Origin of the sequence: Pseudomonas sp. 18058, from assembly GCF_902706155.1 — a bacterium.
Taxonomy (GTDB): Bacteria; Pseudomonadota; Gammaproteobacteria; order Pseudomonadales; family Pseudomonadaceae; genus Aquipseudomonas; species Aquipseudomonas rustica.
In genome coordinates, this window is record NZ_CACSJY010000053.1 from 1 (window position 1) to 40854 (window position 40854).

Here is a 40854-nt window from a genome sequence, read left to right on the forward strand (position 1 = left end):
GTGCCAGCCAACATCCACGCAACAGACACACCGCCTTCGCGAGCAAGCCCGCTCCCACAGGTTTTCCGCGTAGAGGCGGATTGCGAAACATTTGCTTTCATATCGCCTTTCGGGATTTGCGTCGCTCATTCGTCTTATAGAGATGCAGGCCGTTCGCGTAGGCAAAAGCCACGACCGGTCGTTCGGGGACTGCTGTGCTGCGAAGCCCGTGGTGCCGCGCCCTTCCATCGAAATCAAGACGCGCAATCATGTCGAAGAAATCCCGCTCCAAACTGTGGTTCCTCGTTCATAGCTGGCTGGCGTTACCGATCTGGTTCTTTGTGCTGATCGTCTGTGTCACCGGCACGCTGGCGGTGGTCAGCCAGGAAATCGTCTGGCTGGCCAACCCGCAAATGCGCGCCAGCCAACCGACCGACGACTCACCGCTGCTCAGCTACGACCAGGTACTCGCGGCGATCAAAAAAGCCGAACCACGCACCGTGGTCGAGAGCATCAGCCGCCCGGATGAGTCGCATTTTGCCCTGGACGTGCAGGTCAGCTACCCGGACGGCCGCGAGCAGACCGTTTACGTCAACCCGTATACCGGGGTGATTCAGGGAGTCGCGCCCGACTTCAACTTCCAGGCCTTTACCCGCGCCCTGCATGGCTGGTGGCTGGTGCCGTTCACCAACGGTTTCAGTTGGGGCTGGTACCTGGTGTCGTTCCTCGGTCTGCCGTTGCTGGCCTCGCTGGTCACCGGGCTGGTGGTTTATAAACGCTTCTGGAAAGGATTCTTTAGTCCGACCCTGCGCTTTCGCCACGGCGCGCGAATTTTCTGGGGCGATTTCCACCGCCTCAGCGGCATCTGGTCGATCTGGTTTATCGCCGTGATCTCGATCACCGGCACCTGGTTTCTGATTCAGGCGCTGCTGTTCGACAACCACATTTCCATCTCCAGCGAACCGATCATTCCGGCGATGTCCCGTGAAGCGGTGCCGATCTCGGCCGACGGCAGCCCGCCGCCGCGCATCAGTCTGGATCGCGCCATTGAAATCGCCCAAGAGAAAATCCCCGGCCTCGAAGTCAGCTTTGTCAGCCTGCCGGCCAACGCCTATACCCACCTCAACGTCGGCGGTCGCGGCTGGTATCCGTTGATGTTCCAGACCGCGACGCTCGATCCTTACAGCGGTGAGTTGGCCACTTCACGTTTGTTGAGCGACCGCACTTCGCTGGAATTCGTCACCGAATCCATGCGCCCGCTGCACACCGGCGACTTTGGCGGGTTGTGGATCAAGTTGATCTGGTTCTTCTTCGGCCTGCTGCTGAGCATGATGGTGCTCAGCGGTTTGTTGATCTGGACCAAACGCACCGCGCTGGCCACGGCCAATGCACTCAAGCGTGAATCGAAGAAAAACCGCGTGCAGGCGCAACCGGCGATGCGCCGGGAAACGTCGGAGGTCAACCCATGAGCAAGTCCGCAGCTTTGCCGCAACCGTCGCGCTTGAGCGTGTTCTGGCACAAATGGCGTTTCCACATCAACGTGCTGTTGCTGCTGATCCCGCTGGGTTTCATGCCGAAATACTTCGCCGATGTCGCGCTGTTTCGCGGCGATGCCGGCCTCGGTGAACGCGAAGTCGGCGAAATCGCAGTCGGCCCGTGGAGCCTGCGCCTCGCCGAATTGCGCAACGAGGCGCCACGTCTGGAAGGCCCGGCCGGCTACATGAAAGGCTTCAACGCCGCGCTTTGTGATGCCTGCATCGACAAGGTCAAAGCCACTTATCTGCGCATCGGCAAACCGCGCAGCCTGCGCGCCGCCGGGGTGATTTTCTTCGGCGCGCCGTATCGCATGGGCGCGCAGTTGCCGGTGCCGGAGAAAACCAAAGCCGACGCTGAACTGTGGATCACCATGGAAGGCTGGGACGGCAGCATGCATCAGGCCTCGATTCCCCTGAGCCAGGCCTCCCCCGCCACCATCGCCTGGCTGACTCAACAAGGAGCCAAACCATGACCCGCTCGCAACGCCCTTCCCGCCTGCGGCTGAGCGCCGCGTTGCTGGTGCTCTGCGCCGGTTTCACTGGCAGCGCTCTGGCGCATAACCCGATGTGCGAATGCAAAGCCATCGACGCCGACCAGATCAAATGCACCGGCGGTTTTTCCGACGGCAGCGGCGCCCCCGGCGTGACCCTCGACGTGATCGGTTACGACGAAACCATTCTGGTACCGGGCAAGCTTGGCAGCGATTCGACGCTGACCTTCAAAAAACCCGGCGCCGAATTCTACGTGCTGTTCGACGCGGGCCCCGGCCACGTCGTCGAAATCGACCAAGCGGATATTGAGGCCCCATGAGTACGCCCACCACGCAAGTCGTCCGCCCGGCCGGTGCCGGCCATGAAACCCTCAATGTGTTGCTGTTGTGTCTACTGATTCTGGCGGTTGCCGGTTCGGTGGTGGCGTGGCGCGGGGTGTCGCATGAGCCGGAGCCGGTCGCCAGCCATCAGTTCGATGCGCGCCGCGATCTCAGTGCTTCCGAGCAGGGCATCTATGCCGATCTGCGAGTGACCCTCGACGAAATCCGTCTGCTGCGCGAAGAACAGCAAACCTTGCCGACCCCGCAAAATCTGGCTGACGAAGGTTTTGCGCCGTTTGCTCAGGATGCGAGTTCGGTCAGTCGCGGCGGTCATGCCTGGCAACTGCTGGCCGACACTGCCTATTTCGGCCACAGCCAGGCACCCGCCGTCGCCGGTTCGTTCGTGATGCTGTTGAGCGCCGATCACAGCGCTGCACCGGACATCTGGCTCAACCGCGATGCCGATCTCAAAGTGCCGACCGAACTGACCGACGCCGCCCTGTCCACGTCAGGCTGGAAACAGATCGTCGCGCAATACGATGCCGGGGTTACCCGCGAACATCGCCATTGATTCCTCGCCCTCACCCGAGAGAAGACCGTTTGCCCATGTCTATTTCATCGTCCCGCCGTCCGTTGTTGCGTCTGTTTTTAGCCGGTCTCTGTGCCTGCCTGCTGAGCCCGTTGGCCAGCGCCGATCCCGCCAAACGCCTGCGCATCGGCATCACCCTGCACCCGTATTACAGCTATGTGGCGAACATCGTCGGCGACAAGGCCGAAGTGGTGCCGCTGATTCCGGCCGGTTTCAACCCGCACGCCTATGAGCCGCGCGCCGAAGACATCAAGCGCATCAGCGGGCTGGACGTGATCGTGCTCAACGGTGTCGGCCATGATGATTTTGCCGACCGCATGATCGCCGCCAGCGAAACGCCGAACGTCAAAACCATCGAAGCCAACGAAAACGTGCCGCTCTTGGCCGCCACCGGGGTCGCCGCGCGCGGGGCCGGCAAAGTGGTCAACCCGCACACGTTTTTGTCGATCAGCGCCTCGATCGCCCAGGTCAACAACATTGCCCGCGAGCTGGGCAAGCTCGACCCGGACAACGCCAAAACCTACACGCAGAACGCCCGCGCCTACGGCAAACGCCTGCGGCAGATGCGCGCCGATGCGTTGGCCAAGCTGACCGAGGCGCCGAACGCCGAGTTGCGCGTGGCCACTGTGCACGCGGCTTACGACTACCTGCTGCGTGAATTCGGTCTGGAAGTGACGGCAGTGGTTGAGCCGGCGCACGGCATCGAGCCGAGCCCGAGCCAGTTGAAGAAGACCATCGATCAACTGCGCGAACTGGACGTGAAAGTGATCTTCTCGGAGATGGATTTCCCGTCGAGTTACGTCGATACCATTCAGCGTGAATCCGGGGTGAAGCTGTACCCGCTGTCGCACATCTCCTACGGCGAATACACCGCCGACAAGTACGAAAAGGAAATGACCGGCAACCTCAACACCGTGGTGCGGGCGATTCAGGAGTCGGGGGCATGACTTCAAAAGAAACCCTCCTGAACAAACCCGGTCCCCCTGTGGGAGCGGGCTTGCTCGCGAATGCGTCCGTTCAGTCAATATCTTCATCGGATGACACACCGCTTTCGCGAGCAAGCTCGCTCCCACAGGTCTGCGGGCCGACTCTGGATTTTGCAGGGATCTGTCTGACGCTGGGGCGGACGACGATTCTCGACAAGGTCAGTTTTCAGGTATTGCCCGGCAACGTACACGCATTGGTCGGACCCAACGGTGGCGGCAAGAGTTCGTTGATCAAAACCCTGCTCGGGCAGATGCCGCATCAAGGCCAGCTCAGCCTGCAATGGCCCGGCGAGCCCGGCACCATCGGTTATGTGCCGCAAGCGCTGGAATTCGATCGCGGTTTGCCGATGACCGTCGACGATTTCATGGCCGCGATGTGCCAGCGTCGCCCGGCGTTTCTCGGTTTGAGCAAACACTACGCCGGCGCCATCGGCGATGCGCTGGAACGCGTCGGCATGCAGGACAAACGCAAGCGGCGCATGGGCGCGCTGTCCGGCGGTGAGCGGCAGCGGGTTTTGCTCGCACAGGGTTTGATTCCGGCGCCGCAATTGCTGGTGCTCGATGAGCCGATGTCGGCTCTCGACGAAGCCGGGATTCAGGTGTTCGAACGCCTGCTCGGCGATTGGCGCGCGGCCGGCATCACGGTGTTGTGGATCGAGCATGATCTGGAAGCCGTCGGCCGTCTGGCCGATCGCGTCACCGGCCTCAATCGTCGCGTGCTGTTCGACGCCACACCTCGCGAGGCGTTGACCCCGGAGCGTCTGCTGACACTGTTTTCGACCCATCCACGGAGCGCGAGCTGATGAGTTACGAAGCCTTTCGTTTGATGGTTCAAGGCTGGGCCTCGTCCGGTTATCTGCCGGAAGCGCTGGCCTACGGTTTTGTCGTCAATGCGCTGCTCGCCGGCCTGTTGATCGGCCCGGTACTCGGTGGCCTCGGCACGCTGGTGGTGGTCAAGCGCTTCGCGTTTTTCTCCGAAGCAGTCGGTCACGCCGCGCTGACCGGCGTGGCCATTGGCATTCTGCTTGGCGAACCCTACACCGGGCCGTACGGCAGTCTGTTCGGCTACTGCCTGTTGTTCGGCATCCTGCTCAATTACCTGCGCAACCGCACCGGTCTGGCGCCGGATACCTTGATCGGCGTGTTCCTCTCGGTGTCGCTGGCCTTGGGTGCGAGCCTGCTGCTGATTCTCGCCGGCAAGATCAACGTGCACATTCTGGAGAACGTGCTGTTCGGTTCGGTGTTGACCGTCAACGGCAATGACCTGGCGGTGCTGGCCATCGTCGGCTCGCTGGTCATGGCGCTGGCGCTCCCGTTGTACAACCGCATCATGCTCGCCAGTTTCAACCCGCAACTGGCGGCGGTGCGCGGCGTCGCGGTGAAGACCCTGGATTATCTGTTCGTGATTCTGGTGACCTTGATCACTGTAGCGGCGGTAAAAGTCATCGGTGCGATTCTGGTCGGTGCGCTGTTGGTGATTCCGGCCGCTGCGGCACGCTTGCTCAGCCAGTCGCTCAAGGGCTTTTTCTGGTGTTCAGTGTCGATCGCTACTGTGAGCACCTTGTGCGGGATTCTCGCGCCAATCGTTTTCGATCTGCCGATTCCGTCCGGCGCCGCGATCATTCTGGTTGCCGGCATCGCCTTCGCCCTCGCCGCCATCGCGCGCGGCGTCGTCCCGAGTCTGAAAGGGAATCTTGGATAAATGACTTTTTCAATGCGCAAACTGACCTTGGCCATGGCCCTGTGTGGCGCGGTCAGCACTCCGTTGTTCGCCGCCGAAAGCACCAAGCCGCTGCACGTGCTGGCCTCGTTGCCGATCACTTACGGCTTGGGCGAAGTGTTGCTCAAAGGCACTGATGTCAAGCTCGAACGCGCGGCGCCGGCGAATCTGCCGGGCAGTCGCCAGACCGCTTATTTCACCGGACGCGGCGCGCCGGCGCTGAGCAAACAGGCGACCGACGCCGACGCGGTGATCGGCGTGCGCTCGCTGTGGGCCGATGATCCGCTGTACCCGATTTCTCGGCGCAGCAATATCCGTATCATTGAAGTCGACGCCGCGCGCCCGGTGGACGGCGCCCTGCCCGGCATCGCTGTGCAGCCGGATCTGAAGGTGGACGGTTTGAACAGTCAGCCGTGGCTGGCGAGCAATAACATGGGGCGCATGGCCGACGTGATGGCGGCGGATCTGGTGCGTTTGGCACCGAGCGCAAAGCCTGCAATCGAGGCGAATCTGGCGGCGTTGAAACAGCGTTTGCTCAAACTCAGTGCCGACAGCGAGGCGAAGTTGGCCAGCGCGGATAACCTGAGTGTGATGAGTTTGAGTGATCACTTTGGCTATTTGATTGGCAGCCTCAATCTGGAGTTGGTCGGCCAGGATCCACGGCCGGATGCGGAATGGACGGCTGAGGATCTGCAGAAACTGACGGCGACACTCAAGGACAATGACGTCGCGGTGGTGCTGCATCATCGCCAGCCTTCGGAGGCGGTGAAAGCGGCGGTGGCGGCCTCGGGGAGTCGGTTGGTGGTGTTGAGTACCGATGCGGCGGATCCGGTGGCGGAGCTGGAGGGGAATGTGGATTTGGTGCTTAAAGGGTTGAGTGAGATGTAACTCAGTAAATTCGAGTCATCGTTCATCGCGAGCAGGCTCACTCCTACATTTGGAATGCGTTCCCCCTGTAGGAGTGAGCCTGCTCGCGATGAGGCCCTGCCAGACAACACAAATTCAAGACATGAAAAAACCCGCTAACCGTCACCGGTTAGCGGGTTTGTTTTTGCCGGGCGCTTACTGCGCCGCGACCTGCGCTTCCATCTTCTGACGCAAGCTCAGCGGACGCATGTCGGTCCAGACTTCTTCGATGTAGGCCAGGCATTCCTTTTTCAGGCCGCTCTTGCCCACGGTGCGCCAGCCTTCCGGCACGGCCTTGTAGTCCGGCCAGATCGAGTACTGCTCTTCGTGGTTGACCACGACCTGAAAGAGGATGTCCTCGCGGTCGAATACTGACGTCATGCTGGTTCTCCATCGTTGTAAGGGTGGGCTGCACATCGAATGCAGCCGGGTATAAAGAAAGAACGTTCGGCGCGGCGAAAAATTTACACAGCGGCGGTGGCAGCGGCCAACGCGCGGCCGAAGATCTCGGCGACACGGTCGATCTCCGCCGCAGTAATCACCAGCGGCGGCAGGAAACGCACCACCGCGCCATGCCGACCGCCCAGTTCCAGAATCAAACCGCGCTTGAGGCATTCACGCTGCACCAGCGGTGCCAATCGCGCGAAGGCCGGCGGATGACCGAGCGCATCCGCCGCACCGTTCGGGTCGACCAGTTCAACCCCGAGCATCAGACCGCGACCGCGAATATCGCCGAGTTGCGGGAAGTCGCGCTGCAGAATGCGCAGATGCTCGCTCAAGCGTTCGCCCATGGCGGCGGCATGTTCGCAAACCTTGTGTTCGACCAGATAACGCATCACCGCCGACCCGGCAGCCATCGCCATCTGGTTGCCACGGAAGGTGCCGGCGTGCGCGCCCGGCTGCCAGGTGTCGAGCCAGTCGCGATAGACCACCACCGCCAGCGGCAGGCTGCCGCCGATGGCTTTGGACAGCACCACCACGTCTGGCACGATGCCCGCGTGTTCGAAGGCAAACATCTTGCCGGTGCGGGCGAATCCGCTTTGAATCTCGTCGACGATCAATGCGACGCCGGCCTTCTCGGTGATTCGGCGTAAACCGCGCAACCACTCGATGTCGGCCGGAATCACCCCGCCCTCGCCCTGCACTGCTTCGACGATCACCGCTGCGGGCAGTTGCACGCCGCCTTCGGGGTCGTTGAGCAGGTTGTCCAGATAGCTCAGATTGGCTTTTACACCGGCGACGCCACCGAGGCCGAACGGGCAACGGTAGTCGTACGGAAACGGCATGAACTGCACGCCGTTGCTGAGTAACGCGCCCAACGGTTTCTTTGGCCCCAGACTGCCCATCAGGCTCAACGCGCCTTGGCTCATGCCGTGATAACCGCCGGAAAACGACAGCACGGTGCTGCGTCCGGTGGCCGTGCGCACCAGTTTCAATGCCGCTTCCACGGCATCAGTACCGGTGGGACCGCAGAACTGGATTTTCGCTTCTGCTGCCAAAGCCGCTGGCAGCAAAGCAAACAGATCCTGAACAAATTGATCCTTGACCGGCGTGGTCAGGTCCAGCGTGTGCAGCGGTAGCTCATCAGCCAGCACTTGCTGGATCGCTTCGATCACCACCGGGTGGTTATGCCCCAACGCCAGCGTGCCGGCACCGGCCAGGCAATCGATGAACGTGCGCCCTTCAACGTCTTCGACGTACAGACCTTTGGCGCGCTTGAGCGCCAGCGGAATGCGCCGCGGATAGCTGCGGGCATTCGACTCCTGTTGTGCCTGACGCGCGAGCAGCGGTGATTCGTTGAACTGGTACAGCGTTTCCGTCGGCACCGAGGTGACCCGGGCCGACGACTCTTCAATAAGGCTGGTGGCGACTGACATCTCTCGACCCTCAATACGCTATGGATAGTGACCAAAACAGCACACCGGGCAGGTGCGCGTTCCGGTCGCGGGGCGCACTTGCAGGTTTTCCTGTTCTGGAAACGCTTCAGCGTGTCGAGGATTTAGACCCTTGATCGAGTTGTCAGCTGGAGTCTGCCAACGGCTTGCTCATGGGCTGTGTCTGCAGGCCTTTGTCGTTAAGGGCTGGCGCCGATTCGCGGTAGCCCAGATGGTGATAAAACGGCTCACCGGTGCGGGTGCTGTTGAGTTGAATGTGGATCGCGCCGCGAATGCGTAGCCAGCCTTCGAGATCGGTCATCAGCGCCCTGCCTGCACCGCGTCGAAAGCACTCCGGTTGCACGTAACAGAAGGTGACATCGCCGTTCGCTGTGGCCATGCCGACGCCGATCGGTTTGTCGTCGAGCAGGGCGATGTTGAGGTAGAGCTGCGGGTTGGCGAGCCAGGCGCTGATGTCTTCGGCTGACTGCCGGGAAATCCATTCGCTGACCCGTCGGGGATCGTTGCGATGATCAAGGGCACAGCCGATGCGGATAGAACGTTCGATGATGCGGCTGATGATGCCGGCGTCAGCCAGAGTGGCGGGACGAATACAGATGGATGCTTCCATGGCGCAGTTTCCTCAATCCATTGAGATAAAGCTGGGGCTGACCTTAACCCTCACACCAACGGATAGCGACCGCCAAGAAGTTACATTTAATGAGTAACCCCTGTAGGAGCTGCCGAAGGCTGCGATCTGTTGATCTTGAAGAGCAAAATCAACAGATCGCAGCCTTCGGCAGCTCCTACAGGAGGGAGTGGTATCAGAGAGGTTGCAGCGGCATGCTCAGTTCGACGCGCAACCCATCCGCGCGGCTGTCGAAATGCAGGGCGCAATCACAACGCTGGACGATCGCTTGAACAATAGCCAGACCGAGGCCGCAACCGGTGCTCTGACCATTGCGCCAGAAGCGTTGAGTCAGATGCTGCAAATCGTCCGGCGCAATACCCGGCCCATGGTCGCGTACGACAAAATTCACGCGATTGCCGGTGGTCTCCATGCTCACCTCCACCGCGCAATCTTCCGGCGTATGCCGCAGCGCGTTGTCGAGCAAATTGCGCAACGCGGCAATCGCCAAGACTGCCGGCATCTGCAGCGGCGCCTCGGACGGTTGTGCAGGCAGTTGCAGTTTGATCCGCAGCCGTTCACCGCCAGTGGCATCTTGAATAGCCAGTCGGGCGACTTGCTCGGCACTGCATTGCGAGCCGTCGTCGAACGACAAACTGCCCTCAACCCGCGCCAGCAACAACAATTGCTCTAGGGTTCGATGCAATCGGTCAGCGCCCTCCTCGGCCCGCGCCAGTGACTGATCGCGAGCGCTGCCCTCGGTCATGCGCGCGACTTGCAGGTGAGTCTTGATTGCCGTCAGCGGACTGCGCAGCTCATGGGCCGCATCACCGGTCAGACGGCGTTCGCGCTCGATGGTTTTACCAATGCGCTGGAACAACTGATTCTGCGTATCCAGCAGCGGTTTCAATTCGCTGGGAAATGACTGCAACTGCAACGGTTCCAGCGAGTCGGCATTACGCCGCATCAACGCTTCGCGCAGTCGATTGAGCGGTGCCAATCCTTGTCCGATGCCCAGCCACAGCAGACACAAGCAGCCAAGCAACGCCACGCCCACCGGTACCGAAGCGGCGAGCAGAATCGACATGTTCAGCGCCTCGCGCTCAATCTGCCGATCCGCCGTGGTGATGCGCACATCGCCGCGTGCGAGGGTAAAACTGCGCCACGGCGCGCCGTCGATCATCTGATCGTGGAAGCCCATTTTTTCGGCTTCCAGCGCTTGCTCAGGATTGTTGTGGCTGCGGGCAAGAATTTCCCCGCGTAACGAACTGACCTGACACGCCATGCCGCCGGGAATGTTCAGTTGTTCCGCGCTGAAGTGAGTGCCCTCGCCTTTGCTCGGCAGAGCCGGCAACTGCTCCAACAAACCGGCGACCATGCGCGCCGACGCCACCAGGCGCTGGTCGAGGGAAAACATCATCTGGTTGCGCAGGTCGCTGAGCATCCAGGCCGCGGCCAGCGCCCAGATCAGCGCGAACGCGGCGCCGAGGGTCAGGCTCAGACGCAGTCGCAGACTCATCACTTGCCTTGATCTCCGCCATCCGCCGGGCCGAGGCGATAGCCCAGACCGCGCACGGTTTCGACGATGCCTTTGCCGAGTTTGCTGCGCAGGTGGTGAATGTGCACGTTGAGGGCGTTGCTTTCCAGCTCATCGTTGAAGCCGTAGACGCTGTCTTTCAACTGTTCGGTGGAAAGCACCCGGCCGCGATTGTGCAACAGCGCTTGCAGCAGTGATTGCTCGCGTCGCGACAGATCGACCGGCTGCCCGGCGAGCATGGTTTCGCGGCTGCTTGGGTCATAAGTCAGTGCGCCGTGCTCGATCAGATTGACGCTGCGACCGGCGACGCGGCGCAACAGGGTTTGCAGACGCGCGAACAGTTCGCGCAGATCGAAGGGCTTGAGCAGGTAATCGTCGGCGCCGGCCTGCAAGCCATCGACGCGATCAGTGACCGAATCGCGCGCGGTCAGAATCAGCACCGGAATCTCCAGGCCGCTTTGCCGCAATTGTTGCAGCAACTTGAGGCCATCTTCGTCGGGCAGGCCGAGATCGAGCACCATCACGTCAAATTCCGCGACTTTGAGCATCGCCCGCGCCTTCGACGCGGTGTTGACGTGCTCAACGGTCAGACCCTGAGCCGTGAGACCGGCAACGATCCCGCTGGCGATCAACTCGTCGTCTTCGCAAACCAGTACGTGCATGGGAGCTCCGTGAGCAAAAAAGGCGATTCGAACAGACAAAGATTAAGTGGCAATTATGGCAAGTGATTTCGCTGACGAGAAGAGGAGAAGCAACGGTGGCTCGGCGAGTCCTGTTAAACAGCTTCTGTTAAATATCCACCTTATCGAGGCCACACTCAAATATTAGATGATAGAAATAAACAGAACAACATGCCCATCTCACATTTACCCGTTAGTGCATTACTGTCTACACCACAGGAATAATCCTGCTCACAACTTAAACACGGAACAATTATGCCCAAACTAAAGAACTTCGTCGCCGTCGACTGGCGCGCAGGAAAAGACAAAATCTACTTCTTCTTTAAAGACCCCGAGACCTACTCTCGATTCGATATTGATGATAACCGCGTCATTGACGGCCACCCCACTACCGTCGGATACCAAAACTGGCATGACTTCCATATCCACGTTGAAAATTTGCGTTTCGGTTTCACCACCACAGGTTTCAAAGACGCAGAATATATGGCGTTTGACTCCGATATCTTGTGGTTATTCTACTATGACCGCGAGCAACCTATGGTCTGCAAATACGATCAGGATCTCGACAAAGTTAATAGCTTCATGCCCCTCTCCAAATCTCCCTGGTTTAAATTGGAACCCTTCTTCGATCGAATTGTTGCTGGTACTTGGCGAGAACGAGCACACCAGCCCCGGGAATTTGAGCTCTTGCTCAATGATGGTACCTGCCTGCTTCTGAATCTCACGAATGACGTAAACACACTGCGCCTCTTCCCTATCGACGCTCTCTACCCCGCGCTGACCCACTTTAAAGACAGGATCATAACCGCCGTGCAAAACGACCGGTCACTGGCAGAGAGTCATTACTATGTTTTTCTGACGGGAAACCAGTACCTCAGGTTCAACCTTTGGACGCGTGAATTGCTCGCAGGACCGACTGACGTCAATGATGGAAACTGGCCAGGACTATTACGAGATTGAACCGATTCATCAAGGCGCGTGTCGGGCGGGCGAATTTCCGGTGAGGTTAATCATCCGCCAGGCCGTGCCCAAAAAAGTTATACCCGCAACACACCCCCATTACTTTTAATAAAATTTTCAATGTGAGTTTTAACATGAGCAAAAACTTTGTAGCGGTTGACTGGCGCTCCGGCCCCGACCGTATTTACTTCTTTTTCAAAGACTATAACTACTATAAACGCTTCGACCTTGGAGACAATAAAGTCCCCCCCGGCTATCCCGCCATTGTTACTGATCATTGGCATGGTTTCGACAAGGCTGCCGAATATTTGTACTTCGGCTTCACCACCACTGCCCCCAGCTGGGACGGAGGTAACGATACCCTCTGGCTATTCTATGAGGAAGACGATGCACCTTACGTCTGCGAGTTCAACCAGAAAACCGACAAAGCCCGCTCAAAAAAACCTATCGAACAGTCCATATGGGCAGTATTGCAACCTTACTTCTACAACATAGTGGGTGTCATGTGGGCTGAAAGTTCGGCCGGCAAGGAAGTTTATTGGTTTCTAATGAATGACGGCAACTATTTAGTCTATGACCTGTATTCCAAAGCATTCGAAATACGTCCCCTGAAAAACTCTCCTTGGGCGGAATTGGAACAATACAAATACCGTATGATGACTGCAGTAACAAACGACTATCCGACCTTCGATAGATATTTTTACGTATTCCTGGACGACAATCAGTATCTGAAATATGAACAAAGCTCGAAAAAAATAACCGGGCCCCATGCTGTTTCCGACGTCTCTTGGCCCGGGCTGATAAAGGACTGAAGTCTCCTGTAAGCTTCTGTGCGCTGGCGTCGGACTCCCCATCCGTAATCAATGGGGATGGCGGTTAATCATCGGTTAATCGCCACCGCCCATTGTTCACCCCACTTGCACAGGGACAAGGCTCCTCCATGCGTCATTTTTTTCTTTTGTTTGCACTGCTGATTTCGAGTCTGGCCCAGGCCGGGAATAATCCTTTCGAATCAAAACCGGAATTTTTGCCGGTCGACAAGGCGTTCGTCCTCACGTCCGAACGCCTGGAATCCGGTGAAACCCAGTTGTTCTGGCAAATCACCGACGGCTACTACCTGTATCAGAAACGCCTGAAATTCGATGGGCTGACCGCCGAACAACAACCAGCGCTGCCAACAGGTGAATCCCACAGCGATGAGTTTTTCGGTGAGCAACCGGTTTACCGCCAAGGCCTGGAGGTGAAAATCCCGGCCTCGGCCAGCGGCCAGATCAAAGTCAGCTATCAGGGCTGTGCCGATGCCGGCCTGTGCTACCCGCCGCAAACCCGCGTGATTGATCTGGGGGGCAAAGCCGCCGTCGCTGCCAGCACCGAAGCGCCGGATCAAGCCTTGGCCAGCAGCCTGCAACAACGGGCGCTGGGCTGGAGTTTGCTGGTGTTCTTCGGCCTTGGTCTGTTGCTGGCCTTCACCCCTTGCACGTTGCCGATGTTGCCAATTCTGGCGGGTATGGTCGTCGGCAGCGGCGCCACTCCGCGTCGTGGTTTTGCGCTGGCCAGCAGTTATGTTATTTGCATGGCGCTGGTGTATGCCGCGATGGGCGTGATTGCCGCGCTGCTCGGCGCCAACCTGCAAGCGTGGCTGCAGAACCCCTGGTTGCTCGGCACCTTTGCCGCGATCTTCGTGGTGCTAGCGTTGCCGATGTTCGGCTTCTTTGAACTGCAACTGCCAGTGGCGCTGCGTGATCGTCTTGAACACGCCTCACGCAGTCGCAGTGGTGGCAGCCTGATTGGCGCCGGTGTTTTGGGCGCGTTGTCCGGTCTGCTGGTCGGCCCGTGCATGACCGCGCCGCTGGCCGGAGCATTGCTGTATATCGCGCAAAGTGGCAATGCGTTGCACGGCGGTTTGATTCTGTTCTCGCTGGGTATTGGTATTGGCGTACCGCTGTTGCTGCTGGTGACTGTCGGCAATCGCTTCCTGCCAAAACCGGGCGCGTGGATGAACCTGCTTAAAGGCGTGTTCGGTTTCCTCTTTCTTGCTACCGCGTTGCTGATGCTGCGTCCGGTGCTGGATCCGTCGTTGTGGCTGGGCCTGTGCGGTGCACTGCTATTGATCGCTGCTTACAGCGCCTGGAAACAATCCGAAGGCTTTGGCCGGGTTGCGCAGATGTTCGGCGCCGCTGCACTGCTGTTGGGTTTGTGGGGCAGTTTGCTGGTGATCGGCGCGGCGGGTGGCAGTGATGATCCGTACCAACCACTGCAGGTTTACAGTGCCGGTCGCACCGCAAGCGCCGCACCGGATGGCCACGAAGCGTTCACCACCGTCAAGGATCCTGCCGCTTTGCAAAGCGAACTGGATGCTGCGAAAGCCAAGGGCCAGTGGGTGCTGCTCGATTACTACGCCGACTGGTGCGTGTCGTGCAAAGTCATGGAGAAACAGGTGTTCGGCAAAGACAAGGTGATGCAGGCGCTGAGTGATGTGCGTCTGCTGCGGCTCGATGTCACCGCCGACAACGCTGCCAGCCGTGAACTGCTCAGCCGTTACAAAGTGCCGGGGCCACCGAGTTTCGTCTGGATCGGCTCTGACGGCGAAGAACGCCGCAGCCAGCGCATCACCGGCGAAGTCGATGCCGACACCTTCCTGCAACGCTGGGCCACCACCCGGGACGCCAATTAATGCTGACTTTCACCCTCGGCACTTTTGCCATCGCGCTTAACCACCTGCTGCTGATCAGTGCTTTGGCGCTGGCGACGTTTGTCGGCTGGCGGGTGGCCAAGCGCGGCGGTGATAACCCCGAGTCGGCGCTGTTCAGTCTGTTTCTGCTGGGCATGTTGGCCGCGCGCATCGCGTTTGTGCTGATGTACTGGTCGCACTACCGCAATGACCCGTGGCAAATCATCGACCTGCGCGATGGTGGTTTTCTGGCCTGGCCGGGGGTGATCGTTTTGCTGTTGGCAGCGCTGTATCGCGGCTGGCGTCGTCCGGGCTTGCGTCGACCGTTGGGTTTTGGCGTAGCCAGTGGCGTGGTGTTCTGGCTGTTGGCGACGCTGTCGCTGAACATTTACGAACAGGGCACGCGCCTGCCGGACATTGCCCTGCGCAATGCCGCCGGGGAGACGGTCAAACTCAGCGATTATCAGGGTGGCCCGCTGGTGATCAACCTCTGGGCGACCTGGTGCCCGCCGTGCCGACGGGAAATGCCGGTGCTGGAAAACGCTCAGCAACAACGTCCCGACCTGACCTTCCTGTTCGTCAATCAGGCGGAAAGCATGCAAAGCGTTGCGACGTTTCTCGAAACCCAGGGCCTGAGCCTGAACAACGTGTTGTTCGATCGCGGCGGCCGACTCGGTCAAGCCGTGGGCTCCATGGCTTTGCCGACTACGCTGTTCTATAGCCCTGATGGCCGCCTGTTGGGCAGCCATTTGGGGGAATTGTCCAATGCCAGCCTGGCGCGCGCACTGGAAAACTTCGACACCGCGCCTTCAAGTCCCAATCCGGCCGCAGCGACGGTCAACTCTGCAAGGAAACTGCCATGCCTCGCCTCCGCCACCTGCTGACGCTGACTCTGGGCACTGCCCTGTTGCACCTGCCGTCCGTGCAGGCCGCTGAAGAACTGCCGGCCGCGATCAAACAGATCGAAGCCAAAGGCGCGAAAATCGTCGGCCAGTTCGATGCCCCCGACGGTTTGCGCGGCTATGCGGCGCAATACCAGAATCGTGGCATGGCGCTGTACCTGACCGCGGACGGCAAACACGTGATTCTCGGCAATATGTACGACGCCGACGGCAAGGATCTGAGCAGCGAACCGTTGCAGAAACTGGTCTATGCGCCAATGGCCAAGGAAGTCTGGGCCAAGTTCGAGGCGAGCAACTGGATTCAGGACGGCAACAAAGATGCACCGCGTACCGTGTATCTGTTCAGCGACCCGAACTGCCCGTACTGCAACATGTTCTGGGAACAGGCGCGGCCCTGGGTGAAGTCCGGCAAGGTGCAATTGCGTCACATCATGGTCGGGATCATCCGCGAAGACAGCCCGGGCAAATCCGCTGCACTGCTGGCCGCAAAAGACCCGGCCAAAGCCCTGGAAGATCACGAAAAGGCTGGCAAGGGCAGCTCGCTCAAAGCCTTGAAAGATATTCCCGCAGCCGTGCAAACCAAACTGGCGGCGAACATGCAGTTGATGGAAGACCTGGATTTACAGGCCACCCCGGCGATTTTCTACATGGATGCCAAGGGCGAGCTGCAACAGCAACAAGGCGCGCCTTCACCGGACAAATTGGCGCAGATTCTTGGGCCTAAGTAAGCAAGATCAAATGATCGCAGCCTGCGGCAGCTCCTACAGGGGAATGCGTTTCCTGTAGGAGCTGCCGCAGGCTGCGATCTTTTCAATGGCGCTCAGCCAAAAAGGCAAACAACACCTCCGTCACAAACTGCGCATTCTCCAGATTGGAGATATGCCCCGCTTCCGGCACCAGCGCCCACGGGCAACCAATCAACTCGGCCATTTCCTTTGCCTCTGACGGTGGTCGCGGTTTGTCCTGATCGCCGCACAGCACCAGCGTGCTGGCAGCGTCCAATTCGCTCAGACGCGGCAACAGATCATCGCGGCCAAAGGTGATGCGCCCCATCGGCACGATGCTTTCGCGCAGGCGATCTGCGCTGTACGCCGCCAGTTTCGCGCGGAATGCCTGATACAGCGGCGACTGCGGATCGATGCCCGGGCGGAAGAAGATCGGTACGACGATGTCGAGCAGTTGCTCGGAGATTTCGCCGGTGTCTTCGATTTGCTTGAACAGCGAGAAATAATATTGGCGGGTAGGTTCCGGTTCGACGCCGAGGTAGGTGTCCATCAGCACCAGCCCGTTGATCCGCTGCGGTGCCGCCAGCGCGAGACGTGCGCCCCACATACCGCCGACCGACAATCCGACGAGAGTGACCTGATCAATCTGTAGATGATCGAGCAAGGCCTGCGCCTGCCGGGCGATGTCATCGAGGGAGGTGGTGCCTTCCGGTAGCCGGCCTGACTCGCCGTGGCCCCACAAATCAAGGGCGATCACCCGATAGTGTGGCGACAACGCGGCGATCTGCGGCGCCCACATGGCCTGATCCCACAGATAACTGCCGGCGAGCAGTACCGCCGGGCCGGTGCCTTGATCAATGTAATGCAGCGCTTGTCCGTCAACCGTGAAGAAGGGCATCGATTCACCTACGCGGTAAAAAACAGAACCGGCAGACTGAGCTGCCGGTTGGTTGTCGTCAATCGGGGAAATGATGCGGTTTGTGTTGAAGTCGCTGACGCCGGAAAGCAAAAAGATCGCAGCCTGCGGCAGCTCCTACAAGGAAACGCGATGTTCTCTGTAGGAGCTGCCGCAGGCTGCGATCTTTTGATCTTTACAGTCCTTCCAGCTCCGCCATCAGATCATTCAACCGATCCACCTTCTCCTCGGTAATGTCACTCGCCGCCAGCCCGTCAATGTACTCGGCCAACTCCTCCACCGTGCTGCACTCGAACATCGCCCGCAGCGGCACATCTCGTTGCAAGGATTTCTGCACACGCGAAGCGATCTGCGTGGCCAGCAACGAATGCCCGCCCAGTTCAAAGAAGTTGTCGCGCACACCGACTTGTTCGACCTTCAACACCTCGGCCCAAATGTCCCCCAGCGTCTGCTCCAGTTCATTGCGCGGCGCCAGATAATCCTGACTCTGCAACTGACCGATCTCCAGCGCCGGCAAGGCTTTGCGATCAAGTTTGCCGTTGGCATTCAGCGGCAGTTGATCGAGCCACAACCAGTGCAGCGGCACCATGTATTCCGGCAGTTCGGCGCGCAGACGCTGCTTGATCCGCTCAAGGCGTTCGCTCGAATTCAACGCCGAATCGGCCGCCACCAGATAACCAACCAAGTGCTTGCCGTTGACGCCCTCCTGCACACCGACCGCGCCATCGCGCACTTCCGGCTGTTCATGCAGACGCGCTTCGATCTCACCCAGCTCAATCCGGTAACCACGAATTTTCACCTGATGGTCGACGCGGCCGACGTACTCCAACACACCATCGCTACGCCGCCGCGCCAGGTCTCCGGTGCGATACAGACGTTCGCCCGGCGCACCGAACGGATTCGGTACAAACACCGGCGCCGTGCGCAGCGGATCGCTGACATAGCCGCGACCGACGCCCGTGCCCGCCACACACAACTCACCCACCGCACCCAACGGCACCAGTTCCAGCGCGCCATCGAGCAGATAGAGCAAGTTGTTGTCGGTCGGCGTGCCGATCGGCAAATAACTGCCGCGCGTCGAGGCCATGTCGACCCGGAAGAACGCCACGTCATCGGAACATTCCGCCGGGCCATACGCGTTGACCAGACCAATCTGCGGATAACGCAGCAACCACTGATGCGCCAGCTCCGGCGGCATCGCCTCACCCGTCGGCAACATCCAGCGCAAGCCATCGAGACTCAGGCGATCCGAAGCGAGCATGCCCTGAATCAGCGACGGCACGCTCTCCAGCACGGTGATGCCTTGCGCTTGCACATGCTTCAGCAGACCTTGCGGATCGTGGGCAATTGTATTCGGCACAATGTCCACTCGCGCGCCGAACAGCGGCGCGGCAAGGAACTGCCAGACCGAAATATCGAAGCTCTGCGAAGCGGTTTGCGCGATCACATCGGCGTCACTCAAATTCAGGTACGGCACCTTGCTCAACTGGTTATTGAGCATGCCGCGCTGTTCGACCATCACGCCTTTCGGCAGGCCGGTGGAGCCCGAGGTGTAGATCACGTAAGCGAGGTTGTCCGGGCCGCTGTAAATGCCAGGATTCGTCGCCGACAACGCCAAAGCCTGCACTTCTTCCCAAACCAGAAGCCGTGGACGATTGGCGCAACTGAATTCATCCAGCAAGGTCTGCGCCTGTTCGCGACACGCCTCGCTGCACACCAGCAGCGGCGTGCGGCTCAGCTCGATGATGCGTTGCAAACGCTGACTCGGCAGACCCGGATCCAGCGGCAGATAACCCGCGCCCGCCTTGAAGCTGCCGATGATCATGCCGAGCAGGTCGAGATTGCGCTCGGCGAGCAACGCCACCGGTTGATCCGTCTGCACACCCGCCGCGACCAGTGCATGGCCGAGACGGTTGGCGTTGTGGTTCAGCTCGGCATAGCTCTGTTGCTGATCAAGGCACGTCGCGGCGATGCGTTGCGGATGCGCGGTAACCTGCGTTTCGAACAGCGCCACATAGCTCTGCTCCAGCGGATAATCGTGGGCACTCTGGTTGCAACCGTGCAGCAGGAAATCCTGCTCCTCAGCGCCCAACAGCGGCAGATCAGCCATGTCGCCATGGAAGCCCTCGACCAGCGCCAGCAGCAGACGCTTGAACTCGCCGAGCATGCGCTCAATGGTCGATTCGTCGAAATAACGCTGGTCATACGACAGGTGCAGACCAAGGTCATCGCCCGGGTAGCACACCGCCGTCAACGGGAAGTTAGTGTGGGTTCGTCCGGAGTCCGAGGTCGCGTTCAGGCTCTGCGCGCGATCCAGCACCGAGACTTCCACCGGGGCATTTTCGAAGACGAACAGGCTGTCGAACAGCGGCTGGCCTTTCGGCAATTCGCTTTGTTCCTGAATGTTCACCAGCGGCAGGTATTCGTACTCGCGCAGTTGCATGTTGCTGTCGAGCAAAGCGCTGAGCCACTGACGCACGCTGCTGCGTTCATCGTCTGCCGGCATCTGCACCCGCAGCGCGATGCTGTTGATGAACAGGCCGACCGTGCGCTGCATCTCCGGCATTTCCACCGGCCGCCCGGCCACGGTGACGCCGAACAGCACGTCACGATCGCCGCTCATACGGCGCAGCACCAAGGCCCACGCCGCTTGGGCGAAGGTGTTGATGGTCAACTGATGCGCCTGCGCCATTTCACGCAGACGCGCACCGTCCTCGACTTTGAGGCGGGTGTAGCGGTCGCCGACGATCATGCCGCCACTTTCACCGGCATGTTCGCGCAGAAACGGACGGTCGCTCGGGATCGGCGTGGGGCGCTCGAACCCTTGCAGATTCTGCTGCCACCACTGCCGCGCTTCGGCCAGGCTCTGGCGTTGCAGCCAGCCGATGTAATCGCGATAACGCGGCGGCACGGCGAGTTGCGCTTCGCGACCTTCACCCAGAGCGGTGTAGATCTCGAAGAAATCGTTCATCAGCAACGAGCGGCACCAGGCATCGATAAGGATGTGGTGATTGCTCATCATGAACCAGTAACGCGCCGCGCCGACCTTGATCAGGCGCAAGTGGAACGGTGCCTGATTGAGCAGATCGAAACCGGCCTCGCGCTCGCTTTTCAGCAGCGCTTGCAGCTTTGGTTCCTGCTCGGTGTCGGCGATGGCGCTCCAGTCCAGATATTCGATTGGCGTGCGACCTGGTGTGTGAATCACTTGCAGCATGTCTTCGCCGACGTTCCAGCAGAACGAGGCGCGCAATGCTTCATGACGGGCGATCACCGCTTGCCACGCCTGGGCGAAACGCTCGGCGTCGAGTTCGCTGTTGATGCGGTAGCGATCCTGCATGTAGTACAGACCGGTGCCCGGTTCGAGCAAGGTGTGCAGCAACATGCCTTCCTGCATCGGCGTCAGTGGATAGACGTCTTCGATGTGCGCGGCCGGCACCGGCAAGGCATCGAGTTGCGCCTGAGTCAGTTTCGCCAGCGGGAAGTCCGACGGCGTCAGACCACCGGCCTCGTCTTGCAGGCAATGGCTGATCAGGCTTTGCAGCTCGCCGAGGTAGGCATCAGCCAGATCGTTGATGGTTTGCGTCTCGTAACGCTCGGCGCTGAACGTCCAGCGCAAGAGCAATTCACCGCCATACACCTGACTGTCGACGCTCAATTCATTCGGCAATGGCGCCTGCGGATCGTGGGCAGCACCAACCGACTCTTCCAGCGGACGGAACAGCGCATCGCTGGCGAAGCTCTGGTCGAACTGGCCGAGGTAGTTGAAGGTGACCGGTGCATGCGGCAGCGCCTCCATGCTGCGCTGAGTGAAATCATCGGCCAGATAACGCAGCACGCCATAACCCAGACCTTTGTGCGGTATCGCGCGCAGTTGCTCTTTGATTGCCTTGATCGAAGCGCCCTGCCCTGCGGCCTCTTCGATGTTGTGCGGGGTCAGGCGCAGCGGGTAAGCACTGGTGAACCAGCCGACGGTACGGGTCAGGTCGATCTCGTCGAACAGGGTTTCGCGACCGTGGCCTTCCAGTTGAATCAGCGCCGATGGCTGACCGCTCCAGCGGCACAGCACGCGGGCCAGTGCCGTCAGCAGCAGATCGTTGACCTGCGTGCGATAAGCGCTCGGCGCCTGTTGCAGCAGCTGTTTGGTGTGCTCGGCATCGAGGCGCACGCTGACGGTTTGTGCATGACGATTCTGCTGGCCGCCCTGCGGGTTTTCGCAAGGCAGATCGGCGTTCTGACCGGCCAACTGGGTTTGCCACCAGTTGAGTTCTTCGCGCAGGGATTCGCTGCCGGCGTAGGCCTGCAAACGGGCGGTCCAGTCTTTGAAGGCACTGGTTTTTGCTGGCAGTTTCACCGCTTGCTCGGCGTCGAATTGGCGGTACACGGTTTGCAAATCGTCGAGCATCACGCGCCACGAAACGCCATCAACCACCAAGTGATGAATCGCGATAAACAGCCGTTGCTGAGCTTCCGGGCCATCGACCAATACCGCACGCAGCAGCGGGCCTTGCGCAAGGTCGAGGCTGCGCTGGGCATCGGCGAACAGCGCTTCACCTTTGTCCATCGACGGCACGCGCACTTGCCACAACACCGCCGCATCCGACACCGGTTGGTGCGTCGCTTGCCACACGCCGTTGGCCTCGGTGAAGCGCAGACGCAGGGCATCATGCTGCTCGATCACCGCCAGCAGCGCTTGCTCCAGACGATGCGGTTGCAGCGCCACGGTTGGCTCCAGCAACAGCGCCTGATTCCAGTGCTGACGCTCAGGGATTTCCGTGTCGAAGAACCAATGCTGAATCGGCGTCAGACGCGATTCACCGGCCACCAGGCCTTGCTCCGCTGTCACTTGTTCGCTGCGACTGGCCACGGCGGCGAGGGTTCGCACGGTTTGATGCTGGAACAGATCACGCGGGCTGAAATGAATGCCTTGCTGACGCGCGCGGCTGACCACTTGAATCGACAGAATCGAGTCGCCCCCGAGTTCGAAGAAATTGTCGTTGAGGCCGACCTGTTCGACGTTGAGCACTGCGCACCAGATCTGCGCCAGGGTCTGTTCCAATTCGTTGCTCGGCGCCACGTAATCCTGGCGATTGAGCTCCGGATCCGGCGCCGGCAAGGCGCGGCGGTCGAGTTTGCCGTTGGCGGTCAGCGGCATGCTCGCCAGCAGAATCAGGTGCGTCGGCACCATGTAATCCGGCAGTTGTGTCTTGAGGTGCGACTTGAGGGCTTCGCGCAGTTCAGCCTGTCTGGCTTCGCTTTGCTCGGCGACTTCAGTCACCAGATAGCCGACCAGTTGTTTGCCGCTTGGCGCATCAAGGGCGAGCACCACGGCTTCGCGGATCGAAGCGTGATCAAGCAGACGGGTTTCGATTTCGCCCAACTCGATGCGGAAACCACGAATTTTCACTTGATGGTCGATCCGGCCCAGGTATTCAACCAAGCCATCGCCACGCTGGCGTACCAGGTCGCCAGTGCGGTACATGCGTCCGCCGTCAGCGGCAAACGGATCCGCGACAAAACGCTCAGCAGTGATGCCCGGACGATCGTGATACGCCTGCGCCAGACCCGCGCCGCCGACGAACAATTCACCGGTCGCGCCCTGTGGCACCAGCGCCAGATCGGCGTCAAGAATGTACGCAACACGCGCGCCAATCACGCTGCCGATCGGCACACTGCCCGCACCCTCTTCCAGCACCTCCGGCGCCAGACTGGCCAGCGGCATGACCACGGTTTCCGTCGGGCCGTAAGCGTTGAAAAACATCGCCGGTTTGAACGCTGCACGAATGCGTTGCAGGTGCTCTCCGGTCAGCGCTTCACCGCCGGTGATGATCATCCGCACCGGCAGGATCTCGTTTTGCGTCGAAAGGAACTGCGCCAACTGGCTGCCGTAGCTTGGGGTGAAACCGAGCACGTTGATTTTATGCGTGCGGATCAAACCGCAGATTTCTTCCGCGTCCCACTGACCTTGCGCACGCAACACCACTTGCGCGCCGCTGAGCAGCGGCACCAACAAACGCTCAGTCGCCGCATCGAAGTTGATCGAATAGAAGTGCAGTTCGCAGTCGTCCGGGCGCATGCCAAACCGCTCGATCACGGCCTGACAGTGCATGGCGATTTCGCCGTGGGAAACCACCACGCCTTTCGGCTTACCGGTCGAACCCGAGGTGTAAATCAGGTAGGCCTGATGCTGCGGCAGGCTGATAAACGGCAGTTCACTGGCCGGGTAATCGGCGAGCGCCGCGCTGTCGTCTTCCAGGCACCAACGCGCCACGCTCGACGGTAGCTCGCCGAGCGCGTTAAACATCGCGCGATCACTGAGCAGCAGCCCAATGCGGCTGTCTTCAATCATGTAATGCAGACGGTCGAGCGGGTATTCCGGATCCAGCGGCACATACGCACCGCCCGCCTTGAGAATCGCTAGCAGGCCAATGACCATTTCCAGCGAACGCTCCAGCGCCAGACCGACCCGCACTTGCGGGCCGACGCCACGCGCCCGCAACGCCCAGGCCAGACGATTGGCGCGGGCGTCGAGTTCGGCGTAGCTCAAGGTCTGCCCGGCGAAGGTCAGCGCCGGCGCGTCTTTGCGCGCAAGTGCCTGCTCAGCGAACAGGTGATGAATACACTGGTCGAGACGATGCTCGCCCGGCTCGATGCCGAGGCTGTCGCGCAGCTGCTGTTGCTCGGGCGCGTCAAGCAGCGGCAATTCACTGAGGCGCTGTTGCGGATCGGCGATCAGCGCTTCGAGCAAATTGCGCCAATGTTTGGCCATGCGCGCGATGGTCGGTTCGTCGAACAAATCGGTGCTATACGTCAGGCAGCAACCGAGACGATGGTCGAGGTCGGTGACTTCCAGATTGAGGTCGAACTTGGTCGCCCGCGCATCGTTGGCCAGATATTCGACGGTCATCCCGGCGAGCATGCGGCTCTGCTGGAATTCCCAGCGCTGCACGTTGCACATCACCTGGAACAGCGGGTTGTACGCGGCACTGCGCGGTGGCTGCAAGGCTTCAACCAGATGATCGAACGGCAGATCCTGGTGCGATTGCCCTTCGATCACCGTGTGGCGCACCTGCTCGAACAATTCGCCGACCGACATCATGCCGTCGAGCTGGCAGCGCAGCACTTGAGTGTTGAGGAACGCACCGATCAGCCCTTCACTTTCCGGACGAATACGGTTGGCCACCGGCGCGCCGATGCGCAGATCGGTCTGGCCGCTGTAGCGGTAAAGCAGCGTGGCGAGCGCGGCGGTCATGGTCATGAACAGGGTCAGACCGTTTTGCGCGTTGAACGCACGAACCCGCGTCGCGAGGTCGTCGCTCAAGTCAAAACGGAACAGCTCGCCCTGGTGGCTTTGCACCGGCGGACGCGGGCGGTCGCCGGGCAATTCCAGCAACGGATGTTCGCGACCGAGTTGCGCCGTCCAGTAATCGAGTTGGCGTTGACGCTCGCCGGATTCCAGCCAGTTGCGCTGCCAGACGCTGTAGTCGAGGTACTGCACCGGCAGCGGCTCCAGCGGCGAATCGCGATCATCGACAAACGCTTCGTACAGTGCGCTGAGTTCGCGGGCGAAAATGTCCATCGCCCAGCCTTCGGTGACGATGTGGTGCAGGGTCAGCACGAAGTAATGTTCGTGCTCGGCGGTCTTCACCAGACAGGCGCGCAGCAGCGGGCCGCTTTCCAGATCGAACGGCAGATGCGCTTCTTCATCGGCGAATTGCTGAACCTGTTGCTCGCGTTGATCGGCGGCAACTTTCGAGAAATCCTTCCAGCCCATGCGCACGCCGGTCTCGGCATGCACCTGTTGACGGGCGATGCCATCGACGCTCGGGAACGTCGTGCGCAGGGTTTCGTGGCGCAGGATCAGCGCTTGCAACGCAGCCTCGAAACGCTCGACGTGCAACACGCCACGCAGGCGCGCCATGCCACCGACGTTGTACGCCGGGCTGTCCGGTTCCATCTGCCAGAGGAACCACATGCGCTGTTGCGAGTACGACAGCGGCACTGGTTTACTGAGGTCGACTTTGGCGATTAGCGGCTGTTTGTTGGTGCGGCCGCTGACTTGAATCAAGCGAATCTGTTCGGCGAAATCACCGAGTTCGCTGTGCTCGAACAACGCCCGCAGCGGCAGCTCGACGTCACAGGCCTGACGGGTGCGCGAGATGATTTGCGTGGCCAGCAACGAGTGACCGCCGAGGGCGAAGAAGTCGTCGCGCAGACCAACCTGGCTCAGGCCGAGCACTTCGCGCCAGATCGCGGCGATCCGTTGTTCCAGTTCGGTCACCGGTTCGACGTGTTCACGCACTTGCCATTGCGGCTCGGGCAAGGCACGGCGGTCGAGTTTGCCGCTGGGGCTGAGCGGCATTGCGTCGAGGCGCATCAGTTGCGCCGGCACCATGTATTCCGGCAGTTCGGCGGCGAGTGCGGTTTTCAGACGAGCGATTTGTTCGTCGTGATGGTTACTGGCATCGGTCGCGGTGAAGTAGCCGATCAGTTGCGCGCCGGCAGCGGTTTCGCGCACCAGCACCACGGCTTGGGCGACGCCGTCCTGAGCGAGTAACCGCGCTTCGATTTCTTCCGGTTCGACACGGAAACCACGCAGTTTGACCTGCTGATCGAGGCGACCGAGGTATTCGATCACCCCGTCAGACGTCCAGCGCGCGCGGTCGCCGGTGCGGTACAAACGGGCGCCCTGCTCGCCCAATGGATCAACCACAAAGCGTTCAGCGGTCAACGATGGACGACCGAGGTAACCGCGAGCCAGACCAATGCCGCTGATGCACAACTCACCCGGCACACCGGCCGGTACGGGATTGAGATCAGCGTCGAGCACGCGGCAAATCACGTTGCCCAGCGGTCGGCCAATCGGCGAACGCTCGCCATCGGCGGTGGTGCAATGCCAGTGCGTGACGTTGATCGCGGTTTCGGTCGGGCCATAACGGTTGTGCAATTGCACCGCCGGCAGTTGCGCCAACACGCGATTGCGCAGTTCAGCGGGCAGCGCTTCACCACCGGAAAAAACGCGGCGCAGGCTGGTGCATTCGGCGCTCAGCGGTTCATCGATGAACAGCGAGAGCAGCGGCGGCACAAAGTGCAGAGTGGTCACGCCGTGTTCTTGCACCAATTGGGCGATGCGATGCGGATCGCGGTGTTCGCCAGGGCCGGCAATCAGCAGGCGCGCGCCAGTGATCAACGGCCAGAAGCATTCCCACACCGAGACGTCGAAACTGATCGGCGCCTTTTGCATCAGCACATCGGTTTCATTCAACGCGTAAGCGCTCTGCATCCATTGCAGACGTTCGGCCAGTGCCGCATGCGTATTGCCGACGCCTTTCGGCTGGCCGGTGGAGCCCGAGGTGTAGATCACGTAGGCGAGGTTGTCGCCGTGCAAGTGCAGACCCGGTGCCTGGCTCGGCCAGTTTTCCAGGTGCAGGGCGTCCATGGCGATCACGCTGACGCCGTCGCTGGCCGGTAAACGGCCGAGCAGTTCGGTCTGGGTCAGGAGCAATTCGACGCCGCTGTCGCTGAGCATGTAAGCCAGGCGATCAGCCGGGTAATCCGGATCCAGAGGCACGTAAGCGCCGCCGGCCTTGATGATCGCCAACAGGCCGATCAACAGTTGTGGCGAACGCTCGGCGGCGATGGCCACGCAAACGTCCGGGCCGACGCCTTTGTCGCGCAGATAGTGCGCGAGGCGGTTGGCTTGCGTGTGCAGTTCGGCAAAATCGAGGCTACCGCCCTCCCACACCAGCGCAGTGCGTTCCGGGGTCTGGCGTGCCTGTTCGTTGAGCAGTTCGGACAGCCATTGTTGTGCCGGAACGCACGATGCGACGCTCCAGTTTTTCTGCTGGTCGTGCTCGCCGACGGTGAGCAATTGCAGATCGCCGATGGCTTGCTCTGGACGTTCGCAGACGGCGCGCAGCAGGTTGCTGAAATGCTCGGCCAGTCGCGCGATGGTCGCGGCGTCGAACAGTTCGTCGGCGTAGTCGAAGGACAACGTCAGGCGACCATTACGGTCTTCTTCGCTGTGCAATTGCAGGTCGAACTTGGCTTCGCGGCTGTGCCACGGCAACTCTTCGGCGAGCAGACCGGGCAGGCGCTTGAGCGCGCTGAGGTCGCGTTGCTGGTGGTTGAACATGATCTGGAACAGACCTTGTTCGCGGGCCTGCGGGAAAGCTTCGAGCAGTTGTTCGAACGGCAGATCCTGATTCGCCTGTGCGCCGAGTGTGGCCTGGCGGGTTTGCGCCAGCAGCTCAACGAATGGCAGGCGCGAATCGATCTCGGCGCGCAGCACTTGGGTGTTGATGAAGAAGCCGATCAGGCCTTGAGTTTCCAGGCGCGGACGGTTGGCGTTGGGCACGCCGATGCGAATATCACGCTGACCGCTGTAGCGATGCAGCAAACTCTGGAACGCCGAGAGCAACAGCATGAACGGTGTCGATTGATGCGCTAGCGCCGTGTTGCGAATCGCCTCGCTGAGGCTGACGTCCAGACGCACGGTGTGACGTGCAGCGCTGTGTTTGTGTTGCGCCGAGCGCGGATGATCGGTGGCCAGTTCCAGTGTTGGATGCTCGTCACCCAACTGTGCCTTCCAGTAAGCCAGTTGCCGCTCGCCCTCGCCTTGCGCCAGCCATTGGCGCTGCCAACTGCCGTAGTCAGCGTATTGGGTTGGCAGCGGCGCGAGGTTGGCCGTTGCGCCTTGCGAGGCCGCGGCGTACAGGCGCGAGAATTCGTCGATCAACACGTTCAGCGACCAACCGTCAGCGATGATGTGGTGCATCGTCACCAGCAGTTGGTGATCTTCATCGTCGAGACGGATCAGCGTCACCCACAGCAGCGGGCCCTTTTCCAAATCGAATTGAGTGTGAGCTTCGTCGTCGCGGATCTGCTGCGCGCGGGCTTCGCGTTCATCGGCTGGCAGGTCGCTGATGTCGATCAATTGCAGGTTGAAATCGGCAGCCGCATCGACATGTTGCAGCGCTACGCCGTCACGTTCGAGGAAACGCGTGCGCAGGGATTCGTGGCGCTCGATCAATTGCTGAAAGCTTGCGCGCAGTGCGTCTTCATCGAGTTCGCCACGCAAGCGCAGGCCGCCGGGAATGTTGTAGGCGCTGCTGTGCGGGTCGAGTTGCCAGGTGATCCACAAACGGTTTTGCGCCAGCGATTGCGGCATCGGCTCGGAACGTGACAGCGCGGTGATTTCACCTTGCGCGCTGCCGCCGTCCTGTTGTTGCTGGGCGACTGCGGCGGCAAACGCGGAGAGGGTTGGCGCTTCGAACAGCAGGCGAAGGCTCAGCTCCAGACTGAGTGCTTCGCGAACACGGGCGATCACTTGCGTGGCGGCGATCGAGTTACCGCCGAGCAGGAAGAAGTGATCGTCGGCGTTGACCTGTTTGACGTTGAGTTGCTCAGCCCAGATTTTGCCGATCAGCGTTTCAAGTTCGGAGGCGCTGGCTATCGATTCTTGAGTTTCAGAGACGCTCGACGGGAACACCGCGTAGCTGTCGAGGCTGCCATCGGCCAGACGATTGCGACACGCTGAGCGCTGCAATTTGCCGCTGGAGGTTTTCGGCAGTGCGCCGGGATTAAGTAATACGACCACGCTCGGCGCTTCTTGATACGCCTCGGCCACGGCTTGGCGAATGGCTTTGATCAACGCTTCCGGCGGCAGGATTTTCTGCACGCTGCGGCTGATTTCTGCCGCGATGCCAATACCCTCTTCGCCATTCTGATTGACCGCGAATGCAGCGACGCGGCCCTTGCGCACCACTTCAACTTCGCGCTCAACGGTTTGCTCGATGTCCTGCGGATAGAGGTTGTGGCCGCGCACGATGAGCATGTCTTTCAGGCGACCGGTGATGAACAGTTCACCGTTGCGGATAAAACCCAGGTCGCCAGTGCGCAGCCAGGTGCGGCCAGCGTGCTGGACGAAGGTTTTGGCGCTGGCTTCGGGGTTGCGCCAGTAACCGAGGGCAATGCTCGGGCCGGTCGCCCAGACTTCGCCGACGGCATTGTCGGCGAGTTCTACGAGCGTATTGGGCTCAACGATCAGCACCGCGTGCTCAGGCTGGCTGATACCGCAACTCATGATCGGACTGCCGTCGCCCGGCTCGGCCCGATTTTGCGCCAACGCTTGATCGTCCACGCGCAGTGCAGGAATGCCGGTGCCGCGCGGGGTGCCGGCGACGAACAGCGTGGCCTCGGCCAGACCGTACGAGGCCATGAAACTGTCATCGCTGAAACCGCTCGCCGCGAACTTGTCGGCGAAGCGTTCAAGGGTGTCGAGGCGGATCGGTTCGGAACCGGAATAGGCCACGCGCCAGCGGCTCAGGTCGAGACGCTCCAGCGCCGATTCGCTGACCCGTTCGCTGCACAAACGGTAAGCGAAATCCGGCCCGCCGCTGATGGTGCCGCCGTATTGGCTGATCGCTTCGAGCCAGCGCAATGGCCGACCGAGGAAGTACGCCGGCGACATGAGGATGCACGGCACACCGCTGAAAATCGGTTGCAGCAGACCGCCGATCAACCCCATGTCGTGATACAGCGGCAGCCAACTGACGATCACATCGTCCGGGTTCACATCGATGCCGAAACCGTGGCGGATCAACAGTTCGTTGGCCACCAGATTGCCGTGGCTGACCTGCACGCCTTTGGGCAGCGCAGTCGAGCCGGAGGTGTATTGCAGGAAGGCGATGTGCTCTTGTGGCAGGTTCGGTTCAAGCCAGTTTTCGGCCAGCGCATTGTCGAGTGTGTCGACGCACAACAGCGGCGGCGCGCCTTCGATCTGCTGCAAGGCCTCGCGCAGGTCGGCGCTGGTCAGCAGCAGACGCGGTTCGGCGTCGGCGATGATCGACAGCAAACGCTCTTGATGGTGACGGCGCGCCGATTCCGGCGGATACGCCGGCACTGCGATCACGCCCGCGTACAGGCAACCAAAAAACGCCGCGACGTAATCCGGGCCGCTGGGAAACAACAACACCGCGCGATCACCAAATCCGGCCTCTGCCTGCAATGCGGCAGCAATCGTGCGCGCGCGTTGATCGAGTTCGCGATAGCTGAGCATCACAGCCTGTTCTTCGTTTTCGGCAAGAAAACGCAAGGCCAGTTGATCCGGCGTCAGGGCCGCGCGGCGCTGGAGGGCTTGGACCAGAGTGCTGGGGATGTCGAACGCGTCGGTCATGAGGTTTCCTGCCTGAAGTCGGCTTACTGAGTGGAATCGGGTTGCTGCGTCACGCCCTAAAGGGCATGCAGGGCGCGGTCTGTGCCGACCGCGCAAGGCTGCGGAATGCTGTCTGGTCGGGGTTCGGTACCCGGAACCATTCACCAATGAGAACGGATGACGTCTTGAAATAATTAGTCGGCAGGCTGGATCGCCAACGGGGCTGGGATGCGGCGGCGTGTCGCAGTTCTCACAACGCACCAATTTGTATCATTAGTTCTCTTTCTCAATTGACAATCATTATCATTCAACATAATTTGTCGCTCGATGTGTAGGACGGCCCCATCCCCCCAAGGCGTCCCACTAACCTATTTGGCAGCAAGGTGATTTCCATGACGGAACCAGTATCCACAAGCAGGTGCGATTCACCGCTACTTCAGGCATTCGTCGACAATCGACTGATTCTGGTCAAGATTGCGGCCCGCATTACCGGCTGCCGGTCACGTGCGGAAGACGTGGTGCAGGATGCGTTTTTCCGACTGCAATCGGCGCCACCGATCACGTCGTCGATCAAGGCGCAACTGAGTTATCTGTTCCAGATCGTGCGCAACCTGGCCATCGATCACTACCGCAAACAGGCGCTGGAGCAGAAATACTCAGGCCCTGAAGAGGAAGGGCTGAACGTGGTCATTCAAGGTGCTTCGCCGGAAACCTCGCACATCAACTTCTCCACTCTGGAGCACATCGCCGACGCACTGACCGAGCTGCCCAGCCGCACTCGCTACGCGTTCGAGATGTACCGCTTGCACGGCGTGCCGCAAAAGGACATCGCCAAGGAACTCGGTGTTTCGCCGACGCTGGTCAACTTCATGATTCGCGATGCGCTGGTGCACTGCCGCAAGGTGTCGAGCAGTCGTCGGGATGTAGTGATTGCGGGGCGGCGCTAGGATCTTAATTCGGCGTCAAGCCATTCGCGAGCAAGCCCGCTCCCACATTTGAATTGTGTACATAGATCAAATGTGGGAGCGGACTTGAGAGCGCAATAGATCTCAAGCCCGGTCATCTCAAGCCAACTTGCACCGATCAAAAAACCGCTCCCGCCCCAGAATCATCAGCGCCGCACGCTTGTGCGGGAAGTCGAATTCCTTCTCGCAGTGGAAGCACTGGTTCTGCATGTGGCCAATCATCTTCGCGTTATCGGCACGCGGTTCGGCGACCACGCGCTGGGTGCGCGGATCGTCCAGAAACAGGTAATGCACCAGCGCCGATAACCAGCTCGCGACTTTGTGCGGGCCACGGTGATCCTCCTCCCCCACCAGCATGTGAATGCCCCGGTCGTAATCGTCGGCATCGTAGAACGGCGCGATACGATCTTCCTTGGCCCAATAGGCTTCGAAATAGGCAAACGGCTGATCATCGAAACAGCCGATCAGGGTCAACGTGTGCGGGTCGGCGTCAAGTTTGCTCAGGTATTCGCGGTGCTTCTCGATGCTGCCTTCTTCCTGCCAGAAACTGGCGACGCGCGGACTGTTCTGCCAGCGGTTGAAGCGTGGCAGATCCTCTTCGATTTCCACGGTGCGCAGGGAAATCCACGCCCCCAGCCGCGCATCGAAACGCCGATAGACTTCACCGCGCGGTTTTACCGGTCGCAGTGGATGGCGCTTGCCAGCGCTGATGACCATTTGCTGCGGATAGCTGCCGGTCAGCGACGTGCCGAGCCACGGTTGCGGCAGTTGCCAGAACAACGTGCGCTCGCAGCGATATTCGCCGGCCACCTCGGTGCTCACCAGCAAACCGCTGAGCAAGGCTTCGGTCGGCGGTTGATCGAGTTGCCAGGTCAATTGCCGGCACTCAGGATCGCGGGCGAACAGCCAATAACAGGCTGCCCACAGCGCTTGCCCCGGCGGCAAGGCGAAACGCTCATCGATCTGGATCGGCCCTTTGGCCTCGCGATCGAGGCGCAGGCGAATCAATGGTTGCCCGTCCAGGCTCAGGCTCAGACGGCTTTCGGTGGCATCGGCTACCAGTTGGCTGCCCGAAGGCAAAGACAAGGCAGTCAGGTCATTCAGATTGGACATGGGTCGGGCTCACGATAATCGTCGACAGTTCAACGATGGGACGTGATCCGACAGGGGAAATTTAGGCTTGGCAGAGAAATCAGTGCCTCAGTGATGCGGCACTGGCACCACGGCAATCTTGTACGGATCGAAGATTTTCAGCATCTCGCCGTTGTCGCGCAGGCCTTGCAGCAGCTTGCCGAACGCCTCGCCGGTGATCGGCGCGGCGGGACGCAGAATTGCGTAGTGATGGTAAACCTGATCAATGCGCTGAGACACCAGCAACTCGTCGCGAACCTTCTCGTTGCGCAGCAGGTAATCGCTCAGATAGGAGCGCGTCACCAGAGCAATGTCGGCGCGCCCGCGCAGCACCATCAGCAGGTTGCTGTCGTGGGAATAGGTCAACGTTGCATTGAAATTCTGCGCGAGGAATTTCGGGTCGGCGTTGAAGTTGGCGAACTCATAGTGATAGCCGCTGAACAACGCCAGACGCTTGCCTTTAAGGTCAGCGAAATAGTTCTGCTGGCGACCGTCTTCACGTTGCGCGACGAAAATCTCGGCGTCTTCAAGGCCCATGTCGACGTCGGTGTGAGGGATTTCCTTCCAGCCCCAATCAGGGTTCTCGAAGATCGCCATGTCGATCCGGCCTTGCTTGAAATCACCGAAACGTCGCGGGATCGAAGTCGGCACGAGGACGAATTGATAGTCTTTTTGCAGGCGGTTCAGCGACTCGACCAATTGTGGCAGCAGACCGGTGTCGGCACCGTTTTCCGGGCGGATGGTGTACGGCGGAAAGTGCGCGGCGCCCACCCGAACCAGTTGCGCTGCTTGCGCAGGCAACAACCAGAATGCCGCCAGCGCTGCGAGCATCACGCCCGACGCCGTCCGAATTGGCGAAGACTTCAAAACACCCCACTCCCCGAAAAATACCGATCAATGCATTCAAGCTAGGCGGTTTCGCCCAGTTAGCCAGTTTCACCGCCTGATAGAAAGCGTCTCAGCGCTCTTCAAGCACCAGAATCAGCGCCTCATCCGCCAGTTGATCGAGGCTCAGACTGCCGCCGGCACGGAACCAGGTGGTCGTCCAGGACAACGCACCGGTGAGAAAACGTCGAGTGACAAATACGTCGCCGCGAATAAATCCGGCCTTTTTTGCTTCGCCGAGCACCTCTAGCCAGAGGTCTTCGTAGACATCACGCAACGCCAGCACTTTGGCCTGGCCGTCCTCAGACAGCGAACGCCATTCATACACCAGCACCGCCATCGCTTCGCCGCTGCCGCCCATGATCGACTGCAATTCGCAGCGGATCAGCGCCAGCACCCGTTCACGCACATTGTTCGCATCGGCGAGCGCGGCGCGCATCAGTGCCGTGTTGTAACGGATGGTTTCTTCCATCACCGCCCGGAGGATTTCGTCCTTGCTTTTAAAGTGATGAAAAATGCTTCCCGACTGAATCCCCACCGCACCGGCCAGATCGCGCACCGTGGTGCGTTCGTAGCCTTTATTACGGAACAGGTGAGCCGCCACTTGCAGCAGTTTGCCGCGCGCGCTGTCCGGGTCGGTCAACTGGCCGTCGTCGACCAATTCGCGCATGACCCTCAGGGCTTTTTGCTCGTCCACCCGTTCTCTCCTACAGTCGATCAGTCTGTTGCCCCCTGAAACCGCAGGGTTGCGCGCAATTTAAGCCGCCAACGGCAACCAAGCAAGCGCTTGGGCAGAAGATAGTGTTTCGCTGTTTACAAACCAAGCGCTTGCTTGGTAGCCTCCAGACACTTCTGTCGCAGGTTGCTGAGTCGGAGATAAAAATGCCCACCACCGTTCGCATCGGATGCGCCAGTGCATTCTGGGGAGACACCTCGACCGCCGCCGCGCAGTTAGTCGACGGCGGCAAACTGGATTATCTGGTCTTCGACTATCTGGCCGAAATCACCATGTCGATCATGGCCGGCGCGCGCATGAAAGACCCACAGGCCGGGTTCGCCGGGGACTTCATCGAAGTCCTCACACCGCTGCTGCCACAACTCGCCGAGCAGAATATCCGCGTCATCAGCAACGCCGGCGGGGTCAACCCGCAAGCCTGCGCCGCTGCCCTGCAAGCGGCCTGCGACAAGGCCGGCATCCCACTGAAAATCGCCGTGTTGCTCGGCGATGACCTGCAACCACAATTCAAACAACTCAGCGGCATCACTGAAATGTTCAGCGGCGCCCCGTTGCCGCCGATGTGCGTGTCGACCAATGCCTACCTCGGTGCGCCGGGCATTGTCGAAGCGTTGCGACTGGGCGCCGATATCGTCATCACTGGCCGTGTGGTCGACAGCGCCGTGGTCAGCGCCGCACTGGTGCACGAATTCGGCTGGTCGTGGCACGACTACGACAAACTCGCCCAAGCCGCACTGGCCGGGCACATCATCGAATGTGGCGCGCAATGCACCGGCGGCAATTTCACCGACTGGCGCGACGTGCCGGATTACGAGCACATCGGTTTTCCAATCGTCGAAGTCAGCGCCGACAGCCAATTTATCGTCAGCAAACCGGAAGATTCCGGTGGACTGGTCACGCCACTGACCGTTGGCGAGCAAATGCTTTACGAAATCGGCGATCCGCAGGCATATCTGTTGCCCGACGTCGTCTGCGATTTCACCGAGGTCAAACTTCAGCAGCAAGGCAAAAACGCGGTACACGTTCGCGGCGCCAAAGGCCTGCCGCCGACGGATAAATACAAGGTCAGCGCCACCTGGCCGGACGGCTTTCGCTGCACCGCCAGTTGCCTGATCGCCGGTATCGATGCCGTTGAAAAAGCGCAGCGCGTCAGTCAGGCAATCATCGACAAGACCGCGGAAATGTTCAGCCAGCGCGGCTGGTCGCCCTACAGCGAAACCCACATCGAACTGCTCGGCAGCGAAGCCACTTACGGCCCGCACGGGCAACGTCGCGACAGCCGCGAAGTGGTGATCAAACTCGCCGTGCGGCACCCGAGCAAACAGGCGCTGATTCTGTTCTCCCGGGAAATCGCCCAGGCCGCGACCGGCATGGCGCCGGGGCTGACCGGCATCGTTGGCGGACGGCCAACCGTGTATCCGCTGATCCGTTTGTTTTCATTCCTGATCGATAAAAACGCCTGCACCTTGCAGATCGATCTGGCCGGTGAACGCCATTCTTGCGCCCTGCCCTCGTTGGTCGCGCTCGACAGTGAAGATTTGCCGATTGCCCAGCAACCGCCGAAACCTCAGGGCCGCGCCGATGCCAGCGTGGCACTGGTGAAACTGGCCGTGGCGCGCTCCGGTGACAAGGGCAACCACAGCAACATCGGCGTGCTGCCGCGCAAACCCGAATACCTACCGTGGATCGCCGAAGCGTTGACCCCGGCAGTGATCGTCGACTGGATGAGCCACGTGCTCGACCCGATCCACGGCCGGGTCGAACGCTGGTATCTGCCCGGCACCCACAGCCTCAACTTTCTTTTGGAAAACGCACTCGGCGGTGGCGGCGTGGCCAGTCTGCGCATCGACCCACAAGGCAAGGCATTCGCCCAGCAGTTATTGGAAATCCAGATCCCGGTGCCGCAGAGCATCGCCGAACAGCTCTACTAGAGGATGGTGTGCATGGCTTACGCGTCGATTTTCAATGCCGAGCTGTTCAGCGGCCAGACCATCATCGTCACCGGTGGCGGCAGCGGCATCGGCCGTTGCACCGCGCACGAACTGGCAGCGCTCGGCGCCAACGTGCTGCTGGTCGGGCGCAAACCGGAAAAACTGGAAAAGGTCGCCGCCGAAATCGTCGAGGACGGCGGCCGCGCGCACTGGCAGGCCTGCGATATTCGTGATGAAGAAGCGGTAAAACAACTGGTCAAGGAACTGATCGCCGAGCACGGGCCGATTCATGGTCTGGTCAACAACGCTGGCGGCCAATACCCGTCGCCGCTGGCTTCGATCAATCAGAAAGGTTTCGAAACCGTGCTGCGCACCAATCTGGTCGGCGGTTTTCTGATGGCGCGGGAAGTGTTCAACCAGTCGATGAGCAAGCACGGCGGCAGCATCGTCAACATGCTCGCCGACATGTGGGGCGGCATGCCCGGCATGGGCCACTCCGGCGCGGCGCGTTCGGGCATGGACAACTTCACCAAAACCGCCGCGTTTGAATGGGGTTATGCCGGGGTGCGGGTCAATGCGGTGGCGCCGGGCTGGATCGCCTCCAGCGGCATGGACACTTACGAAGGTGCGTTCAAAGCGGTGATTCCGACCCTGCGCGAGCATGTGCCGCTCAAGCGCATCGGCACCGAATCGGAAGTCAGCGCAGCGATTGTATTTTTGCTCAGTCCGGCGGCGGCATTTATTAGCGGCAGCACATTGAAAATTGATGGCGCGGCCAGCCTCGGCAGCCGTGCGTGGCCGTTGCACAAAGCGACTCACAGCGAGTCGTTCAATGGCTTCCATCGCGCCTACCTTCCAGACGTGCTGAAGGACAAGGAGTAAGCCATGCCGCAGATCCAGTCCCAACTCGATCCGCACAGCGAGGCCTTCGCCCGTAACCGTGCGGCAATGCTCGTGGCCATCGAGCAAGTGCAGCAACTCGAACAAAACCTGCTGAATAAAGCCGCCGAAGCCAAAGCCAAATTCGACAAGCGCGGACAGTTACTGCCGCGCGAACGCCTGAACCTGTTGCTCGATCCCGGCGCGCCGTTTCTCGAACTGGCCAGTCTCGCCGGCTACAGGTTGCATGACGATAAGGACGGCAGCTCGGCCGGTGGCGGACTGATCGCCGGCATCGGTTACGTTTGTGGCATCCGCGCAATGGTGGTCGCCAACAACAGCGCGATCAAGGGCGGCACGATCTCGCCGAGCGGTTTGAAAAAATCCCTGCGCCTGCAACAGATCGCTCAGGAAAACAAACTGCCGGTGATTACCCTCGCCGAAAGCGGCGGCGCCAACCTCAATTACGCGGCGGATATTTTTGTCGAAGGCGCGCGCAGTTTTGCCAACCAGGCGCGGATGTCGGCGATGGGTTTGCCGCAGATCACCGTGGTGCACGGCTCAGCCACGGCGGGCGGCGCTTATCAGCCGGGGCTGTCGGATTACGTGGTGGTGGTGCGCGGCAAGGCCAAGCTGTTTTTGGCCGGCCCGCCCTTGCTCAAAGCGGCCACGGGGGAAGTCGCCACCGATGAGGAACTCGGCGGCGCCGAGATGCACGCGCAGGTCGCCGGCACGGCTGAATACCTGGCGGAAAACGATGCCGACGGCGTGCGTCAGGTGCGTGAAATTCTGCGAATGCTGCCGTGGAATGAACAACTGCCATGGCTGCCGGAACCGCAATACAAAGAACCGCTCTACCCCATCGAAGAACTGCTGGGGTTGATTCCCGACGATCCGAAAAAACCTTACGACGTGCGCGAAATCATCGCGCGCATCGCCGACGAATCCTGCTTTCTGGAATTCAAGGGCGAGTTCGATCAGCAAACCCTTTGCGGGCAATTGAAGATTCAGGGTCGCGCCTGCGGTTTCATCGGCAACAACGGTCCGATCACGCCGAACGGTGCGAGCAAAGCGGCGCAATTCATTCAGCTGTGCGATCAGAGCCAGACACCGTTGCTGTTTTTCCACAACACCACCGGCTTCATGGTCGGCACTGAATCGGAACAGCAAGGCGTTATCAAACACGGCTCGAAACTGATTCAAGCGGTGGCCAACGCGCGGGTGCCTAAACTGACCATCGTCGTCGGCGGCTCCTACGGTGCCGGGAACTATGCGATGTGCGGACGCGGTCTCGATCCGCGCTTTATCTTTGCCTGGCCGAACAGCCGCACCGCTGTAATGGGCGGCGCGCAGGCCGGTAAAGTTCTGCGCATCGTTACCGAAGCCAAACAGCTCAAGGACGGTTTGACGCCGGATCCGAAAATGCTCGACATGCTTGAACAGGTCACCGCGCAGAAACTCGACAGCCAATCCACCGCGCTCTACGGCAGCGCCAACCTGTGGGATGACGGGCTGATCGATCCACGCGACACGCGCACGCTGCTCGGCTATTTGCTCGACATCTGCCACGAAGCCGACATTCGCACGTTGCAACCCAACAGCTTCGGCGTCAGCCGGTTCTGACCGCCACGGATCTTATGGAGAACAATAAAAAATGATCTTCACCCCGGAACACGAAGCCCTGCGCCGTACCGTCCGCCAGTTCGTCGAGCACGAGATCAATCCGCACGTCGATGAATGGGAAAAGGCCGGACGCTTTCCCATCCACGAGATCTTCCGCAAGGCCGGCGACCTCGGTTTGCTCGGTATTTCCAAACCGGAAAAATTCGGCGGCATGGGTCTCGATTACAGCTATTCGATTGTCGCCGCTGAAGAGTTCGGCACCATTCATTGCGGCGGCATTCCGATGTCGATCGGCGTGCAGACCGACATGTGCACGCCCGCCCTCGCCCGTTTTGGTTCCGATGACTTGCGCGAAGAGTTTCTGCGTCCGGCGATCACCGGCGAGCAGGTTGGCTGCATCGGCGTTTCCGAGGTCGGCGCTGGCTCCGACGTTGCCGGGCTGAAAACCACCGCGCGCAAGGACGGCGACGACTATGTGATCAATGGCAGCAAGATGTGGATCACCAACTCGCCGAGTGCTGATTTCATCTGCCTGCTGGCGAATACTTCCGACGATAAACCTCACATCAACAAGTCGCTGATCATGGTGCCGATGAACACGCCGGGCATCAGTCTCAGTTCGCACCTCGACAAGCTCGGCATGCGCAGCTCGGAAACTGCGCAGGTGTTTTTCGACGATGTGCGCGTGCCGCAGCGCAACCGCGTCGGCCACGAAGGCGCCGGGTTCATGATGCAGATGCTGCAGTTTCAGGAAGAACGCCTGTTCGGCGCGGCGAACATGATCAAGGGCCTTGAGTACTGCGTCGACAGCACCATCGAGTACTGCAAGGAGCGCAAAACTTTCGGCAATGCGCTGATCGACAATCAGGTGATCCACTTCCGCCTCGCCGAACTGCAAACCGAAATCGAATGCCTGCGCGCGCTGGTCTATCAGGCCACCGAGCAGTACGTGAAAGGCCAGGACGTCACGCGCCTGGCGTCGATGGCCAAGCTCAAGGCCGGGCGTCTGGGCCGCGAAGTCAGTGACAGCTGCCTGCAATATTGGGGCGGCATGGGTTTCATGTGGGACAACCCGGTGGCCCGCGCCTATCGCGATGTGCGGCTGGTGTCGATTGGCGGCGGCGCCGACGAAATCATGCTGGGGATCATCTGCAAACTGATGGGCATCCTGCCGGGGAAAAAGAAATGAGCAGCCTGCCGGATTGCCAGACGCTGTTGCTGGAACTGCATGGCGGCGTGCTGCACATCACCCTCAATCGCCCGGATAGCCGCAATGCGATGAGCCTGCAAATGGTCAGCGAATTGCGTGCGGTGCTGGCGTCGGTACGCGATGACCGCAGTGTTCGCGCTCTGGTGCTCAGCGGCGCCGGCGGGCATTTCTGCGCCGGGGGCGATATCAAGGACATGGCCAGTGCCCGTGCTCAGGGTGCGGATGCTTACCGTGAGTTGAATCGTGCGTTCGGGGCTTTGCTGGAAGAAGCGCAGCACGCGCCGCAAGTGCTGATCACGGTGCTGCAAGGCGCGGTGCTCGGCGGTGGTTTTGGGCTGGCGTGTGTCAGCGATATTGCGATTGCCGATCATCAGGCGCAATTCGGATTGCCGGAAACCAGCCTGGGTCTGCTACCGGCGCAGATCGCGCCGTTTGTGGTGCAGCGCATTGGCCTGACCGAGGCGCGGCGACTGGCGCTGACCGCCGCACGTTTTGACGGGCATCAGGCACGCCGTTTGGGGCTGGTGCATTTTGTCGAGCAGGATGCGCAGGCGCTGGCTGAGCGTCTGGATGAGGTGCTGCAACACGTGCTGTGTTGTGCGCCGGAGGCGAATGCCGTGACCAAGAAATTGTTGTTGGCGAGTGCCGGGCAGCCATCGGCTGAGTTGCTTGATGAAGCGGCGCAGTGGTTTAGCGAAGCGGTGATAGGAGAAGAAGGGATCGAGGGCACCATGGCTTTTGTGCAAAAACGTAAACCGCGGTGGGCCACCTGAAAGAGCTTCGCGAGCAAGCCCGCTTGTATGGTAGGACTCGAAGGGGTGGGTGGGACCAAAAGCCAGCTTCTGACTGTTAGCCCAGTACAGACTGTGGGAGACATCGGCCCCACCCCTTCCACCAAAGCGCCGATAAAGAATGCTTCGT

29 protein-coding genes are annotated in these 40854 nt (G+C 60.4%); 19 read left to right on the forward strand and 10 right to left on the reverse strand.

Features of this window, described 5'->3' with window-relative positions:
• Positions 1–248: 248 nt before the first annotated feature.
• The 8 genes from GVL50_RS22840 to GVL50_RS22875 are packed head-to-tail and all read left to right on the forward strand — an operon-like array spanning position 249 to position 6509.
• Positions 249–1448, forward strand: coding sequence for a PepSY domain-containing protein (locus GVL50_RS22840; protein ID WP_159815143.1), 1200 nt, complete (start codon positions 249–251; stop codon positions 1446–1448).
• A complete protein-coding gene (locus GVL50_RS22845) occupies positions 1445–1987 on the forward strand; it encodes a hypothetical protein (RefSeq protein WP_053122195.1) in 543 nt (180 codons plus the stop codon). The genes GVL50_RS22840 and GVL50_RS22845 overlap by 4 nt, the downstream gene beginning before the upstream one ends.
• Complete coding sequence (locus GVL50_RS22850; RefSeq protein ID WP_053122197.1) at positions 1984–2325, forward strand: hypothetical protein; 342 nt, start codon at positions 1984–1986, stop codon at positions 2323–2325. The genes GVL50_RS22845 and GVL50_RS22850 overlap by 4 nt, the downstream gene beginning before the upstream one ends.
• Positions 2322–2897: a DUF6162 family protein gene (locus GVL50_RS22855; RefSeq protein ID WP_159815144.1), complete on the forward strand. Its 576-nt coding sequence runs from the start codon at positions 2322–2324 to the stop codon at positions 2895–2897. Before GVL50_RS22850 ends, GVL50_RS22855 begins: the two co-directional genes overlap by 4 nt.
• A gap of 35 nt (positions 2898–2932) precedes the next feature.
• Positions 2933–3862: a metal ABC transporter substrate-binding protein gene (locus GVL50_RS22860; protein WP_159815145.1), complete on the forward strand. Its 930-nt coding sequence runs from the start codon at positions 2933–2935 to the stop codon at positions 3860–3862.
• Complete coding sequence (locus GVL50_RS22865) at positions 3859–4704, forward strand: metal ABC transporter ATP-binding protein (RefSeq protein WP_159815146.1); 846 nt, start codon at positions 3859–3861, stop codon at positions 4702–4704. The genes GVL50_RS22860 and GVL50_RS22865 overlap by 4 nt, the downstream gene beginning before the upstream one ends.
• The gene (locus GVL50_RS22870) at positions 4704–5603 is read left to right on the forward strand and encodes a metal ABC transporter permease (RefSeq protein ID WP_159815147.1); all 900 of its coding nucleotides are present in this window, start codon (positions 4704–4706) and stop codon (positions 5601–5603) included. The genes GVL50_RS22865 and GVL50_RS22870 overlap by 1 nt, the downstream gene beginning before the upstream one ends.
• Entirely contained in the window at positions 5604–6509 is a 906-nt protein-coding gene (locus tag GVL50_RS22875) for a metal ABC transporter solute-binding protein, Zn/Mn family (RefSeq protein ID WP_159815148.1), read from the forward strand.
• Between the two features lie 174 nt (positions 6510–6683).
• Here GVL50_RS22875 and GVL50_RS22880 read toward each other — a convergent pair whose 3' ends face one another.
• From GVL50_RS22880 to GVL50_RS22900, 5 genes are all read right to left on the reverse strand, one after another.
• A complete protein-coding gene (locus tag GVL50_RS22880) occupies positions 6684–6908 on the reverse strand; it encodes an MbtH family protein (protein ID WP_053122206.1) in 225 nt (74 codons plus the stop codon).
• A gap of 83 nt (positions 6909–6991) precedes the next feature.
• Complete coding sequence (locus tag GVL50_RS22885) at positions 6992–8404, reverse strand: aspartate aminotransferase family protein (RefSeq protein WP_159815149.1); 1413 nt, start codon at positions 8402–8404, stop codon at positions 6992–6994.
• A gap of 142 nt (positions 8405–8546) precedes the next feature.
• Positions 8547–9032: a GNAT family N-acetyltransferase gene (locus tag GVL50_RS22890; RefSeq protein ID WP_159815150.1), complete on the reverse strand. Its 486-nt coding sequence runs from the start codon at positions 9030–9032 to the stop codon at positions 8547–8549.
• A gap of 193 nt (positions 9033–9225) precedes the next feature.
• Positions 9226–10548: an ATP-binding protein gene (locus tag GVL50_RS22895; RefSeq protein WP_159815151.1), complete on the reverse strand. Its 1323-nt coding sequence runs from the start codon at positions 10546–10548 to the stop codon at positions 9226–9228.
• A complete protein-coding gene (locus GVL50_RS22900; RefSeq protein ID WP_053122214.1) occupies positions 10548–11228 on the reverse strand; it encodes a response regulator in 681 nt (226 codons plus the stop codon). The genes GVL50_RS22895 and GVL50_RS22900 overlap by 1 nt, the downstream gene beginning before the upstream one ends.
• A gap of 273 nt (positions 11229–11501) precedes the next feature.
• Between GVL50_RS22900 and GVL50_RS22905 the strand changes: the two genes are divergently transcribed.
• From GVL50_RS22905 to dsbG, 5 genes are all read left to right on the forward strand, one after another.
• Positions 11502–12206: a hypothetical protein gene (locus GVL50_RS22905; protein ID WP_159815152.1), complete on the forward strand. Its 705-nt coding sequence runs from the start codon at positions 11502–11504 to the stop codon at positions 12204–12206.
• Between the two features lie 134 nt (positions 12207–12340).
• On the forward strand, positions 12341–13018 hold the full coding sequence (locus GVL50_RS22910) for a hypothetical protein (protein WP_159815153.1): 678 nt from the start codon (positions 12341–12343) through the stop codon (positions 13016–13018).
• Between the two features lie 128 nt (positions 13019–13146).
• Positions 13147–14880, forward strand: coding sequence for a protein-disulfide reductase DsbD (gene dsbD / locus GVL50_RS22915; protein ID WP_159815154.1), 1734 nt, complete (start codon positions 13147–13149; stop codon positions 14878–14880).
• Positions 14880–15761 (forward strand): TlpA disulfide reductase family protein, encoded by an 882-nt coding sequence (locus GVL50_RS22920; RefSeq protein WP_159815155.1) that lies wholly within the window; start codon positions 14880–14882, stop codon positions 15759–15761. Before dsbD ends, GVL50_RS22920 begins: the two co-directional genes overlap by 1 nt.
• Entirely contained in the window at positions 15737–16507 is a 771-nt protein-coding gene (dsbG, locus tag GVL50_RS22925) for a thiol:disulfide interchange protein DsbG (RefSeq protein WP_053122222.1), read from the forward strand. The genes GVL50_RS22920 and dsbG overlap by 25 nt, the downstream gene beginning before the upstream one ends.
• 82 nt (positions 16508–16589) lie before the next feature.
• Here the strand turns inward: dsbG and GVL50_RS22930 are convergent, their stop codons facing one another.
• Both GVL50_RS22930 and GVL50_RS22935 read right to left on the reverse strand, forming a co-directional pair.
• Positions 16590–17402, reverse strand: a complete 813-nt coding sequence (locus GVL50_RS22930) for an alpha/beta fold hydrolase (protein WP_159815156.1) — start codon at positions 17400–17402, stop codon at positions 16590–16592.
• Between the two features lie 193 nt (positions 17403–17595).
• The gene (locus GVL50_RS22935; protein WP_159815157.1) at positions 17596–30594 is read right to left on the reverse strand and encodes a non-ribosomal peptide synthetase; all 12999 of its coding nucleotides are present in this window, start codon (positions 30592–30594) and stop codon (positions 17596–17598) included.
• A 371-nt stretch (positions 30595–30965) separates the two neighbouring features.
• Here GVL50_RS22935 and GVL50_RS22940 point away from each other — a divergent pair, with 371 nt between their 5' ends.
• Positions 30966–31520 (forward strand): RNA polymerase factor sigma-70, encoded by a 555-nt coding sequence (locus GVL50_RS22940; protein WP_053122228.1) that lies wholly within the window; start codon positions 30966–30968, stop codon positions 31518–31520.
• Between the two features lie 117 nt (positions 31521–31637).
• Here the strand turns inward: GVL50_RS22940 and GVL50_RS22945 are convergent, their stop codons facing one another.
• From GVL50_RS22945 to GVL50_RS22955, 3 genes are all read right to left on the reverse strand, one after another.
• Entirely contained in the window at positions 31638–32651 is a 1014-nt protein-coding gene (locus GVL50_RS22945) for a GNAT family N-acetyltransferase (RefSeq protein WP_159815158.1), read from the reverse strand.
• 87 nt (positions 32652–32738) lie between these two features.
• On the reverse strand, positions 32739–33536 hold the full coding sequence (locus GVL50_RS22950; protein WP_053122232.1) for an ABC transporter substrate-binding protein: 798 nt from the start codon (positions 33534–33536) through the stop codon (positions 32739–32741).
• A 91-nt stretch (positions 33537–33627) separates the two neighbouring features.
• Entirely contained in the window at positions 33628–34251 is a 624-nt protein-coding gene (locus GVL50_RS22955; protein WP_159815159.1) for a TetR/AcrR family transcriptional regulator, read from the reverse strand.
• Between the two features lie 185 nt (positions 34252–34436).
• Between GVL50_RS22955 and GVL50_RS22960 the strand changes: the two genes are divergently transcribed.
• From GVL50_RS22960 to GVL50_RS22980, 5 genes are read left to right on the forward strand one after another with little or no spacing between them, the layout of a single operon-like run.
• The gene (locus GVL50_RS22960; RefSeq protein WP_159815160.1) at positions 34437–36221 is read left to right on the forward strand and encodes an acyclic terpene utilization AtuA family protein; all 1785 of its coding nucleotides are present in this window, start codon (positions 34437–34439) and stop codon (positions 36219–36221) included.
• A gap of 12 nt (positions 36222–36233) precedes the next feature.
• Positions 36234–37103: an SDR family oxidoreductase gene (locus tag GVL50_RS22965; protein ID WP_159815161.1), complete on the forward strand. Its 870-nt coding sequence runs from the start codon at positions 36234–36236 to the stop codon at positions 37101–37103.
• A 3-nt stretch (positions 37104–37106) separates the two neighbouring features.
• Positions 37107–38723 (forward strand): geranyl-CoA carboxylase subunit beta, encoded by a 1617-nt coding sequence (gene atuC / locus GVL50_RS22970; RefSeq protein WP_159815162.1) that lies wholly within the window; start codon positions 37107–37109, stop codon positions 38721–38723.
• A gap of 31 nt (positions 38724–38754) precedes the next feature.
• On the forward strand, positions 38755–39912 hold the full coding sequence (gene atuD, locus GVL50_RS22975) for a citronellyl-CoA dehydrogenase (protein ID WP_159815163.1): 1158 nt from the start codon (positions 38755–38757) through the stop codon (positions 39910–39912).
• Positions 39909–40706: an enoyl-CoA hydratase/isomerase family protein gene (locus tag GVL50_RS22980; RefSeq protein WP_159815164.1), complete on the forward strand. Its 798-nt coding sequence runs from the start codon at positions 39909–39911 to the stop codon at positions 40704–40706. The genes atuD and GVL50_RS22980 overlap by 4 nt, the downstream gene beginning before the upstream one ends.
• Positions 40707–40854: the final 148 nt, after the last annotated feature.

Bases quoted from the DNA above. Each gene is read 5' to 3' on its own strand.
- GVL50_RS22845 (WP_053122195.1), top strand. From the start codon at position 1,445: ATGAGCAAGTCCGCAGCTTTGCCGCAACCGTCGCGCTTGAGCGTGTTC.
- GVL50_RS22945 (WP_159815158.1), bottom strand. From the start codon at position 32,651: ATGTCCAATCTGAATGACCTGACTGCCTTGTCTTTGCCTTCGGGCAGC.
- GVL50_RS22965 (WP_159815161.1), top strand. From the start codon at position 36,234: ATGGCTTACGCGTCGATTTTCAATGCCGAGCTGTTCAGCGGCCAGACC.
- GVL50_RS22905 (WP_159815152.1), top strand. From the start codon at position 11,502: ATGCCCAAACTAAAGAACTTCGTCGCCGTCGACTGGCGCGCAGGAAAA.
- dsbD (WP_159815154.1), top strand. From the start codon at position 13,147: ATGCGTCATTTTTTTCTTTTGTTTGCACTGCTGATTTCGAGTCTGGCC.
- GVL50_RS22855 (WP_159815144.1), top strand. From the start codon at position 2,322: ATGAGTACGCCCACCACGCAAGTCGTCCGCCCGGCCGGTGCCGGCCAT.
- GVL50_RS22870 (WP_159815147.1), top strand. From the start codon at position 4,704: ATGAGTTACGAAGCCTTTCGTTTGATGGTTCAAGGCTGGGCCTCGTCC.
- GVL50_RS22900 (WP_053122214.1), bottom strand. From the start codon at position 11,228: ATGCACGTACTGGTTTGCGAAGACGACGAGTTGATCGCCAGCGGGATC.
- GVL50_RS22885 (WP_159815149.1), bottom strand. From the start codon at position 8,404: ATGTCAGTCGCCACCAGCCTTATTGAAGAGTCGTCGGCCCGGGTCACC.
- GVL50_RS22895 (WP_159815151.1), bottom strand. From the start codon at position 10,548: ATGAGTCTGCGACTGCGTCTGAGCCTGACCCTCGGCGCCGCGTTCGCG.
- GVL50_RS22875 (WP_159815148.1), top strand. From the start codon at position 5,604: ATGACTTTTTCAATGCGCAAACTGACCTTGGCCATGGCCCTGTGTGGC.
- GVL50_RS22910 (WP_159815153.1), top strand. From the start codon at position 12,341: ATGAGCAAAAACTTTGTAGCGGTTGACTGGCGCTCCGGCCCCGACCGT.
- GVL50_RS22860 (WP_159815145.1), top strand. From the start codon at position 2,933: ATGTCTATTTCATCGTCCCGCCGTCCGTTGTTGCGTCTGTTTTTAGCC.
- GVL50_RS22930 (WP_159815156.1), bottom strand. From the start codon at position 17,402: ATGCCCTTCTTCACGGTTGACGGACAAGCGCTGCATTACATTGATCAA.
- GVL50_RS22935 (WP_159815157.1), bottom strand. From the start codon at position 30,594: ATGACCGACGCGTTCGACATCCCCAGCACTCTGGTCCAAGCCCTCCAG.
- atuD (WP_159815163.1), top strand. From the start codon at position 38,755: ATGATCTTCACCCCGGAACACGAAGCCCTGCGCCGTACCGTCCGCCAG.
- GVL50_RS22940 (WP_053122228.1), top strand. From the start codon at position 30,966: ATGACGGAACCAGTATCCACAAGCAGGTGCGATTCACCGCTACTTCAG.
- GVL50_RS22840 (WP_159815143.1), top strand. From the start codon at position 249: ATGTCGAAGAAATCCCGCTCCAAACTGTGGTTCCTCGTTCATAGCTGG.
- GVL50_RS22960 (WP_159815160.1), top strand. From the start codon at position 34,437: ATGCCCACCACCGTTCGCATCGGATGCGCCAGTGCATTCTGGGGAGAC.
- GVL50_RS22850 (WP_053122197.1), top strand. From the start codon at position 1,984: ATGACCCGCTCGCAACGCCCTTCCCGCCTGCGGCTGAGCGCCGCGTTG.
- GVL50_RS22920 (WP_159815155.1), top strand. From the start codon at position 14,880: ATGCTGACTTTCACCCTCGGCACTTTTGCCATCGCGCTTAACCACCTG.
- GVL50_RS22890 (WP_159815150.1), bottom strand. From the start codon at position 9,032: ATGGAAGCATCCATCTGTATTCGTCCCGCCACTCTGGCTGACGCCGGC.
- GVL50_RS22880 (WP_053122206.1), bottom strand. From the start codon at position 6,908: ATGACGTCAGTATTCGACCGCGAGGACATCCTCTTTCAGGTCGTGGTC.
- GVL50_RS22980 (WP_159815164.1), top strand. From the start codon at position 39,909: ATGAGCAGCCTGCCGGATTGCCAGACGCTGTTGCTGGAACTGCATGGC.
- dsbG (WP_053122222.1), top strand. From the start codon at position 15,737: ATGCCTCGCCTCCGCCACCTGCTGACGCTGACTCTGGGCACTGCCCTG.
- atuC (WP_159815162.1), top strand. From the start codon at position 37,107: ATGCCGCAGATCCAGTCCCAACTCGATCCGCACAGCGAGGCCTTCGCC.
- GVL50_RS22865 (WP_159815146.1), top strand. From the start codon at position 3,859: ATGACTTCAAAAGAAACCCTCCTGAACAAACCCGGTCCCCCTGTGGGA.